General features: G+C 68.9%; 55 protein-coding genes and 3 pseudogenes (1 of these 58 cut by a window edge). 40 read left to right on the top strand and 18 right to left on the bottom strand.

The window, feature by feature from the left end; translation table 11 throughout:
• Positions 1-121 precede the first annotated feature (121 nt).
• Positions 122-1009, bottom strand: a pseudogene (locus ACXMYJ_RS18030) (alpha/beta hydrolase family protein); the annotation flags it as partial.
• Entirely contained in the window at positions 1006-1644 is a 639-nt protein-coding gene (locus ACXMYJ_RS18035; RefSeq protein ID WP_260756514.1) for a TetR/AcrR family transcriptional regulator, read from the bottom strand. The pseudogene ACXMYJ_RS18030 and the gene ACXMYJ_RS18035, both read right to left, overlap by 4 nt.
• A gap of 119 nt (positions 1645-1763) precedes the next feature.
• On the opposite strand from ACXMYJ_RS18035, the gene ACXMYJ_RS18040 reads away from it, so the two are divergent.
• A complete protein-coding gene (locus tag ACXMYJ_RS18040) occupies positions 1764-2348 on the top strand; it encodes a VOC family protein (RefSeq protein ID WP_443189010.1) in 585 nt (194 codons plus the stop codon).
• Here ACXMYJ_RS18040 and ACXMYJ_RS18045 read toward each other — a convergent pair.
• Positions 2336-2965 carry a TetR/AcrR family transcriptional regulator gene (locus ACXMYJ_RS18045; RefSeq protein ID WP_260756517.1) on the bottom strand — a complete coding sequence of 210 codons (630 nt, stop codon included), beginning with the start codon at positions 2963-2965 and terminating at the stop codon, positions 2336-2338. The genes ACXMYJ_RS18040 and ACXMYJ_RS18045 overlap by 13 nt on opposite strands.
• An 85-nt stretch (positions 2966-3050) precedes the next feature.
• Between ACXMYJ_RS18045 and ACXMYJ_RS18050 the strand changes: the two genes are divergently transcribed.
• The 12 genes from ACXMYJ_RS18050 (at position 3051) to eccE (ending at position 18568) form a co-directional block, all read left to right on the top strand.
• Complete coding sequence (locus ACXMYJ_RS18050; RefSeq protein WP_443189009.1) at positions 3051-3965, top strand: oxygenase MpaB family protein; 915 nt, start codon at positions 3051-3053, stop codon at positions 3963-3965.
• Between the two features lie 166 nt (positions 3966-4131).
• On the top strand, positions 4132-5979 hold the full coding sequence (gene eccA, locus ACXMYJ_RS18055) for a type VII secretion AAA-ATPase EccA (RefSeq protein ID WP_460358158.1): 1848 nt from the start codon (positions 4132-4134) through the stop codon (positions 5977-5979).
• Positions 5976-7520, top strand: a complete 1545-nt coding sequence (gene eccB, locus ACXMYJ_RS18060) for a type VII secretion protein EccB (RefSeq protein ID WP_443189007.1) — start codon at positions 5976-5978, stop codon at positions 7518-7520. Before eccA ends, eccB begins: the two co-directional genes overlap by 4 nt.
• Positions 7517-11503, top strand: a complete 3987-nt coding sequence (eccCa, locus tag ACXMYJ_RS18065; protein WP_460358161.1) for a type VII secretion protein EccCa — start codon at positions 7517-7519, stop codon at positions 11501-11503. The genes eccB and eccCa overlap by 4 nt, the downstream gene beginning before the upstream one ends.
• Complete coding sequence (locus ACXMYJ_RS18070) at positions 11503-11811, top strand: PE family protein (protein WP_443189005.1); 309 nt, start codon at positions 11503-11505, stop codon at positions 11809-11811. The genes eccCa and ACXMYJ_RS18070 overlap by 1 nt, the downstream gene beginning before the upstream one ends.
• Before the next feature lie 2 nt (positions 11812-11813).
• Complete coding sequence (locus tag ACXMYJ_RS18075) at positions 11814-13400, top strand: PPE family protein (protein WP_260756526.1); 1587 nt, start codon at positions 11814-11816, stop codon at positions 13398-13400.
• On the top strand, positions 13397-13690 hold the full coding sequence (gene esxG, locus ACXMYJ_RS18080; RefSeq protein ID WP_260756527.1) for a type VII secretion system protein EsxG: 294 nt from the start codon (positions 13397-13399) through the stop codon (positions 13688-13690). The genes ACXMYJ_RS18075 and esxG overlap by 4 nt, the downstream gene beginning before the upstream one ends.
• Before the next feature lie 36 nt (positions 13691-13726).
• Positions 13727-14014: a WXG100 family type VII secretion target gene (locus tag ACXMYJ_RS18085; protein ID WP_260756528.1), complete on the top strand. Its 288-nt coding sequence runs from the start codon at positions 13727-13729 to the stop codon at positions 14012-14014.
• A gap of 9 nt (positions 14015-14023) precedes the next feature.
• A complete protein-coding gene (locus ACXMYJ_RS18090) occupies positions 14024-14884 on the top strand; it encodes an ESX secretion-associated protein EspG (RefSeq protein WP_260756529.1) in 861 nt (286 codons plus the stop codon).
• Positions 14872-16332, top strand: coding sequence for a type VII secretion integral membrane protein EccD (gene eccD, locus ACXMYJ_RS18095; RefSeq protein ID WP_260756530.1), 1461 nt, complete (start codon positions 14872-14874; stop codon positions 16330-16332). The genes ACXMYJ_RS18090 and eccD overlap by 13 nt, the downstream gene beginning before the upstream one ends.
• Positions 16332-17687, top strand: a complete 1356-nt coding sequence (gene mycP / locus ACXMYJ_RS18100) for a type VII secretion-associated serine protease mycosin (RefSeq protein ID WP_313901368.1) — start codon at positions 16332-16334, stop codon at positions 17685-17687. Before eccD ends, mycP begins: the two co-directional genes overlap by 1 nt.
• Entirely contained in the window at positions 17684-18568 is an 885-nt protein-coding gene (gene eccE / locus ACXMYJ_RS18105; RefSeq protein WP_260756531.1) for a type VII secretion protein EccE, read from the top strand. Before mycP ends, eccE begins: the two co-directional genes overlap by 4 nt.
• On the opposite strand, the gene ACXMYJ_RS18110 is transcribed toward eccE, so the two are convergent.
• Positions 18555-19751, bottom strand: coding sequence for an alpha/beta hydrolase family protein (locus ACXMYJ_RS18110; RefSeq protein ID WP_260756532.1), 1197 nt, complete (start codon positions 19749-19751; stop codon positions 18555-18557). The genes eccE and ACXMYJ_RS18110 overlap by 14 nt on opposite strands.
• Positions 19748-20680: an amidohydrolase family protein gene (locus ACXMYJ_RS18115; RefSeq protein WP_396884921.1), complete on the bottom strand. Its 933-nt coding sequence runs from the start codon at positions 20678-20680 to the stop codon at positions 19748-19750. Before ACXMYJ_RS18115 ends, ACXMYJ_RS18110 begins: the two co-directional genes overlap by 4 nt.
• Positions 20681-20724: 44 nt before the next feature.
• Here ACXMYJ_RS18115 and ACXMYJ_RS18120 point away from each other — a divergent pair, with 44 nt between their 5' ends.
• On the top strand, positions 20725-21489 hold the full coding sequence (locus tag ACXMYJ_RS18120; RefSeq protein ID WP_460358167.1) for a trans-aconitate 2-methyltransferase: 765 nt from the start codon (positions 20725-20727) through the stop codon (positions 21487-21489).
• A 4-nt stretch (positions 21490-21493) separates the two neighbouring features.
• On the opposite strand, the gene stf0 is transcribed toward ACXMYJ_RS18120, so the two are convergent.
• Both stf0 and ACXMYJ_RS18130 read right to left on the bottom strand, forming a co-directional pair.
• Positions 21494-22297 carry a trehalose 2-sulfotransferase gene (stf0, locus tag ACXMYJ_RS18125; RefSeq protein WP_460358170.1) on the bottom strand — a complete coding sequence of 268 codons (804 nt, stop codon included), beginning with the start codon at positions 22295-22297 and terminating at the stop codon, positions 21494-21496.
• A 51-nt stretch (positions 22298-22348) separates the two neighbouring features.
• Entirely contained in the window at positions 22349-23737 is a 1389-nt protein-coding gene (locus tag ACXMYJ_RS18130) for a sulfatase family protein (protein ID WP_460358173.1), read from the bottom strand.
• A gap of 106 nt (positions 23738-23843) precedes the next feature.
• Between ACXMYJ_RS18130 and ACXMYJ_RS18135 the strand changes: the two genes are divergently transcribed.
• Both ACXMYJ_RS18135 and ACXMYJ_RS18140 read left to right on the top strand, forming a co-directional pair.
• Positions 23844-25352, top strand: a complete 1509-nt coding sequence (locus ACXMYJ_RS18135; RefSeq protein WP_460358175.1) for an HNH endonuclease signature motif containing protein — start codon at positions 23844-23846, stop codon at positions 25350-25352.
• A gap of 22 nt (positions 25353-25374) precedes the next feature.
• Positions 25375-26280, top strand: coding sequence for an NAD-dependent epimerase/dehydratase family protein (locus tag ACXMYJ_RS18140; protein ID WP_460358177.1), 906 nt, complete (start codon positions 25375-25377; stop codon positions 26278-26280).
• 7 nt (positions 26281-26287) lie between these two features.
• Here ACXMYJ_RS18140 and ACXMYJ_RS18145 read toward each other — a convergent pair whose 3' ends face one another.
• Complete coding sequence (locus tag ACXMYJ_RS18145) at positions 26288-26770, bottom strand: hypothetical protein (RefSeq protein WP_260756538.1); 483 nt, start codon at positions 26768-26770, stop codon at positions 26288-26290.
• A gap of 42 nt (positions 26771-26812) precedes the next feature.
• Between ACXMYJ_RS18145 and ACXMYJ_RS18150 the strand changes: the two genes are divergently transcribed.
• Positions 26813-27475, top strand: a complete 663-nt coding sequence (locus ACXMYJ_RS18150; RefSeq protein WP_260756539.1) for a phosphatase PAP2 family protein — start codon at positions 26813-26815, stop codon at positions 27473-27475.
• On the opposite strand, the gene ACXMYJ_RS18155 is transcribed toward ACXMYJ_RS18150, so the two are convergent.
• Entirely contained in the window at positions 27429-28922 is a 1494-nt protein-coding gene (locus ACXMYJ_RS18155) for a bifunctional phosphatase PAP2/diacylglycerol kinase family protein (RefSeq protein WP_260756540.1), read from the bottom strand. The two genes, ACXMYJ_RS18150 and ACXMYJ_RS18155, sit on opposite strands and share 47 nt — an antisense overlap.
• 62 nt (positions 28923-28984) lie before the next feature.
• Between ACXMYJ_RS18155 and ACXMYJ_RS18160 the strand changes: the two genes are divergently transcribed.
• From ACXMYJ_RS18160 to ACXMYJ_RS18170, 3 genes are read left to right on the top strand one after another with little or no spacing between them, the layout of a single operon-like run.
• A complete protein-coding gene (locus ACXMYJ_RS18160) occupies positions 28985-29581 on the top strand; it encodes a winged helix-turn-helix domain-containing protein (protein ID WP_260756541.1) in 597 nt (198 codons plus the stop codon).
• Between the two features lie 4 nt (positions 29582-29585).
• Positions 29586-30401, top strand: coding sequence for an SRPBCC family protein (locus tag ACXMYJ_RS18165; protein WP_443189429.1), 816 nt, complete (start codon positions 29586-29588; stop codon positions 30399-30401).
• A 13-nt stretch (positions 30402-30414) separates the two neighbouring features.
• A complete protein-coding gene (locus tag ACXMYJ_RS18170; protein ID WP_460358253.1) occupies positions 30415-31080 on the top strand; it encodes a L,D-transpeptidase family protein in 666 nt (221 codons plus the stop codon).
• A 12-nt stretch (positions 31081-31092) separates the two neighbouring features.
• Here ACXMYJ_RS18170 and ACXMYJ_RS18175 read toward each other — a convergent pair whose 3' ends face one another.
• Positions 31093-31551 (bottom strand): nuclear transport factor 2 family protein, encoded by a 459-nt coding sequence (locus tag ACXMYJ_RS18175; protein WP_260756543.1) that lies wholly within the window; start codon positions 31549-31551, stop codon positions 31093-31095.
• A 72-nt stretch (positions 31552-31623) separates the two neighbouring features.
• Here ACXMYJ_RS18175 and ACXMYJ_RS18180 point away from each other — a divergent pair, with 72 nt between their 5' ends.
• Entirely contained in the window at positions 31624-33396 is a 1773-nt protein-coding gene (locus ACXMYJ_RS18180; RefSeq protein WP_460358183.1) for an Hsp70 family protein, read from the top strand.
• A 181-nt stretch (positions 33397-33577) separates the two neighbouring features.
• Entirely contained in the window at positions 33578-34531 is a 954-nt protein-coding gene (locus ACXMYJ_RS18185) for an L-lactate dehydrogenase (RefSeq protein WP_460358186.1), read from the top strand.
• Here the strand turns inward: ACXMYJ_RS18185 and ACXMYJ_RS18190 are convergent.
• Genes ACXMYJ_RS18190 through ACXMYJ_RS18205 form a run of 4 tightly spaced genes read right to left on the bottom strand, consistent with a single transcriptional unit; the run spans position 34520 to position 37655 of the window.
• Positions 34520-35230 (bottom strand): hypothetical protein, encoded by a 711-nt coding sequence (locus tag ACXMYJ_RS18190; RefSeq protein WP_396884926.1) that lies wholly within the window; start codon positions 35228-35230, stop codon positions 34520-34522. The two genes, ACXMYJ_RS18185 and ACXMYJ_RS18190, sit on opposite strands and share 12 nt — an antisense overlap.
• A 56-nt stretch (positions 35231-35286) precedes the next feature.
• A complete protein-coding gene (locus tag ACXMYJ_RS18195) occupies positions 35287-36072 on the bottom strand; it encodes an SDR family NAD(P)-dependent oxidoreductase (protein ID WP_460358188.1) in 786 nt (261 codons plus the stop codon).
• A gap of 11 nt (positions 36073-36083) precedes the next feature.
• Complete coding sequence (locus tag ACXMYJ_RS18200; protein ID WP_460358190.1) at positions 36084-37316, bottom strand: FAD-dependent oxidoreductase; 1233 nt, start codon at positions 37314-37316, stop codon at positions 36084-36086.
• A gap of 27 nt (positions 37317-37343) precedes the next feature.
• Positions 37344-37655 (bottom strand): DUF3303 domain-containing protein, encoded by a 312-nt coding sequence (locus tag ACXMYJ_RS18205; RefSeq protein WP_460358192.1) that lies wholly within the window; start codon positions 37653-37655, stop codon positions 37344-37346.
• 382 nt (positions 37656-38037) lie between these two features.
• Here ACXMYJ_RS18205 and ACXMYJ_RS18210 point away from each other — a divergent pair, with 382 nt between their 5' ends.
• The 9 genes from ACXMYJ_RS18210 to ACXMYJ_RS18250 all read left to right on the top strand — a co-directional run bounded on the left by ACXMYJ_RS18210 (position 38038) and on the right by ACXMYJ_RS18250 (position 43927).
• Entirely contained in the window at positions 38038-38568 is a 531-nt protein-coding gene (locus tag ACXMYJ_RS18210; RefSeq protein WP_460358194.1) for a LuxR C-terminal-related transcriptional regulator, read from the top strand.
• Positions 38569-38672: 104 nt separating this feature from the next.
• Entirely contained in the window at positions 38673-39287 is a 615-nt protein-coding gene (locus ACXMYJ_RS18215; protein ID WP_460358197.1) for a LuxR C-terminal-related transcriptional regulator, read from the top strand.
• Between the two features lie 93 nt (positions 39288-39380).
• The gene (locus ACXMYJ_RS18220) at positions 39381-39710 is read left to right on the top strand and encodes a hypothetical protein (RefSeq protein WP_460358199.1); all 330 of its coding nucleotides are present in this window, start codon (positions 39381-39383) and stop codon (positions 39708-39710) included.
• A 1-nt stretch (position 39711) separates the two neighbouring features.
• A complete protein-coding gene (locus ACXMYJ_RS18225; RefSeq protein ID WP_460358202.1) occupies positions 39712-40704 on the top strand; it encodes a transglutaminase-like domain-containing protein in 993 nt (330 codons plus the stop codon).
• A 30-nt stretch (positions 40705-40734) separates the two neighbouring features.
• Complete coding sequence (locus ACXMYJ_RS18230; protein ID WP_260756556.1) at positions 40735-41310, top strand: hypothetical protein; 576 nt, start codon at positions 40735-40737, stop codon at positions 41308-41310.
• Positions 41311-41322: 12 nt separating this feature from the next.
• A complete protein-coding gene (locus ACXMYJ_RS18235; RefSeq protein WP_460358204.1) occupies positions 41323-42054 on the top strand; it encodes a hypothetical protein in 732 nt (243 codons plus the stop codon).
• 12 nt (positions 42055-42066) lie between these two features.
• Positions 42067-42651: a hypothetical protein gene (locus ACXMYJ_RS18240; protein WP_460358207.1), complete on the top strand. Its 585-nt coding sequence runs from the start codon at positions 42067-42069 to the stop codon at positions 42649-42651.
• A 3-nt stretch (positions 42652-42654) separates the two neighbouring features.
• Positions 42655-43134: a hypothetical protein gene (locus ACXMYJ_RS18245; RefSeq protein WP_460358210.1), complete on the top strand. Its 480-nt coding sequence runs from the start codon at positions 42655-42657 to the stop codon at positions 43132-43134.
• Positions 43135-43165: 31 nt separating this feature from the next.
• The gene (locus tag ACXMYJ_RS18250; RefSeq protein WP_460358212.1) at positions 43166-43927 is read left to right on the top strand and encodes a M35 family metallo-endopeptidase; all 762 of its coding nucleotides are present in this window, start codon (positions 43166-43168) and stop codon (positions 43925-43927) included.
• 59 nt (positions 43928-43986) lie between these two features.
• Here the strand turns inward: ACXMYJ_RS18250 and ACXMYJ_RS18255 are convergent, their stop codons facing one another.
• Entirely contained in the window at positions 43987-45270 is a 1284-nt protein-coding gene (locus ACXMYJ_RS18255; RefSeq protein WP_460358215.1) for a hypothetical protein, read from the bottom strand.
• Between the two features lie 61 nt (positions 45271-45331).
• Between ACXMYJ_RS18255 and ACXMYJ_RS18260 the strand changes: the two genes are divergently transcribed.
• Genes ACXMYJ_RS18260 through ACXMYJ_RS18275 form a run of 4 tightly spaced genes read left to right on the top strand, consistent with a single transcriptional unit; the run spans position 45332 to position 48753 of the window.
• Positions 45332-46804: an MFS transporter gene (locus ACXMYJ_RS18260; RefSeq protein ID WP_460358218.1), complete on the top strand. Its 1473-nt coding sequence runs from the start codon at positions 45332-45334 to the stop codon at positions 46802-46804.
• 29 nt (positions 46805-46833) lie between these two features.
• A complete protein-coding gene (locus ACXMYJ_RS18265) occupies positions 46834-47358 on the top strand; it encodes a hemerythrin domain-containing protein (RefSeq protein WP_460358221.1) in 525 nt (174 codons plus the stop codon).
• A 47-nt stretch (positions 47359-47405) separates the two neighbouring features.
• Complete coding sequence (locus tag ACXMYJ_RS18270; protein WP_460358224.1) at positions 47406-47900, top strand: protein disulfide oxidoreductase; 495 nt, start codon at positions 47406-47408, stop codon at positions 47898-47900.
• A 4-nt stretch (positions 47901-47904) separates the two neighbouring features.
• Positions 47905-48753, top strand: coding sequence for a cytochrome c biogenesis CcdA family protein (locus tag ACXMYJ_RS18275; RefSeq protein WP_460358227.1), 849 nt, complete (start codon positions 47905-47907; stop codon positions 48751-48753).
• Here ACXMYJ_RS18275 and ACXMYJ_RS18280 read toward each other — a convergent pair.
• Positions 48744-50153 carry a selenium-binding protein SBP56-related protein gene (locus ACXMYJ_RS18280; RefSeq protein WP_460358229.1) on the bottom strand — a complete coding sequence of 470 codons (1410 nt, stop codon included), beginning with the start codon at positions 50151-50153 and terminating at the stop codon, positions 48744-48746. The two genes, ACXMYJ_RS18275 and ACXMYJ_RS18280, sit on opposite strands and share 10 nt — an antisense overlap.
• A gap of 92 nt (positions 50154-50245) precedes the next feature.
• Here ACXMYJ_RS18280 and ACXMYJ_RS18285 point away from each other — a divergent pair, with 92 nt between their 5' ends.
• Positions 50246-51655: a wax ester/triacylglycerol synthase family O-acyltransferase gene (locus ACXMYJ_RS18285; protein WP_460358231.1), complete on the top strand. Its 1410-nt coding sequence runs from the start codon at positions 50246-50248 to the stop codon at positions 51653-51655.
• Here ACXMYJ_RS18285 and ACXMYJ_RS18290 read toward each other — a convergent pair.
• Together ACXMYJ_RS18290 and ACXMYJ_RS18295 are read right to left on the bottom strand one after the other, a co-directional pair.
• Positions 51597-53489, bottom strand: a complete 1893-nt coding sequence (locus tag ACXMYJ_RS18290; RefSeq protein ID WP_460358234.1) for a lipocalin family protein — start codon at positions 53487-53489, stop codon at positions 51597-51599. The genes ACXMYJ_RS18285 and ACXMYJ_RS18290 overlap by 59 nt on opposite strands.
• A gap of 79 nt (positions 53490-53568) precedes the next feature.
• Complete coding sequence (locus ACXMYJ_RS18295) at positions 53569-54432, bottom strand: glycoside hydrolase family 16 protein (RefSeq protein WP_460358237.1); 864 nt, start codon at positions 54430-54432, stop codon at positions 53569-53571.
• A gap of 381 nt (positions 54433-54813) precedes the next feature.
• On the opposite strand from ACXMYJ_RS18295, the pseudogene ACXMYJ_RS18300 reads away from it, so the two are divergent.
• The 4 genes and pseudogenes from ACXMYJ_RS18300 to ACXMYJ_RS18315 all read left to right on the top strand — a co-directional run.
• A pseudogene (locus tag ACXMYJ_RS18300) lies at positions 54814-55311 on the top strand (peroxynitrite isomerase).
• Between the two features lie 111 nt (positions 55312-55422).
• Positions 55423-55575, top strand: a pseudogene (locus tag ACXMYJ_RS18305) (hypothetical protein); the annotation flags it as partial.
• 76 nt (positions 55576-55651) lie between these two features.
• Positions 55652-55900, top strand: a complete 249-nt coding sequence (locus ACXMYJ_RS18310; RefSeq protein ID WP_460358239.1) for an MBOE_33420 family protein — start codon at positions 55652-55654, stop codon at positions 55898-55900.
• Between the two features lie 117 nt (positions 55901-56017).
• Positions 56018-56026, top strand: the 5' end (the start) of a protein-coding gene (locus ACXMYJ_RS18315) for a PLL family lectin (protein WP_460358242.1). The gene runs 822 nt beyond the window's last position; the window shows 9 of its 831 coding nt (coding positions 1-9); the start codon lies at positions 56018-56020; its stop codon lies beyond the right edge, outside the window.

The raw sequence follows: 56026 nt of genomic DNA on the forward strand, positions 1-56026 counted from the left end.
GAAAGGCCCGACCGGAGCGCACAGGAACAGCTGGACAGACCAGCAGATACCCCCTGCCCGCGACCAGGACCAGCCCTCAACAGCCCAGCGAGGCACACCTACCCCAATTCATCAGTGGATCGAGGCTTAGCCAGTTGCGCAGGGTGCAGGCCGCGGCGATGCCGTGCGTGGACCGGTTGGCCTTGGCAGGCACACCGGCATAGCACATGTTGGCGGGCCGCTTCGTGGGTTCCAGTGTGGGGTCGACCATGCGCGGGTCGGCCCAGGTGCGCATGACGGTGAACGGCCGGTCGGAGAAACCGGCTGCACGGACGCGGGTCAGTTCGGCCTCGGCCCAATCGGTGATGGCTTCGTTACGGGCGACCTGGGCGTCCCGGTACCGGGTGACGAACTCCTCGCTGAACGGGGGTCCGTTGCGTTCGTTGAACAGGTCCAGGTCGGGATCGGTTGCCACTGCGTCGTTCTCGTCGACGACGGAGGCATCCATCCATGCGGTGAGCACGTCGGGGCGGCCGGGATGGGCCGCGCTGGCGACGTAACCGTCGGCCGGGGGCAGGTCGTCGAGTCCGGCGGCGGGCCGCATCCCTTCCAGCGGGGTGACGTGCTGGTCGACGGCGTTGGCCTGATAGGCGGCCATCAGCGATCCGCCTCCCGAATTGCCGAGCAGTATCACGGTTTCGATGCCCTGCACCTCGCGCAGCCAGCGCACGCCCACCCCGATGTCGACGAGCGCGTGGTCGAGCAGGAAGCTGGATTCGAAGCCGCGGAAGCGGGTGTTCCAGCCCAGAAAGCCGATCCCGCGGGTGGCCATGTAGTCGGCGAGATAGTGCTCGGCGAAGTCGATCTGGTAATGCGTGGCGATCATCGCCACTTTGGGCTTACGGCCCATACCGCGGTGGTACAGGCCCTGGCACGGATGTCCGCCGGAGCCGGCACGTCGGGCGGTGGGCGAGTCCAGGCCGACGAATTCCCTTGTGACGCCGGGTGTCTGGGTGGCTGTGCGGCTCATGACGGGCGGGCCTCCGGGTAGTAGATGGTCCGGTAGAAGATGTCGGCGAGGGTCTTGATGCAGGACTGGTCGTCGACGGCGCCGGGGCCGTCGGGATTCACACCCGAGAGTTGGGTGTAGCAGAACTGGTTGAGCATCGACACCAGCGCCACCGCGACCAGGCGGGCGTCGTTGTCCTCGCAGAAGCCGTCGCGCTGGGCGCGTCGGACCAGCGAGGTGATCAGCGCGATCGGCAGTTCGCAGATCTCGGTCCAGTACTCGGCGAAATCGTCGCTGATCATCGCCATCTGGCTGACCGCGATGATCTCGGCCAGCCGGTTGCGGTAGGTGCTCCAGTGGGCGGCGGCGGCCTGGTAGGACCGCTCCCAGTTGCTCAGACCCGGCTGCGCGGCGGCCAGTGACCGGGTGCGGGCCTCGTCACGGAAGCGCACCGCCCATTCGCGGACCATCGCCTCCTTGGAGTCGTAATAGTTGTAGAACGACGCGGTCGACTTCCCCGCCTCGCCGGCGATGTCGGCGATGGTGGTGGCCAGGATGCCCTTGCGGGCGATCACCGACCGCGCCGCGGCGTCGATCGCGGCCTGCGTCTGACGCCCGCGAACCGTCGGAAGCTCCTCACGGGGACTGACACTCACTCGTGCACGGCTCCTTGCGGTCATTGCTCTGAAACTGAATCTGATGTTAGATTCAGTTTCGATTCCGCGCGCCGAAATCGCATTCCGGCAGGTCACAGGGGTCGAAGGAAGGCGGGATCGTGATCAAGCCCAGCAACACCAACTCCGAGTTCGAGCTCGGCGGCATCAACCATGTGGCCCTGGTCTGCTCTGACATGCAGAAGACCGTCGACTTCTACAGCGGTGTGCTCGGTATGCCCCTGGTGAAGTCGCTCGACCTGCCCGGCGGTATGGGGCAGCATTTCTTCTTCGACGCCGGCAACGGCGACTGCGTCGCGTTCTTCTGGTTCGCCGACGCGCCCGACCGGGTGCCGGGCATCTCCTCTCCCGAGGCCATCCCGGGTATCGGCGACATCGTGAGCGCTGTGAGCACCATGAACCACTTGGCCTTCCACGTTCCCGCCGAGAAGTTCGACGAGTACCGGCAGCGACTGAAGGACAAGGGGGTGCGGGTCGGCCCGGTTCTCAACCATGACGAGAGCGCGGTCCAGGTGTCGGCGACCGTGCACCCCGGGGTGTACGTGCGGTCCTTCTATTTCCTGGACCCGGATGGAATCACACTCGAGTTCGCCTGCTGGACCAAGGAATTCGGCGAGTCCGACACCACCACGGTGCCCAAGACCGCCGCCGACCGGCGGGTGCCGGTCGCCGGTCAGTCGCGGTAGAGCGCCGGATTGCCGAGCTGGTCGATCAGCGCGCCGAGCTGGTCGGCCAGCTCGGCCGGGGTGAAGTCGAGGTCGCCGGCCAGCCAGGCGCTCAATGTCTGGACCACGCCGCCGACGACGAAATGCCCCGCCGCCCTGATCCGCTCATTCTGTTCCAGCTGCAGCGCGGTGCCCGCGTGCCGACCTGACAGCAGCGCGAACAACGCGCCGGACTCCGCCCGCTTGCGCACCACCACCGGGTTGTCCAGCCGCACACTGAACAGCAAGCGGCCGACCCGGGCGTCGTCGGAGATGGTGCGCACGATGTTGGCCATGCCCTGGCGGCTCTGCTCGCGCGCCGGCGCGGCCGCGACCACGGCCTGGGTGGTGGTGGCGATCTGTGCGATCACCCAGTCGAAGACGGCGCCGACGAAGACGTCCTTGTCGGTGAAGCTCTCGTAGAAGTAGCGCGCCGCCAGGCCGGCCTGCGCGCAGATCGCCCGCACCGTGAGGTCCGGGGGCGCGTCCCGCCCACCGAGAAGATCCAGCCCGGCCTCCAGGAATCGACGGCGGCGCTCGGCGACCCGCTGCGCGGCCTGCACCCCGCGGTACGGACGGACCTGGGCCATGGCACCCATATTGACACTTCCCGTGCCGGGGTACCAATATCAGGAAACAGGCGTTCGCAGATTTGCGCCGCCACCGCCGAGAGGAGTGTTCGCCGTGACGTTGGACGAGACGATCAGTGCGCCGGTACCGCTTGTCGAACGTCCGGTGAGCGATACCGCGTCGCGGTCGCCCCGGCGCCGTCGCGTCCGCAGGAAGGCCGGTGCCGACGACGGCATGCTCGGGCTGGGGCTGCTGGCCGGACCGGCGAACGTGATCATGCAGCTCGCCCGTCCGGGCGTCGGCTACGGCGTGGCGGAGAGCCGGGTGGAGAGCGGCCGGATCGACCGGCATCCGATCAAGCGGGCCCGCACCACGTTCACCTACCTCGCGGTGGCGACCAACGGCACGCCCGAACAGCAGGCGGCGTTCCGGCGCGCGGTCAACCGCGCGCACGCGCAGGTGTTCTCCACCGACGAGAGTCCGGTGAAGTACCACGCCTTCGACAAGGACCTGCAGTTGTGGGTCGGCGCCTGCCTCTACAAGGGCGTGGTCGACGTGTACCGGCTGTTCGAAGGCGAGATGGACGACGAGACGGCCGACCGGCTCTACCTGCAGGGCCGCGCGTTGGGGACGATGCTGCAGGTTCCGCAGGACATGTGGCCCGCAGACCGGGCCGCGTTCGACCGCTACTGGCAGAAGTCGCTCGACGAGGTGCACATCGACGACACCGTGCGGGAGTTCCTGTATCCGATCGCGGCGTCCCGGCTGCCCGGCCTGACGTTGCCCGGCCCGCTCCAACGGCAAGCGGACAAGGTGGCGCTGCTGATCACGACGGGCTTCCTGCCGCAGCGGTTCCGCGACGAGATGGGGCTGCCGTGGGACCCGCAGCGGCAGCGCAGGTTCGAACGGCTGATGGCCGCGCTGGCGGCGGTCAACCGCGTCTCGCCCCGCGTCGTGCGGCAGTTCCCGTTCAACGTCCTGCTCAAAGACCTGGACTGGCGCATGCGCACCGGGCGGCCGCTCGTCTGACCGGTGACCCGGTTCACTCAACCGGGCCGCCCCGTGCATCTCGACACTTAGGCCATGCAATGCTAACTTCAGCGAAAGTTAGCTTAGCCATACCGAAGTCGTCGCAAGGAGATGCGGGGGAGCGCGATCCTGACAGCACCAGGGTCCGGCACCGCGAACACAGTTCATGGAATTCGGAAGTGACACGATCGCGGTTCCGGCCGGCAGCCTGCGCGTCGATCAAGAGATCGTCAGCCGGTTCGCGACCTGCTGCCGCGCGCTGGGGTTGTCCGTGCACGACCGCCGGCGACCGGCCGATCCGGCCGCCGCCCGGAGCGGTTTCGCGGCGCTGACGCGCATCGCGCACGACCAGTGCGACGCGTGGGTCGGGCTGGCCGCCGCCGGCGACGACGCACCGCATGTCATCGAGGCGGTGTGGCAAACTTCGGCGACCTTCGGGGTGCTGCAGCGGGAGACCCAGCTGGCTCCCGGCGCGCTTGGCTTCCACTACGACACCGGCCTGTACCTCCGGTTCCTCGCATGCACCCGCGACGACTTCGCGCTGGCCTACGCGGTGCGGCTGTGCGACGCGACCCGCTACGAAGAAGCCGACGAGCTGATCGCCGGCCTGCTGGAACGCCGGCCGGGCTGGCTGGAGGCGCGGTGGGTGCGCGCGGTGTTGCACTACCGGACCGCGCGCTGGTCCGACGTGGTGCGCATGCTGACCCCGCTGGTGGCCGATCAGTCCCTCGACGAGACGCCCGCACACGCGGTCCGCGTCGCACTCGGCACCGCGCTGGCCCGGCTGGGCATGTTCGCCCCCGCGCTGTCCCACCTGGAGCGGCCCGAAGGGCCCGTGGCCGTCGCGGCCGTGGACGGCGCGCTGGTCAAGGCGCTGGCGCTGCGCGCCCAGGGTGAGGACGAGGACGCCCACGAGCTGCTGCAGGAGCTCTACGCCGCCAATCCGGAGAACGCAGAGATCGAAGAGGCGTTGTCCGACAACAGTTTCGGGATCCCGACCACGACGGCGGCGCGCATCGAGGCGCGCAGCAACCCGTGGGACCCGGACACCGAACCCGGCGAGGCGGACTTCGTCGACCCAGGCGCGAAGGACCGCAAGGCTCACCTGCTCGTCGAGGCCGAGGCCGAGCTCGCCGAGTTCATCGGTCTCGACGAGGTCAAGTATCAGGTGGCCCGCCTGAAAAGCTCGGTCGCCATGGCGATCCGCCGCCAGGAGCGCGGCCTGGCCGTCGCCCAGCGCACCAACCACCTGGTGTTCGCGGGCCCGCCCGGAACCGGTAAGACCACGATCGCCCGCGTGGTCGCCAAGATCTACTGCGGTCTGGGCCTGTTGAAGAAGGAGACCGTGCGCGAGGTGCACCGCGCCGACCTCATCGGTCAGCACATCGGTGAAACCGAGGCCAAGACCAACGCGATCATCGACAGCGCACTGGACGGCGTGCTGTTCCTCGATGAGGCCTATGCGCTGGTCTCCACCGGAGCCAAGAACGACTTCGGCCTGGTGGCCATCGACACGCTGCTGGCCCGGATGGAGAACGACCGCGACCGGCTGGTCGTCATCGTCGCCGGCTACCGCAAGGACCTCGACACGTTTCTCGACACCAACGAGGGTCTGCGGTCACGGTTCACCCGAAGCATCGACTTCCCGTCCTATTCAGGAAAGGAGCTCGTCGAAATCGCCACACGCATGGCCGAGAAGCGTGATTCGCGCTTCGAGGACGCGGCCCGCAGGGACATGGAGCGTCTGTTCGAGTACCTGGCGCAGGCCACCACGCCGGACGCCAACGGGGTGAACCGACGCAGCCTCGACATCGCCGGCAACGGCCGCTTCGTGCGTAACCTCGTCGAGCGTTCCGAGGAGGAGCGTGAGTACCGGCTCGATCATTCCGACCACGACGACTTCACCGACGACGAGCTGATGACGATCACCGCCACCGATATGTCAAACTCGGCCGGCCCGCTGCTGCGCGGGCTCGGTCTGTCCATGCCGCAAGAGCTTTCGGAGCAGCGGTGAGTACGCCCGAGGAGGAGCGCCGCTCGTTCGCCTCCCGCACCCCCGACAACGAGAATCCCGACCGCGTCGCCTACCGGCGCGGCTTCGTGACCCGTCACCAGGTCACCGGCTGGCGTTTCGTCATGCGCCGCATCGCATCCGGGGTAGCACTGCACGACACCAGGATGCTGGTCGACCCGCTGCGCACCCAGTCCCGCTCCGTGCTCGTGGGCGCGCTGATCCTGGTCACCGGACTGATCGGCTGCTTCCTGTTCTCTCTGATCCGTCCGTCGGGGGCGGCGGGCACCGACGCGGTGCTGGCCGACCGCGACACCGCGGCGCTGTACGTCCGGCTCGGCGAGCAGCTGCACCCGGTGCTGAACCTGACCTCGGCCCGCCTGATCACCGGTCGTCCCGACAACCCGGCCATGGTCAAGAGCAGCGAGCTCGACCGCTTCCCGCGCGGGAACATGATCGGCATCCCGGGGGCGCCGGAGCGCATGGTTGCCAACACCACCCGCGACGCGTACTGGACGGTCTGCGACGCGGTCGCCGGCACGGTCACCGGTGTCACCGTGATCGCCGGCCGCCCCGCCGAGGGCGGCGAGCGTGCCGCCGCGTTGCCTGCCGGGCACGCGGCGCTCGTCGAGAACGGCGGCCGCACCTGGCTGTTGTGGGACGGCAGGCGCAGCCCGATCGACCTCGCCGACCGCGCCGTCACCGGCGGCCTCGGCATCGGCGTGGATGTCGCTGCGCCGCAACCGATCGCAACGGGGCTGTTCAACGCGATCCCGGAGGCGCCGCAGCTGACCGTCCCGGCGATCCCGGGAGCCGGACTGCCGTCGGCCGCCCCGCTGCCCGAACCGCTTCCGGTCGGCGCGGTCGTCGTGTCCTACGACACCGACAACGCGATCCGCCACCATGTGGTTCTCGCCGACGGTCTGCAGCCGGTTTCGCCGGTGGTGGCCGCGATCCTGCGCAATGCGAACTCCTACGGTCTCGCACAGCCGCCGCGGCTCGACGCAGACGTCGTCGCCAGGATCCCGGAGGCCACCGGCATCGACACCGGGGCCTATCCCACGCAGCGGATCACGCTCGTCGACGCGACCGTTGACCCGGTGATCTGTGCGGCGTGGTCCAAACCGGAAGGCGCACAGGAGAGTTCCCTGACACTGCTGTCCGGAGCGGTGCTGCCGGTCGCCGACGGGGTGCGCACCGTGGAATTGGTCAGCTCCGGAACCCCCGGCGGTCCCGCCGACCGGGTCGCGCTTGCGCCCGGCACCGGCTACTTCGTCGACAGCGGCGGCGCGCTGTTCTGGATCAGCGACACCGGGGTGCGTTACGGCATCGACACGGGCGGCGGCGCCGCGGAAGGGGAAATCGACACCGTGGCCGCGCTAGGGCTGACCACCGCGCCGCTGCCCATCCCGTCGTCGGTGCTGTCCCAGTTCGCCGCCGGCCCGACGCTGTCGCGCACCGACGCGCTGCTGGCCCACGATTCGCTGGCCCCCAACCCGGCACCGGCCCGGTTGGAGACCACCTCTGCGTTGGAGAAACCATGAGCAGGCTGATCTTCGAGCACCGCAAGCGGGTGCCGGCGCCGGCGGTCCCGAAAGGTACCATCACCATCGAGCCGCCCCCGGAGCTGCCGCGGGTGGTCCCGCCGTCGCTGCTGCGGCGGGCGCTGCCGTACCTGATCGTGATCCTGATCGTCGGCATGATCGTCGCGCTCGTGGCCACGGGGCTGCGGATGATATCGCCGACCATGCTGTTCTTCCCGTTCGTGCTGCTGCTCGCCGCGACCGCGCTGTACCGGGGGACCGACAACAAGATGCGCACCGAGGAGGTCGACGCCGAACGCGCCGACTACCTGCGCTACTTGTCGGTGGTGCGGGACAACGTACGCGCGCATGCCGACGGACAGCGCGCGGCGCTACAGTGGTCGCATCCGGAACCGGCTGCACTGGTGGCTGTCCCGGGAACCCGCCGGCAGTGGGAACGCGATCCGCACGACCCCGACTTCCTGGTGCTGCGCGCCGGACTGCACGACCAGCCGCTGGCCACCACGCTGCGGGTCAAGGACACAGCCGATGAGATCGACCTGGAACCGGTGTCGCACAGCACGTTACGAAGCCTTCTCGACACCCAGCGCACCGTCCACGACGCGCCCACGGGCCTCGACCTGACCAGGGTCGCACGGATCACCGTGACCGGGGACGACGCCGCGGTCGTCGGCGCGGTGCGGGCCTGGCTCACCCAGGCCGTGACCTGGCACGACCCGTCGGTGCTCGGCGTCGCCTTCGCGGGTGCGCGGCTGGAGTCCGACTCGTGGTCATGGCTGAAGTGGTTGCCGCACACCGATATCCCGGGACAGGTCGACGGTGTCGGCACGGCCCGCTATCTGGCCACCGACGCCGCCGCGCTGCGCGCGCTGCTGGCCCCGGCGTTGGCCGAACGGGGACCGTTCACCGGGGACGGCCCGGCCGACGCCAAACACCTGCTCGTCGTGCTCGACGACCCCGACGCCGACCCCGACCAGTTCATCGGCCGGGGGCTGGCCGGCGTGACGGTGATCCACCGCACCGACCGGGACCCCGACCGCGACCAGTATTCCGATCCGGAGCGGCCCGTCCTGCGCGTCGCCGCAGGACGGATCTCGCGCTGGCAGAACGGAAGCTGGGCGCCCTACGTCGACACCGCTGACCGGATGGCAGCCGAGGACGCCCGGCACGTCGCGCGACGGCTGGCCCGCTGGGACTCCAACCCGCACCACGGCCGGTCCGCGAGCACCGGGGGCGCGGCGTTCACGACGCTGCTCGGCATTCCGGATGCGTCGGCGCTCGACGTCGCGGCACTGTGGGCGCCCCGCAACCGGGACGACGAACTGCGGGTACCCATCGGGGTGACCGCGACGGGAGAACCGCTGATCTTCGACCTCAAGGACGAGGCCGAAGGCGGGATGGGCCCGCACGGCCTGATGATCGGCATGACCGGGTCGGGCAAGTCACAGACCCTGATGGCGATCCTGCTGTCGTTGTTGACGACTCACCCGGCTGACCGGCTGATCGTGATCTACGCCGACTTCAAGGGTGAGGCCGGTGCGGACATCTTCCGTAACTTCCCGCAGGTCGTGGCCGTCATCTCCAATATGGCCGAAAAGCGCTCGCTGGCAGATCGATTCGCCGACACGCTGCGCGGTGAGGTGGCCCGGCGCGAACAGCTGCTCAAGGAGAGCGGCCGCCGGATCCAGGGCAGCGCGTTCAACTCGGTCACCGAGTACGAGAACGCGATCGCAGAAGGCCATGACCTGCCGCCGCTGCCCACGCTGTTCGTGGTCGCCGACGAGTTCACTCTCATGCTGGCCGAACACCCCGAGTACGCCGAGTTGTTCGATTACGTGGCCCGCAAGGGCCGCTCGTTCCGCATTCATCTGCTGTTCGCGTCGCAGACGCTCGACGTGGGGCGGATCAAGGACATCGACAAGAACACCTCGTACCGCATCGGTCTGAAGGTGGCCAGCCCGAGCGTGTCCCGGCAGATCATCGGTGTCGAGGACGCGTATCACATCGAGTCCGGCCGCGAACACAAAGGCGAGGGCTTCCTGGTGCCTGCACCGGGCGCACTGCCGATCAAGTTCCGCAGCACCTACGTCGACGGCATCTATGAACCGCCGCGGGTCGACAGGTCCGTCGTGGTGCACGCGATCCCCAAACCCCAGCTTTTCAGCGCGGGATGGGTCGATCCCGAACCCGACACGGTCATCGTCGAAGACGGCGCAGACGTCGAGGTGCTGCCCCCAAGGAAGCTGATCACCACGATCGGCGAACAGCTCGCGCAGTACGGGCCCCGCGCACCCCAGCTGTGGCTGCCCCCGCTGGACGAGCCGATCGCGCTGCGCGACGTGCTGGAGCGCTCCGGTGTCAGTGCGCGGCAGTGGCGCTGGCCGCTCGGCGAGATCGACCGCCCATTCGAGATGCGCCGCGACCCGCTCGTCTTCGACGCCACGTCGGCGGCGGCCAACATGGTGATCCACGGCGGCCCGAAGTCCGGGAAGTCCAGCGCGCTGCAGACTTTCGTGCTGTCGGCCGCGGCGCTGCACGCCCCCGGCGAGGTGTCCTTCTACTGCCTGGACTACGGAGGCGGCCAGCTGCGCGCGCTGGAGAACCTGGCCCACGTCGGAAGCGTGGCCTCCCCGCTGGAGCCCGAGCGGATCCGCCGCACGTTCGGCGAGCTCGAGCAGCTGCTGCGGCTCCGTCAGCGACACGGCGCGACCACGGGCAACGGCGGATATCGCGACGGGTACGGTGAGGTCTTCCTGCTGATCGACAACCTGTACGCGTTCAGCCGCGACAACACCGACACGTTCAACGCACGGAACCCGTTGCTGGCGAAGGTGACCGAGCTCGTCAACACCGGTCTGTCCTACGGCATCCACGTCGTGCTCACCACTCCGAACTGGCTCGAGGTGCCGCTGGCGATGCGCGACGGCCTCGGGCTGCGGCTGGAGCTGCGGCTGCACGACGCGCGCGACAGCAACGTGCGTGTGGCGGCCAAGGACGCAGCGTTGCGCCGGCCCGCCGAGAGCGTGCCCGCCGATCAGCCCGGGCGTGGCCTCACCATGGCCGCCGAGCACTTCCTGTTCGCCGACCCGGCGCTGGAGTCCATTCCCGCGCTCAACGCCCGCTACCCGGACCAGAGCGCGCCGCCGGTACGGCTGCTGCCCACCGACCTCTCGCCGGCCGCGTTCCCGACGCTGTACCCGGCAGCCGAGCGGGTGGTGGTCGGCCAGCGCGAAGAGGACCTGGCCGCAGTCACCGTCGACTTCGGCGACAACCCGCTGATGATGGTGTTCGGCGACGCCAAGACCGGCAAGACCACCCTTCTGCGGCACCTGATCCGCACGGTGCGGGAGAACTCCCACCCCGACCAGGTCGCGTTCACCGTGATCGACCGGCGGCTGCAGCTGGTCGACGAACCGCTCTTCCCGGACAACGAGTACACGCCCAACATCGACCGGATCACCCCTGCCATGCTCGGACTGTCGGCGCTACTCGAAAAGCGGCGTCCACCAGCAGGTCTGAACCCGCAGGAGCTGAGTCGCTGGGACTTGCGGGCGGCGGATAACGGTGCGGGCAACCACCTGCACTACCTGATCATCGACGACGTCGACCAGATCCCGGACGGTCCCGCCGTCAGCGGCCCGTTCGCGGGGCACCGTCCCTGGACGCCGCTGATCGGACTGCTGGCCCAGGCCGCCGACCTGGGCCTGCGCGTGATCGTCACCGCCCGCGCGGCCGGCTCGGCGCACGCGGTGATGACCGCGCCGTTACTGCGGCGCCTCAACGATCTGCAGGCCACCACGCTGCTGCTGTCCGGCAACCCCCAGGACAGCGGCAAGATCCGTGGCCACCGGTTCGCCCGGCTCCCGGCCGGGCGGGCGATGCTGCTCGATGATGCAGACAGCCCGACGTTCGTCCAGCTCGTCAACCCCCTCGCCGAGGACACGGCCGCCCGATCCGGCCACAGCGGAAAGGAATACAGCTGATGACCCTGCGCGTAGTCCCCGAAGGCCTGACGGCGGCCGCCGCGGCGGTGGAGGCACTGACCGCCCGGATGGTCGCGGCGCACGCCGCCGCCGCGCCGCTGGTCACCGCGGTGTTGCCGCCGGCAGCCGACGCGGTGTCCCTGCAGACCGCCACCGGGTTCAGCGCCAACGCCGCCGAACACCAGACCGTGGCGGCCCAGGGCGTCGATGAACTCGGGCGGTCCGGCATCGGCGTCGGCGAGTCGGCCGCCAGCTACGCCGGCGGTGACGCGATGGCCGCATCGTCCTACCTGATCGCCCGAGGCTGAGCATGACTTCGCCGGTCTGGATGGCACTGCCGCCCGAAGTGCACTCGGCGCTGCTCAGCAGCGGCCCGGGGCCGGGGTCGATGCTCGCCGCGGCGGCGGCGTGGCAGTCATTGAGCACCGAATATGCCTCGGCTGCAGCGGAACTCAGCATGATTCTGGCCGGCGTACAGGCCGGGGCGTGGGAGGGCCCGAGCTCGGAACAATACGTCGCCGCGCACACGCCGTACCTGGCATGGCTGGCCCAGCAGAGCGCGGCCGGCGCGGCCTCGGCGGTGCAGCACGAGACCGCGGCGGCCGCGTACTCGACCGCGTTGGCCACCATGCCCACCCTGCCCGAGCTGGCACTCAACCACACCACTCACGCCGTGCTGGTGGCCACCAACTTCCTTGGCATCAACACCATTCCGATCGCACTGAACGAGGCTGACTACGTCCGGATGTGGATCCAGGCGGCCACCACCATGGCGACCTACCAGGCGGTGTCGAGTGCCGCGCTGGCCGCCGCGCCGACCGCCACACCCGCGCCGTTCGTGCTGGCACCCGGCGTCGGGGAGGCGGGCAGGGCGATGGCGGACATGACGCAGATGGGGGCCCAGCTGCAGGCCGCCGAGGCCGGGTCGGCGCTCGACCTGTCCAACATCATCGCCGACCTCATCCGCGCCTACGGCGAAGTGCTGAGGTTCCTTTTCGAGCCGATCTTCGACTTCCTGAGCGACCCCCTGGGCAACACGATCAGGCTCATCACCGACTTCCTCACCAACCCGGCGCAGGCTCTGATCACCTGGGGCCCGTTTCTGGCTGCCGTGGCCTACCAGGCGGTCTCATGGGTCGGCGCGTCGATCCTGTACCCGTCGCTGATTCTTCTGCCGCTGGTGGCGACCACGCTGGCGATCGTGCTCGGCGTGGGTGCCTACCTCTTGGAAAGGCTTCCGGCGCCCGCCGCGGAAGTACCCGCCGAGGAACCCGCCGCATCGTCTGCGCCGGCTCCCAGCCGCGCCGACCAGCCGAATCCCGCGGTCGCCATCTCGGCTCCGCCGGCACCGAGCGGCGTTGCGGCGACGGCGGGCACGGTGGCGACGGGGACGGCACCGGCACCGGGCGCTCCCGCCGCCGCGGCCGCGCCGTTTGTGCCCTACGCGGTGGCCGGCCGCGACCCAGGTTCGGGGTTCTCGCCGACAGTGCGCGATTCCAGCAGTGCCAAAGCCCCGTCGTCGGGTATCCCGGCGGCGGCCTCGGGCATCGCCGCCTCGGCGGCCGAGCGTCGCAAGCGCCGGCGCAGACAGAAGGACGAGATCACCGGCCGCGCTTATGCCGACGCGTTCGCCGACTATGAGCCTGAGCCCGACGACGAGCCGCCGGCACGACAGGAACCCCGCATCGCGGCGACCGAGCGCGGCGCAGGGCCGATGGGTTTCGCCGGCACCGTGTCAAAGGACGGTGAACAGGCCGGCGGCCTGACCACGCTGGCCGGCGACGCGTTCGGCGGCGGCCCGAAAGCGCCGATGCTCCCGGGCACGTGGGACCCGAACACCGAACCCGACGAGCACCGCAACCACCACGATGGATCCAATGGAAAGGACTCTCAATGAGCATGCTGGACGCTCACATCCCGCAACTGGTCGCCTCCGAGGCGGCGTTCGGTGCCAAGGCCGCGCTGATGCGCAGCACGATTGCCCAGGCCGAACAGGCGGCGCAGTCTGCCCAGGCCTTTCACATGGGCGAGTCGTCGGCGGCGTTTCAGGCCGCGCACGCCCGTTTCGTGGAGGCCTCGGCCAAGATCAACGCCCTTCTGGACCTCGCGCAGGCCAACATCGGTGATGCAGCGGCCTCCTACGTGGCCGAAGATGCCGCCGCCGCAAGCAATTACACCGCCATCTGACCCGGCCGACCGACACCTCAGCGGAAAGAGACCTCGATGTCACAGATCATGTACAACTACCCGGCGATGCTCGCGCACGCCGGCGAGATGAACAGCTACGCCGGCGCCTTGCACGCGGTCGGTGCTGACATCGCCAGCGAGCAGACCGCGCTGCAGAGCGCCTGGCAGGGCGATACCGGTATGACCTACCAGGCCTGGCAGGCGCAGTGGAACGGCGCCCTGGAGGAATTGGTCCGGGCCTACCGCGCGATGGCCAGTACCCACGAGATGAACACAACGTCGATGGCCGCACGCGATCAGGCCGAAGGCGCCAAGTGGGGCTGACCGGTAGCCGTGCACGCTAATGCCGTCGAGCTGAACGCCGACGCGGCCTGGTTTCTCGCAGACATCCTCGGGGCGGGAACGTTCCCGTGGGTGCTGGCGATCACGCCGCCCTACAGCGACCACTCACAGCGGGCACAGTTCGAGCGGGAACAGTTCGAGCGGCTGGCCCGGCTGAGCGTCATGACTGCCGACCGGGTGATCGATCCCGCGGTGGCGCGGTGGATCCGGGTGGTGTGCCGGCCCACGCAGTGGTTGGAGCTCCGATTCGTCGGGGAGCGCGGCGCGATGCTGCGCGGCATCATCGCCCGCGACGCCATGCGCACGGTCGTGGCGCTGCGCAGCGGCGGGCTGATCACCCTGACCGAGATGCAGATCGACCATCCACAGGCATTGGTTCCGGTGCTGACCGTCGGCCTGTCGGGGCGCGCGCCCGCGCGGTTCACAGAGTTCTCGCTGCCCGCCCGGGTCGGGGCCAAGGCCGACGACCAGATCCGCAGGGGTGCCACGGCGCGGGACCTGCTCGACTACCTCGGTGTCCCCCCGTCCGCGCGCCCTGTTGTGGTGGCCGCGTTCGAACAGGCCCGGACCTACGTCGAGATCGTGGCCGGTCAGCATCGCGACGGGCACCGCGTCAGCACCGACGTCGGTGTCAGCGTTGTCGACACCGCGGTGGGCCGAGTGCTGGTCAGTCCGACCAAAGCCCGTGACGGGGAGTGGATCTCGACGTTCACACCCGGGGAGCCGGTGGCCGTGGCCGCCGCCGTGGAGCGGCTGACCGCTGCGCTCCCGGACGGACCCTGGTTCCCCGACCAGTCCGTCACCAGAGACTTCGACAGCAGAAGCCAGAGAGAAGAGATATGCCACCGCTAGACACCAACACCCTCGGCCCGGCCGGCGCCGTGATGCCGATCGTCCGCGTCGCGGTCCTCACCGCCGCGGTGGGCGACGAGGACGCCGCGGACCGCGGCGGACGCATCACCGAGATCGCGCTGCCCGCAGATCTCCCGCTGCGCGAGATCGTTCCGGCGGTGCAGCGCATCGTGACGCCGAGCGACGACGACGGCACGGCAGGCCGACTCAGCCTCGCACCGATCGGCGGTGCGCCCTTCAGCCTGGACGCGACCTTGAACACGGTCGGTGTCGTCGACGGCGATCTGCTTGCGCTGCAGCCGATTCCAGCAGGTCCGCCGGCGCCTCGCATCGTCGAGGACATCGCCGACGCGGCGATGATCTTCTCGGCGTCCCGTGAGAAGCCCTGGGGACAAGGGCACATCCGGCGCGGCGCCACCGCGGCGGTGATCGCCCTGACCCTGGCGGCCACCGCCCTCGCCGTCGCCCACCGGGTGTTCACCGATTCGATGATCGGCCTGTTCGCGGTCAGCGCGGTCGCAGTCGGCGCCGTGCTGGGCGCGCTGGTGGCCCGGGCCAACTCGCCGCGGTTGGCCGCCGCGCTTGCCGCTGCGGCGCTGCCCTCGGTGGCCGCGGCCTTCACACTGGCAGTGCCCGGCGAATTCGGCGCCTCGAATATCGTGCTCGGCGCAGCCGGGGTGGCGGCGTGGTCGATCATCAGCATCACGGTCGGTGAGCGGGCCATCGCGTTGTTCACCGCCGCGGCGGCGTCCGCGCTCGGCGTGCTGCTGGTCTCCGCGGCGGCTGCGATCTGGACCCTGACGCCGGTCCACATCGGCTGCATCCTGATCGTGGTCGCGCTGATCGTCACGGTGCAGGCGGCGCAGTTGTCGGCCATCTGCGCCCGGCTGCCCGTGCCGGTGATCCCCGCACCGGGCGACCCCGCACCGTCGGCGCCGTCGCGCCGGGTGCTCGAGGACCTGCCGCGCCGCATCCGTGCGAGCGACGCGCACCAGACCGGGTTCATCGCCGCCGGTGTGCTGCTCGGTGTGGCCGGTTCGGTGTTCGTCGTGTGGCCCGGCGTCGCCGGCCAAGGCAGCACGTCGCCGTGGGCATGGTTCCTGGTCGGCGCGACCGCGCTCGGTGCGGTGCTGCGTGCCCGCGTGTGGGATTCGTCCTCCTGCAAGGCGTGGCTGCTCGCTCAGCCGTTCCTGATCTCGGCCGTGCTGTCCGCCGTCTTCGCGGCGGCCGGCCGATACGATGCGGCGTGGTGGGCTGCGGGCGCGTTCGCCGTCGTCGTCGCGGCGTGGGTGGTGGCGGCGTTGAACCCGCGTATCGCCGAACCGGAGACCTACTCCCTGCCGATGCGCCGACTGCTCGGCTTCGCCGCCGCCGCCGTGGACGCGTCGGTGATCCCGGTGATGGCCTATCTCGTCGGGCTTTTCGCCTGGGCGCTGAACGGATTCTGATGCGGCGTGCGAGTGCCGCGCTGGCGGTGACGGTCACGATGCTGGCGGTCGGTGCAGCGCCGGCCGGTGCCATTCCGCCGCCTCAGGTCGACCCCGCCACCCCCACCCCCAACGGCAGCGCGGGCCCGATCGGGGCACTGGCGCAACGCAATCCGTGTGTGACGAGCACCGCTATCCCGGGGACCGAGCCCTTTGCCTCTGACGTGAATGCGTCCGCGCTGAATCTGTCCCAGGCCTGGACCCACAGCAGGGGCGAGGGGCAGACCGTCGCGGTGCTCGACACCGGGGTCAGGCCCGGACCCCGGCTGCCCGACGTCGAGGCCGGCGGTGACTATGTCGCCTCCGGGGACGGCCTGACCGACTGCGACGGGCACGGCACGCTCGTCGCTGGACTGATCGCCGGACAGCCTGGCGCAGATGGCTTCTCGGGTGTCGCACCGGACGCACGCATCCTGTCGATCCGCGTGGCATCGCCGCGGTACGCGCCCCGTGATGGCGGTGAGGACCCGGCCCTCACCCGCGCGGCACTCGACACTCAGGCGATGGCGGCTGCGATTGTGCGCGCCGCAGACCAGGGCGCCCGGGTGATCAGCATCTCCGCGGTGACCTGTGTGCCGGTCGGCAAGAACTTCGATCAGGACGGGCTGGGCGCGGCACTGCGGTACGCCGCAGTCGACAAGGATGTGGTGATCGTCGCTGCCGCCGGCGACAACGGTCCCGCATGCGAATCCAATCCGCCCTCCGATCCGGCGCTGCCGGCGGATCCGCGCAACTGGTCCGGGGTTTCGGCCGTGTCGATACCGGCGTGGTGGCACGAGTATGTGCTGTCGGTCGGTTCGCTCGGATCCGACGGGCGGCCGTCGTCGTTCACGATGGCCGGGCCCTGGGTCGGCATCGCCGCACCGGGGGAGAACATCACGTCCGTGAGCAACGACGACACCGGCGGCCTGGCCAACGGCCTGCCCGCAGAACAGGACCGGATCGACCCCGTTCGCGGTACCGGCTATGCGACGGCATACGTGGCCGGCGTCGCGGCGTTGGTGCGCAGCAGGTTTCCGGAGCTGCCGGCACGGCAGGTGATCGAGCGTCTGACCGGTACGGCGCAGTCGGCGGCCCGATCCCCGTCGAACCTCGTCGGCGCCGGCCGGGTCGACCCCGTGGCAGCGCTGACCTGGAATGTGCCCGACACCAACGACATCGACCCCGCGGCGGTCAAGCCGATCGCCGCACCGCCGCCACCGCCGCCGCATGATCCCGTCCCGCGCGCGGTCGCGTTCACCGGGGCCGGGGTGCTGGCGCTCGTGGTGCTCGCCGTAGCGGTATCAAGCGCGAGAAGGAAGGAAACGTCGTCATGACCGTCCGGCTCACCCTGGCCGCGTTGCTCGTCGTACCGGCCGTGATGGCCTACCCGTGGCAGACCGTTCCACACCGATGGCTGCTCGGTGTGGCCGTGGTTGCGGTCATCGTCTTGTTCGCCCGCTGGCGCGGCCGGTATGTGACGACCATCGTCGGCCGGCGGTTGGCGATCCTGCTGCGGGGCGGACGGATCCGCGACGACTCCAGGTCCGACGAGTACGTCACCGTCGTGCTACGGCTTGAACCATCGGACACCGCCGAGCCTGCATTGACATTGGTGGCCGGCTACCTGGACCGCTACGGCATCAGGTTCGACAAGGTCCGCGTGACAAGCCGGGAGGCGGACGGAACCCGGATCACCTGGGTCGGACTCACCCTCGGCGCGGCCGGTAACATCGCGGCGCTGTCGGCCCGGTCGGCTGCTATCCCGTTGCGCGACACCGCAGAATTGGCGGCTCGTCGGCTCGCCGACCACCTGCGTGAGACCGGGTGGGAGGTGTCGGTCGACGATACCGCGGCGGTCCCGCTCCAGGATGAAGCCAAGGAGCGGTGGCGCAGTGTCGAGGACGGCCGGGGCTACCTCGCCGCATACGCGCTCGTCTCCGACGAACCACTCGACGACATGCTCTCGGCGGTCCGGGACCTCGACGCGGTCGAGCTCTGGACCGCTGTGGAATTCACCGGGGACAGAACGCGACCCGAGTTCGCGGCGGCCTGTGCCGTGCGCACCGCTCAACGACCGGGAGCCCGGGCGCCGCTGCCGGGGCTGAGCCCGCAACATGGCCGGCACGCCGCGGCGTTGGCGGCGCTGGCACCGGCTTCGGATCAGCGGTTGCCCGGTCCCACCCGCCCGGTGCCGCCGGTGCTCAGTCGAACATGAACCCGCCGAGGAAGCGGGTCATCCGGCGCAGGTAGTCGGGTTGGCTGACATGGAGCACGTGGTTGCCCGGGAACCAGTGGAAGGCGCACTGATCCCAGTGCCGCCACAGCATCTCGGCCTGCTCGGGTGGCGCCAGCCGGTCGCCGAGGCCGGCGATGATCAGCCGCCGGTCCTTCGGGACCAGCGGCCGGTAGTTCAGCGGCGACGAGTACATGGTGGCCGCGTCGACGAGCTCGGTGTCGGTGCGGGCGATCCAGTCCCGCAGCGCCACCACCTTGTTCGCGGGGAACCACTCGTCCACGGTGCGGTCCGGGGTGACGACCGGGACGTTCGGGATGACGGCCTGGACGCGGTCGTCGACGCTGGCGATCAGCGCCGAGGTGTATCCGCCCAGCGACATCCCGGTCAGCGCGATCCGGTCCACGCCGGTGAACTCGAGATAGTCGATCACCGAACGGAAGTCGTGCACCGCCTGCGCCATCGCCTCGGCGAAGCCCGCCATGCCGTGCGCGAAGTAGCCGTGCCCGCTGAACGGTGAGTACTTCTCGGCGCGCCGGCCGTGGAACGGCAGCGTGTACAGCATCACGTCGTAACCGCTGCGGTAGAACCAGGGCAGCGAGAAGAACAACCCGTTGAACAGGTATGCCGATCCCATGAATCCGTGGATCAGACACAGCGTCGGGCGCGGGCCGTCGTCGTGGCGCCAGTGCTGAGCGTGGACGACGTTGTTGCGGACGAATCCCGCGCACTGGTCGCGCAGTGCGGGGTTGACGGCCTGGAAGCTGCTCTGGAAGCGGATGTTGCGGACGTTGCCGCGCGCGACCCATTCCGCGACCGGATTGGCGGGCCGCGACGACACCCGGGGCGGCGACTGCGGCGCCGGGAACGAGGTCTGCGGATCCTGGGCGGCGGCGAGCTCGGCGTAGAAGCGCAGATGCTCACGCTCGGCCCTTGTGTCCGATCTGCGCAGGGCGCCGGCCACCGACGGCACCATCGTGGCGCTGAGCAGCGACGCGATCGACGTGCGCAGCGCCAGGTCGGCGATCGCGGACGAATCCACGATCAGGCGTTGCTGCCACGTCAGGTCGACCCGGCGCGGCAGACCGCGGGCGGTGGCGTCGGCGCCGGGGACGTCGGGAACCGGGATGAGCGGCGCCTCCACGGGAGCCTGCGATTCGGTCACGGCGCCGCCTTTCTCACCGGTTGCGGCCCGATGGTAGCCCCGGTGTCGGGCCCAGTTGGGCCGAACAACCGAACCCCGTTGTCGTGGAACACGTTACGCAGCCAGGAATCGTCCACCCCGGGCAACTCGGTGAGTGCGGACAGTGCATGTGCGTAGCCGTACGGGATGTTGGGGAAGTCGCTGCCGAACAGAATGCGGTGCCCCATGTCGCGGAGCCGGCCGTACTCGGCGTCCGGGAACGGCATCTTCTCCTCCATGAAGCCGGTGAACGCCATCGTCGTGTCCAGGTGCAGCTGCTCGAATTCGTTGCAGAGATCCAGGAACTCGCGATATTCCGGGCCACCCATGTGGGCGATGATCAGCCGCAGCCGGGGATGCCTGTCGAGGACGGCCCGAATCGGAGCGGGCCCGGTGTGCTGGCCGGGGGCCGGGCCCGATCCGCAGTGGATGACCACCGGGACGCCGGCGTCCTCGATCACGCCCCAGACGGCGTCGAGCAGAGGGTCCGCCGGGTCGTAGCCGCCGACCTGGACATGCGCCTTGAACACGCGGGCGCCGGAGTCGAGCGCGGCGGTGACGTACCGGGCGGCGCCCGGTTCGGGGAAGAACGTCGCGGTGTGCAGGCAGTCCGGGGTGTCCGCGGCGAAGCCGGCCGCCCACTGGTTCAGCCACGCCGCCATCTCGGGTTTGTGCGGATAGACCAGCGACGTGAAGGCCAGCACGCCGAACGAGCGCAGGGTGCGTAACCGGTCGTTCTCGTCGCTGCGGTAGGTGATCGGCCACGGCCTGCCGATCAGCGGACCCGCGTCGTCGAAGTACTGCCAGACCTTGTCCATCACGTTCTTCGGCATGAAGTGCGTGTGCACATCCACGATGCCGGGGAGGCCGAGAGCCTGCCATATCCGCCGGACCGATTCGGGTTCATCCATCGAGTCGATGATGACACCGCCGTGGGGGAGCAGAATCGGCGGGTATGTGGGACCCCGACGTCTACCTGAGTTTCGCCGACCACCGCGGGCGGCCGTTCTTCGATCTGCTGGCCCGGGTCGGGGCCGACGCCCCGCGCCGGGTGGTGGACCTGGGCTGCGGCCCGGGCAATCTGACCGGGGTGCTGCCCATGCGCTGGCCGGACGCGCAGGTGGCGGGCTGGGACACTTCTGCGGAGATGGTGGCCGCGGCGTGCGAACGTGGGGTAGACGCGCGTCTGGGTGATATCGCGGACTGGGCGCCCGAACCCGGCACCGACGTGGTGATCGCCAACGCCGCGCTGCAGTGGGTGCCCGGACACCGCGATCTGCTGGTGCGCTGGGCCGGGCAGCTGGAACCCGGGTCGTGGATCGCGTTCCAGGTGCCGGGCAACTTCGAGGCCCCGTCGCACGCCGCGATCCGGGAGGTGGCCCGTCGCGACCCGTTCGCCGAGGCGTTGGCCGACATGCCGTGGCGGGACGCGGACGTGGTGGGAACCCCGGCCGAGTACGCCGGTCTGCTCACCGACGCCGGTTGTGCCGTGGATGCCTGGGAGACCACCTATGTACACGAATTGCGCGGTGAAACACCGGTGTTGGACTGGATCACCGGTACCGCGCTAACCCAGGTACGGGAACGGCTGACCGAGGGCGCCTGGCAGCGGTACCGCGCCGAGTTGAGTCCGGTACTCGACGCGCACTACCCGAAACGCGCCGACGGAATCACGTTCTTTCCGTTCCGCCGGGTATTCGTCGTCGCCCAGGTGAAGTGACCGGTCAGATCGGCAGCCCTTCCCTCTCCGCGTCGGCGCGGTACCGGTCGACCCATTCGTCAGAGCGTTGATCGGCCTGCCGTTCCAGTGCGGGCGGCGGGGCCAGACGCGGGTCCTGACCGAGCTTCTCCAGCACCTCGGCGACGACCTGGGTCAGGTTGCGCCACAGCACCGGATACGGCACCTCCATCGGCTCGACGTTCTCCTCGGCGAACCAGTTACGCCACCCTGCCTCCTGCTCGCGCAGCATCCTGACGACGTGCGCGATGGCGCCGGCGTGGTATTCGGCGCGCGCGTCGCGGTTGGGGTCGGGCCGTCCGCGCCAGACCCGCGTCTGCACCGCGCGCCAGAACGAAACCGCCTGGGACACAACGTCGGGGCGGTGAACGTGAATCAGCACTGGGTCGCTACCGACGACGTCACGGATCGCCGACAGCAGTCCGGTGCCGGAGCGGTCCGGCAGACCCGCGGCCCGCTGGAGCAGAAGCGGGGTCTGGTTCCACATCAGCTTGCCGCCCCACACCCCGTTCGGCGTACGCCCGACGGTGCGGATGTAGTCCCGCCAGATCTCCGGTGGCGCCAGGTCGGGCTTGCCTTCGTCGGTGGGATCCAGCAGACGCAGGATCGACTCGTCCTCGACGCCTTCGAACCACTGCCGCGGCTGGGGTGACTGACTCGTCGTCGGGAGGTACTGGAAGAACTCGCCGGGCTCGCCGGCGACGCCGGTGGCGCGCAGGGATTCGACCAGCAACGTGCTGCCGCTGCGCTGAGACGCGAGCACGAGATACGCCGTCGAACTGGCTGACATGCGCGAGAGCTTAACCGGAAACCGGGAGCGCGGCAGCCCTGGTATTTGCGATCAGCGTGAGTCGAACTCTTGCGTGGAGCTGCGAGCGTGGTCGATGCCGCACTCAGCGGCATTCGCTGAGCGGCTTGGGATTTGGATCCCCTGAACTCGCGCATACGTCTGGGTGTAGCGGTCGGCGATACGGGTGCCCACGAAGTCCGACGGAATGACGTCCTTGACCTGCTGTCGCCAGGTGTCGAGCAGAAGTGCCAACTCGGTGCTCACGGCGTCGGCGGTATCGCTGACCTCTGCGCCCAGCAAATTGTGTTGCTCGGTGGGATCGTTGGTCAGGTCGTAGAGCTCACGTTCAGGACGCGGGGTTCGGACCCGCGGCCCGACTTCACGCCCCGGCGCGCTGTCGGCGATGTCCCACGGCAGGTCGAGAAGCGGTCGCGGCGCGTAGTTCTCGATGTAGCTGTACTCCTTGGTGCGGACGGCCCGGATCGGGTCGAACGAGTCGTGGTAGGTCTTCATCGTGTAGACCGCAGTTCGGACCGGCTGCTCGTCGGGAGCCGTCAATTGCATTGCGTGCGAGAGTCCTTCGACGTCCGGCGGAACGTCGAGGCCGAGCAGCTCGAGCAGGGTCGGGACCAGGTCGACACCGCTGAACAGTTCCTCGTAGACCCGAGGTGTGACGTCGGCGTTCCGGGGCGGCCGGACGATCAGTGCGACGCCGGTGCCCGCGTCGTAGAGCGTGGACTTGGCACGGGGCAGCGCCGGCCCGTGGTCGGTGACGAAGACCACCCAGGTGCTGCGGTCCAGGCCGGTGGCTTCCAGCGTGGCCAGCAGCTGGCCGACGGCGGCGTCGGCGACGGAAATCGATCCGTAGAAGTCCGCGAGATCCTGGCGGACGTCGGCGGTGTCGGGGAGGTATTCGGGCAGGGAGACCGCGTGCGGGTCGGCCGGCTGGTAGCGGTCGTGGGGGTAGGGCCGGTGCGTCTCGAAGAACCCGGCGCTGAGCAGGAACGGCTTGTCCGGCGGGTCGGTGAGCCAGCGGGTGGCCTGCTCGACGACGTACTCGCAGTACGAGTTGGACACATCGAACTCCTCGAAGCCGAGCCGGTCCGGGAACGACGTCTCGTGCTGCATTCCGAAAAGAGCTGTATACCAACCATTCTCACCGAGAATGTGCGGCAGGGTGCGGACTCCCGCGCGGTACTCCCAGCCGTGATGCGCGAGCCCGACCAGCCCGTTGGACTGTGGGTAGCGGCCGGTGAACAGCGACCCCCGGGACGGGCTGCACAGCGGGGCGGTCGCGTGGGCGGCGGTGAACAGGATGCCCTCTTTGGCCAGTCGGTCGAGTCGTGGGCTACGGACGTCGGTGTGCCCGTAGGCCCCGAGATGGCGGCCGAGGTCATGCCAGTGCACGAGCAAGACGTTGTCTCGGTGCGGTGTGGTCACGGAGGTCCTTTCCGACGCTAGGGCGCGTTATCCCCAAACCCGAATCTATCCACAGCCGGATAAGTTAGCCGTCTGGGTGGGCCTGAGGCCCACTACTATCGAAAGCATGTTCGAAGAACTGGCGGCCGAAGCGCTGCGGTCGCGTGGTGCCGCGGCGATCGGCGCGTGGGCGCGCGCGGAGAACGCGGCGGTGGCGCGCCGGCTGTCCGCGATGGCGGACGTGCTGGAGTCCAAGCTCGCCGACAAGGGCAGCGCCGAGCGCGAGCAGTGGTGCCTGGACAACTGGGATGCGGTGTCGGCCGAGGTGGCCGCGGCGCAGAACGTTTCGCCCGGCGTGGCCTCCAACGAGCTTCTCGACGCATGGTCGCTGCGGCAGCGGATGCCGCGGGTGGCCGAAGTGTTTGCCACCGGCGCGATCTCGTACCGGCTCGCCAGAGCTGCGGTGAGACGCACCCGGCTGATCGCCGACCCGGACGCCAGGGCGAAGGTCGATGTGGAGATCGCTGCTCAAATCACCGCGTGGGGATCGCTGTCGAAGGCCAAGCAGGAGAGCGAAATCGACTACTGGGTCGACCGATTCGACCCTGCCGCTGTGGTGCGGGCGGAGGGCTCGTCGAGGTCGTGCCATGTCGATGCGACACCGGCCGAGAACGGTTCCGGAGTGTGTTACGTCGAGGCGGTCCTGCATGAGCATGACGGAGAGGCTCTTGATCGTCGGCTCGACGAGTTGGCCGGCAGCGTCTGCAACCGAGACCCCAGAAATAGGGATCAGCGACGAGCGGCGGCGATAGGGGCGATGTCGGCCAAGGCGGACCGCTTGACGTGTCTGTGCGGCACCGATGACTGCCCAGCCGCGGGGCGTGCCCCGAGCGCGGTGGTGGTACTTGTGATCGCCGAAGAAGAGAGCCTGAGCGACGACACCCCGTTCACCGCCCACGGCGAGCACGTGCCCGAGCCCGAGCAACGAACGGGCCGGGATTTGCTTGCTTCTCCCGAGGGATGGGGCCCGGCGAAGACCAATCCGGGGATGACCCTCGGGGGAGCGGTGCTGCCGGCGCCGCTGCTGGCGGCCGTGGTGGCCAAGACGGCGACGATCCGGCGGCTGATCCATCCGGGACAGTCACCACCGGAGTCGCGGTACGTCCCGTCGGCGAAGCTGGCCGACTTCGTTCGCTGCCGCGACTTGACGTGCCGGTTCCCGGGCTGCGACGTGCCTGCCGATCGTTGCGATCTCGACCATACGATTCCCTATCCGGTGGGCCCGACACAGGCGTCGAATCTGAAAGCGCTGTGTCGAAAACACCACTTGCTCGAGACTTTTTGGGGCTGGCGCGATGTCCAGTCACCGGACGGCACCGTCGTGTGGACGTCGCCGGGCGGCCAGGTGGTGACCACCCGGCCGGGCAGCAGGGTGCTGTTCCCGGCGCTGTGCCGGCCGACCGCCCCGGTCGCCGTCGCCGCGTCCGATCGGGTGCCGACCCCTGGTCGGCTCTCCGGTCTGGGCATGCCGCGGCGCACCCAGGCCCGCGTCCAGGCACGAGCCCAGCGGCTCGCCGAGCAGCGCCGCGAGAACGAGGCGCTGCTGGAACCCCGGAACGGGGGCCCGCCGTGCTGAACCGCGGGCTAGCGTGACGAGCATGCGGGTCTTCGTCACCGGCGGCACCGGAGCAATCGGTGGGTATGCGGTGCCCGCGTTGGTCGCCGCCGGTCACGAGGTGACGGCCATGGCGCGCAGTGAAGCGAAAGCGCAGGCGCTGCAACGGCAGGGCGCCACGGCGGTGCAGGTGTCGCTGTTCGACCGCGACGCGCTGACTGCGGCGTTCCGCGGGCACGCCGCAGTGGTGAACCTGGCGTCGTCGTTGCCGTCGACCGAGCGCTTCATGCTGAAGTCGGCATGGAAGGAGTGCCACCGGATCCGGATCCAGGGGTCGGCGACACTCGTCGACGCGGCGATCGCGGCGGGCGTCGAGCGCGTGGTGCAGGAGTCGGTGTCGATGATCTACCGCGACGGTGGCACCAGGTGGATCGACGAGACCTGGCCGGTCGACCACTACCCGATCGCGGTGGGAAACCACGGCGCCGAGGCGAGCAGTCGCAGGTTCGGCCAGAACGGCGGTGCGTCCATCATCCTCAGATTCGGGTTCTTCTACGGACCAGGTGCGGCCCACAGCGAGACGATCATGGCGCTGGCCCGCCGCCACATCGCGTTTCAGGCGGGACGGCCCGACAGCTACATGTCCTCAATTCACCTGGCCGACGCGGCCGCGGCGGTCGTCGCCGCCCTGGAGGCAGCGCCCGGCACCTACAACGTCGCCGACGACTGCCCCGTCACCGCGAAACAGAACAGCGCGGCGATGGCAGCTGCCGTAGGCGTCAAACCCTGGCTGCACCCGCCGGGCCGGACGGCACTGCTGGCGGGGGATCGCGCGACCTCGATGACTAGGTCACTGCGAGTGAGCAATGCGCGGCTGCGCGCGGTGACACCGTGGCGGCCGAGATACCCGAGTGTGTGGGACGGCTACCGGGTGATGGCGGTGGCCTGACGGCTGCCTACGGGTGGTACGGCACCCCGACGGCACGGAACACGAATTCCGGCGGCACGTCATAGGCGAGCGTCCTCCGGGGCAGTCGCGCCAGTACGTCGGGAGGAATGCGCTCCTTGTAGTGCAGCGACAGCTCCCCGGAGCAGCGCGGGTCCACGGCGGCGACATCCACGTCCAGCATCAGGCCCGTTTCTGACAGTTCGGCGGTCACCGCGCCGGATTGCGGGGCGTCCCAACGCACGTCGATGGTCCGGCCCGCCAGCTTGGGCAGCGACGACAGCGTGGCCAGCACCCGTTCCTCGGTCACCACGAGTGAACCGACATAGCTGGCGATGCTGCCGCTGGAGCGCAGCCCGGGCACGGCGCCCCGGAACCGGCGCGTCACAGCCACGTACTCGGACAGGAACAGCACGCCCTCGGCCTCGACCTCCGCGCGCAACGCGCTGGGAAGCTTGCCGATTCGGAACAGCTTCCGCAGAAATACGGCCATGTCCGAACGGTAGCTCAGCACGCCGGTGGTACAGCTTGTCAGGTGAAGTTGCGCACCGGATGGCTGCTCGCCAGTGCCGCCGCCGCCATCGCGGTGTATCTGCTGATGTGGGTGGGATTCGTCCAGGGCTGGCCGTGGCTGGCGGGCATCGACGCCGACGCGCTCGACCCCGCGTTCCGGTTCGGTGAGACCCGCCCCGGGTGGGTGACCGCCTGGGATGTCTTCTGTACCGTCCTCGGCCCCGGGGCGTTCCGCCTGGTGGTACTGATCGTCATCGTGATCGCGCTGATCCGCCGCCACCTCCGGCTCGCGGTCTTCCTGCTGCTCACCGTCGAACTCAGCGGCGTGCTCACCGAGCTCACCAAATACATCGCCGCCCGGCCGCGACCGGACACCGCGATGGTGTCCGCGCTGTCGTCGTCGTTCCCGTCCGGCCACGCCCTCGGAGTCATGGCGTCGGTCGCGGCGCTGTTGACCGTGGTGCTGCCGGTGGTCCGTCCGGTGTGGCGCGGCTGGCTGGTCGCCCTCGGCGTCCTCGTGGTGCTGACCGTCGGTGCCGGGCGGGTGGTGCTCAACGTGCACCACCCCTCGGACGTGATCGCCGGATGGGCTCTCGGGTACGCCTACTTCGTTGCGTGCCTGCTGCTGGTGCCGCCGTTCACGGCAGCGGCCGAAAGACCGGCAGAGCTCGATACTGCGCGCTGAAGGTGGCCTCGGTCACCTCGGTGCCGACCTCCCCGTCGAGGGCCAGCACCGTCGGGCCGTCCACCGAGCGGAATGAGAACTTCGGCACCCGCATCTCGTGGTAGAGCGGACTGCGCTCCAGCCGGCCCAAGATCACCGCGGTCAGGATGCGCAGCCTGCTGAGCCGCTTGCCGGTCTCCAGGATCCGGACGTCCAGCAGGCCGTCGTCCATCCGGGTGCGTCGCGACGGCGCGAAGCCCGACGGCAGGTAGGTCGAGTTGCCCAGGAAGAACAACGACGTCTGCAGGGTTTTGTTGTCGTAGGCGATCCGCACCGGCTGACCACGGCGCAGGGTGTGGAACATGGCGTAGATGCCGGCCAACGGCTTGCCGATCTTGTGCTCCAGCTTCTCCCGGGTGGCCACGAACTGCGGATAGGCGCCGATGCTGGCGGTGTTGACCACCATCTGCTTCTCGTTCAGGCACACCAGGTCCACGCACGACACCGAGCCCTGCTGGATGGTCTGGATGGTCTTCGCCGCCGTGTCGCAGCCGATGTCCTTGGCGAAGTGATTGAACGTGCCCGCGGGGAACACCGCCAGCGGCAGGCCGGCGCCCGCCGCGACCGCCGCCGCCGTGGCGACCGTCCCGTCACCGCCTCCGACGCCGAGCACCTCGGCGCGCTGTGCGGCCGACTTCAGCACCTCCACCACGTCGTCGTCCTCTTCGAGTTCCACGATCTCGGCCTGCGGCAGCGCCTCGCGCACCTCGTCGAGCACCCGCGCACCCGTCCCGCTGCCCGACGCCGGGTTGATGACCAGGGTGACTCCCTTACCGTCCGGCCGGGCGGGCTGCTCGACCCGCAGCGGGTCGGCGGTGGGCAGTCGGGTCTCCACGACCGGCGGGACGACGCGCGCGCCGAGAACCGCGATACCCGCGCCGAGGCCCAGGCCGGCCAGCACGTCGCCGGGATAGTGCGCGCCGGTCGCAACCCGTGACATCCCGACCATCCCGGCCAGCAGCGCCAGCCCCAGCCCCAGCGGCGGGCTCTCCAAGCCGACCCCGACGGCGAACGCGGCGGCGCTGGCCGAATGCCCGGACGGCAACGAATTCGAGGTCGGATATCTGCGTGTCCGCCGCGCGAGCGGAATGATGATCCAGTTCGGCCGCTCCCGCTTCCAGATCCGCTTGGCGCCCTGATTGGTGACCAGGCTCGTCACCCCCAGGCTCAGCACCCCGCGGGCGGCCCCGCGCCGCGCCGCCGGTGTGCCGAACGCCGCCAGCCCGGCGGCGATGGCGAACCACAGCTTGGAGTGGTCGGCGGCCTTGGTCAGCGTTGGCATCACCGCGTCGAGCAACGGGCTCGGCGACTCCGCCACGGCCTCGAAGACTTCGCGGTCCAGTGTGCCGAGGCCGGCCCCGATCTGACGAATCCCACGGCCGCGACGCCGCACAGACAAAAGCTCCATGACGCCCAACCTACGTGGCACCCGCCATTGACAAATAACTTTGTCAAGGTGACGATGGCGACGTGCTGGACGTTGAGGTGATCGCCGACCCGTCCGCGGCGGCGTCAGCGCTGGACCCGATGCGCAGCAGATTGCTGGCGGAACTGTCCGAGCCGGCCTCGGCCGCGGCTCTTGCTGCGAAGGTCGGTGTCGCCCGACAGAAGGTCAACTACCACCTGCGTGCGCTGGAACGACACGGCTTGGTCGCTGCGGCCGGTGAGCGCCGCTGGGGCGGACTGACCGAGCGGCTACTGGTCGCCACGGCCGCGTCCTACGTCGTCTCGCCGGCCGCGCTCGGTCCTGTCGCGGCCGATCCGGGCAGGGCGCGTGACCGGGTGTCGGCGAGCTATCTCATCGCGGTCGCGGCCCGCGCCGTCCGCGAGGTCGGCGACCTGTGCCGGGCGGCCCGCGACAACCAGAAGCGGCTTGCGACGTTGACGATCGACACCGCTGTGACGTTCCGGTCGGCCGCGGACCGAGCCGCGTTCACCGAGGAGCTGGCGCGCGCCGTGACCGCACTGGCCGCGCGCTATCACGACGAAACCGACCCCGGCGGGCGAGCGCATCGCGTGGTGCTCACCGCCTATCCGATGCCGGCCACCGAGCAGAAAAGGACGTAGTCACATGGCATTGAAGAAGGACGGCGACGGACACCGCTGGGTCGAGATGGAGTTTCTTGTACCCGGCACGCCCGAGCAGGTGTGGCACGCGATCGCCACCGGTCCCGGGATGAGTGCATGGTTCACTCCCACGTCGGTCGACGAACGTGTCGGCGGTGCAATCGAATTCGACTTCGGTGGCGGAGTCACCAGCTCTGCGGTGGTCACCGAGTGGCAGCCTCCCAGCCGACTCGGGTACGAGGAGCGTGATTGGAGCGGCGACGCACCGCCGCTGGCGACCGAAGTGGTCATCACCAGTCACTCCGGCGACCGCTGCGTGGTGCGCATGGTGCACAGTCTGTTCACCGACCGCGACGACTGGGACGACGAGATGGAGACGTTCGAGACTGGCTGGCCCGGCTTCTTCGACGTGCTGCGCGTGTATCTGCGTGACTTCGCCGGGCAGCGCGCCGCCAACGTCTTCGCTGCCGTCGAGCATCCGGGAGACATGGTCCGGGCGTGGTCGGATCTGGCGTCCGCGGTGGGTATCGCGGGACTCGACGTCGGTCACCGGTATGCCACCCCGCCGGGCGTTCCCCAGCTTGCCGGCACAGTCGAATGTGTGCACCACACCGCGGAGTTCCGCAACGTGATGGTCCGGCTGGATTCCCCCGCCCCCGGGGTCGCAGTGGTGGGCGGCTGCCTGTCCGGCGACCGGGTGAGACTCTCGGTCACCGTGTACCTGTACGGCGACACCGCGACCGACATTGCAGGCGCAGAAGCGCCGCGCTGGCGGTCATGGATGGCACAGTTGGTGCATGCCGACAGCGTCGCACCCTGACCGACTCCGAAACATGCTGCGCTGCCTGACGGTTGCGCTGGGCATCGTCGCGCTGCTAGCTGCACCTGCCGCGCCGCGCGTTTCGGCCGAATTCGCGCCGTGGTTCGCAAACTCGGTCGGCCCGGCGACCCAGGTGCTCGCCGTCACCGGCACCGGCGGCTCGGACGCCAAACTCGACGTGTGGGAGCGCACCGCGGCCGGCTGGCAGCCGGTGGCCGGCGGTGTCGGCATCCCCGCCAAGATAGGCGCAAAAGGCATGTCGCCCAACCACTTCGACGGTTCGATGATGACGCCGAAAGGCGTCTACACGCTCGACTTCGCCTTCGGCACCCAACCGAACCCCGGCGGCGGTCTGCGCTACGTCCAGGTCGGGCCCAACCACTGGTGGGACGGCGACATGAAGAGCCCCACCTACAACACCATGCAGGTGTGCGACAAGGCGAACTGCCCGTTCGACACCTCGCTGAGCGCCGGCACCGAGAACCTCGACATCCCGCAGTACGCCCACGCGGTGGTCATGGGAGTGAACAAGGAACGCATCCCCGGCAAGGGCGGCGCGTTCTTCGTGCACAGCACCGATGGGGGACCCACCGCGGGCTGCGTGGCCATCGACGACGGCACCCTGGTCAAGATCATGCGCTGGCTGCGGCCCGGCGCGATGATCGCGATCACGCAGTGACCCGTCGGACGATCAGATGTTGAGCGCGCGCCCGGCCTTGACCTTGAAATTCAGCGCCTCCAGGCTCATCGACGCGTCATAGGTGCGGTCGTAACCGGTCTCGCAGATCCGCCAGCCGGCCGGCGTGCGGCGGTAGCGGTCGTGATAGAAGCCGGCGCCGATCAGCATGAAGTTGAAGTCGGGTGCGATCACCCGGTCCTGCAGGTACCAGATCGCGCTGGCCTGGTCACCGTCGACGGTGATCTCCGGGTGGTTGACCCGGTGCTCGGTGAGGATCTCCGGGCCCAGCGAGTTGCGCATGAAATTCACCAGGTCGTCGCGGTTGGTGAAGTGGTGCTCCTCACCGATCGATTCGCCGTAACGGCCGATGACATCCTCGGTGAGCGTGTCGGCGAACTCGTCCCAATGCTTGGTGTCCAGGGCACGGAGGTAGCGGTACTTGACCTGCTTGATGTCATCGATGTCACTCATGAGCGTCATTGCAGCACACGCGGCGGTGCCTCGGTGGTTGCGGTGGGCAAATCGTTTAGGGTGGCCTGAATCATGAGCGATGCGTTGGGGCTGTCCATCGGAACCACCAACCTCGCGGCGGCGACAGTCGGCCGGCAGCCGGTGATCCGGCGTTCAGTGCTCACCCTGTACGGCCACGCCGCCCCCGAGGTCGGTGTGTCCGGCAGCCGCCCCGGCGGGGTGGTGCTGTCCGGGTTCGTCGAACGCGTCGGGGACACTGTTCCGCTGGTCGCCCCCGACGGCGCCTCCTACCCGGCCGCACAACTGGTGGTCGAAGCACTCGAAGCCATGGCCGCGCTCGCCGCGCCGCAGCCGCCGTCGGACGTCGCGATCTCCGTGCCGTCCTACTGGGGTGCCGAGGCGAGCGCCGCGCTGGCCGACACGCTGCGGGCCAGCGCCGTGCTGACCCCAGGTGGCGCCGTCCCGCGTCTGATCCCGGACGCCGAGGCGGCGCTGACCGCGCTGAACGCCGACCCGGGCTTGAACCGTCGCGGAGTGGTGGTGCTGCTCGACCTCGGAGGCGGCGGCACCGGCATCACCCTCGCCGACGCCGCGTCGGCGTTCACGATCATCGGAGGGACCGAACGGTTCGCCGAGCTCGCCGGGGACCAGATCGACCAGGCGGTGCTGAGTCACGTACTCGGCGGCGTCGGGGGCGGGGTGGATCCCGAGCAGACGGCGGCGGTCGGGTCGCTGAGCGCGCTGCGTGAGCAGTGCCGCGCCGCCAAGGAACGCCTGTCGGCGCAGACCGCCACCGAGCTGAGCGTTGCCCTGCCGGGCTATCAGGGCGAGGTCCGTCTGACCCGCGCCGAACTCGAAGAACTCATCGCGCGTCCCGTCGACGGGCTGTTCGCCGCGCTCGAGCAGGTTCTGATGCGCGCCGGCATCGGCTGGAACAGCGTCTCGACGGTTGCGCTCGTCGGCGGCGGATCGGCGATCCCATTTGTCGCAGAACAGGTTTCGCAGCGGTTTCGGGTCCCGGTGGTGGCGACGCCGCGTCCCGCGCTCGACGCGGCCGCCGGCGCCGCGCTGATCGCCGCGTACGGACGCAGCGCCCAGACAGCCACCGTGGCCACCCCCGAGCAGGACAGCACGTATGCCTTGGCGTGGTCGCAGGACGACTCGACCGACGACGACGTCGTCCCGTTCACCGGCGAGATCCCCGAACAGCGGCCCAATCCGTATGCGCTGTCCGGCGCCTACGAGTCCGAGGTCATCCCGCCCGGCGACGGGGACAGCCACGCCGCCCCCGGTCCGCGGCTGCCGCTGTCGGTCACCGGCGTGGTCGCCGCGCTGGCCCTGCTGGCCGTCGGCGGGGCGGCGATCGCGCTCACGAGCGTGGACACCTCGGAGCCGACCACCCCGGCACCCGGCAACGTGCCGCTGAGCAGCGCACTGGTGCCCTCGGCCGAGCCCCCTCCCGCCCCGCCCGAGACGGTCACCCTCTCCCGACAGCAGCCGCCCCCGCCGGAGACGGTCGTTCCGCCGGTGGTGACCACTGCGCCGACGGTGGCGCCGACGACCACGACCACGTCGCCGACCACAACCACGACCACGACCACCACGACGACGACCACCACGACAACGACGACCACCACGACAACGACGCCGACCACGACGACGCCGACGACGACTCAGCCGACCACCACCACGACGCAGCCGACCACGACTCAGCCGACCACGACCCGCCCGACGACGGTGCCGCCGACGACGGTGCCGCCGACGACCAACCCGATGACGACGACCTACGTAGAGGTGCCGTTCGTGCCGGTCCCCATCCCGATCCCGGTCCCTGACGGCTCCTGAGCTGCGGTTTCGCCGCGTTCTTGGTTCTTCCTGCGGGAAGAAATAGGGATTTCCCCGATTCCTCAGGGGGGTACCCCACGCATATGTTTGCAGCGTCGGTTCGATCGGCTGCGGAGGGGACAGCCGATCGGGCCGATTCTTTTTCGTCTGAACCAGCTTTCGTCTGAACCAGAATGTGACCATGCCCGTCGAACGGAACACCAAGGTCTCGATAGTCGGCATGGGCAGCGTGGGCACCGCGATCGCCTATGCCTGCCTGATCCGCGGCTCAGCCGGAGCGCTGGCGCTGTACGACGTCAACGCCGCCAAGGTGCGCGCCGAGGTGCTCGACCTCAACCACGGCAGCCAGTTCGTTCCGCACTGCCGGATCACCGGCTCCGACGACATCGCGGCGACGTCGGGTTCGGCGGTCGTGGTGGTGACCGCGGGCGCCAAACAGAAGCCGGGCCAGAGCAGGCTGGACCTCGCCGCGGCGAACGTCGCGATGGCCCAGACACTCACGCCGCAACTCCTCGAGCACTCACCCGACGCTGTCGTCGTGTTCGTCACCAACCCTGTCGACGTGGTCACCTTCGCCGCCACCCGCGCCGTCGACGCCGCCCCCGGCCACATCTTCGGATCCGGAACGGTGTTGGACTCCAGCAGATTCCGGTATCTGATCGCCGAACATGCCGACCTGGCCGTCGGAAACGTGCACGGCTTCATCGTCGGCGAGCACGGAGACTCGGAGATCTCCTTGTGGTCGAGTGTGTCGGTAGGCGGTGTGCCTGCCGCGCGGTTCCGCCGCGACGGTGTACCGGTGTTCGACGAGGACAGCCGGCGCCGCATCTCGGCGGAGGTGGTCAACGCGGCCTACGAGATCATCGCAGGCAAGGGAGCGACCAACCTGGCGATCGGGCTGTCGTCGGCTCGGATCATCGAGGCGATACTCGGCGACCAGCACCGGGTGCTGCCCGTGTCCACCGTGCAGCAGGGCGCGCACGGCATCTCCGGCGTGGCGCTCTCGCTGCCCACGGTGGTCACCGCGCACGGCGCAGGCGAGGTGCTGGAGGTGCCGCTGTCGGATTCGGAACTGGCCGGGCTTCAGGCGTCGGCGGGCACCCTGCTGCAAGCGCAGCAGTCGCTAGGACTTTGACTGCCGTTCGATCCAGCGCTGCCCCATCTTCGCCGCCCGTGCCAGCGCTCCGCACTCGCCGAAGTAAGCAGCCAGCGCTCCGATCCCGGGCAGCAAGTTGAGCAGCCGGAACGGCGCACGGGGGTGCGGGCGTTTGGCGACCTCATCGCCGATCGCGTCGAAGAGACCGACGAGGTTCCACACCGCTGTGACGATGCCCGCCGGATTCTGCGGGATCCGGGCCAGGCGACGGTCTGTGCTCGGCTCGTAGACGATCACCGAGAGGTCGCGGTCGCACAGCACCGACGCCAGCATGCGCACCTGGGTGCGGTGATCGGTCACGCCAAGTTCCCGCGCCACCGCGCACAGCACGGTGGCCTGGCTGACGAATCCGAGCAGATCCTGGATCGGCAGCCGGCGGGCCAGGATTCCCAACGCCCCGGGGAACGCGACCGCCACGGTGTTCAGCGCACCGACCCGCCAGACCCACCAGTTGATCCGGTCGTGGGCGTCCATGTCGTCCCAGGACCGGGTGCCGGGAAGGTCGACCGCGTTGAGCAGTTGGCCGATGCCGTCGTCCCGGCGCTTCAGGTCGAGCGGATCGGTGCCCCACAGCACGTCCAGCAGCGGGTTGATGATCCGCACCGCGGCGCTCAGCGCGGCGTCCACCCCGGCATCGGTGATCTGCACCGCGGGTGTCGGGATCGTGCTCGGCAGCATGCTCACGGTTCCTTTGATGTCCGGCGAACCTTCAATTCAAACGTGGGCACCGACAGCTAGAACTTCAGATAACCGCCGTCAAGACGCAGCACGTCGCCGGTGTGGTACGCGCTGGCCGGGCTGGCCAGATAGACCGCGACACCGGCGACGTCCTCGGCAGCGCCCCACCGTCGCACCGGCACACGCGGCAACACCCGCGCACGGAACCGTTCGTCGGTCATGCCCTCGGCGGTCATCTCGGTGACGAACCATCCCGGCGCGATGGTGTTGGCGCGGATGCCGTGCCGCGCGAGCTCGACGGCGAGGCTGTCCATCAGCGAGGTCACCCCCGCCTTGGACGCGGCGTAGGCGGGCTGGCGGGGCATACCCTGCAGCGCGCCCAGGCTTGACACCCCGACCAGGCTGCCGCCGCGGCCGGCCGCGATCATCTGCCGTGCCGCCTCGCGAAGTGTCACGAACACGCCGTCGAGGTCCACCCGCGTCACCTCACGGAACTCCTCCAGTGAGGTGTCCAGCACCGGGGTGAACGTGCCGCGAACTCCGGCGTTGGCGAAACATGAATCGAGATAACCGAACTCGCCGCGGATGCGCGCCATCGCGTCGGTGACGGCCTGCTCGTCGGTGACGTCGCAGACCACCGGCAGCACAGGATTGCCGTGACCGCGCAACGAAGCCGCCGCGGCCTCCAGACGCTGCGTGGAGCGGCCGAGGATCGCGACCGTGGCCCCGGCGCGCGCCAGACCCGCGGCCATGCCGAGCCCGAGGCCGGAGCCGCCGCCGGTCACCACGGCCACATGGCCGGTGAGGTCGAACGGGTTGCGCGGCGCGGCGGTGTCGGTCACGGGGGGTGACCCTACGCGGGCGGCCGCCTCGCGAATTCGGGTGCACGCTCGGGGCGGAGCCCGACCCCGACGAGGTAGGCCGGGATGACCGTCAGCCAGGGCATGCGTTCTACCGCGCGCACCAGCCCCGGCGGCGGGCCGGCGAGGTTGCCGCGCAGGATCGGGCCGAGCAGTCGCCGGTCGATCAGGCGCTGCAGGGCCTGGGTCAGTGCGGTCGCGATCACCCGTCGGCGTCGCACCCCGGCCAGCTGCCGCGCGGTCACCGTGCCGGCGCGCAACGGCTCGGCGAGCAACCGGGCGGCGGCCACCCCGTCCTGGATGGCCACGTTGATGCCGACCCCACCCGCCGGCGACATCGCGTGGGCGGCGTCGCCCAGGAACAGCAGCCCATCGCAGTGCCAGCGGCTCAACCGGTTCATCTTGACGTCGAGATGCTTGACCTGGTCGAGATCGGTGATCGTGTCCACCACGGCAGCTGCCTCGGGCAGCAGCGCCCGCACGTCCGCGCGGAACGCATCCAGGCCGCGGGCCCGCTGCGCGGCGTCGGTGCCTTTCGGGATCAACAGCGCGATCTGCAGGTACTCCTCGCGCGGGATCACGATCATCGCCTTGCCGGGGGCCAGCCGGGGAAACAGTGTGTACATCGTGTCGTCGTCGGGGCGGGGCAGCCGGAACCACCATGCGTCGAAACTGACCGGGAACTCCCGGATCCGCAGTCCGGTCTGCTGCCGCAGCACGGAGTTGCGGCCGTCGCAGGCGATCGTCAGGTCGGCGTGCAGCTCACCGAAGCCGTCGTCGTCCCGGTAGCGGACGCCTACGACCCTGTCCACGTCGCGGATGAGCCCCACGGCCTCGGTGCGCATCCGCAGGGTGAACGTCGGCTCGGCCTCACCGGCCTCGGCGAGCAGATTGAGCAGATCCCACTGCGGCACCATCGCGACGTACGGATGGGGCAGCCGGCGAAGCCGGCCGAAATCGACCATGGTGACGCGGCGGCCGGGCGCCACGTCCACGGTCGCCCGCTGCAATCTGCTGTGGGGCAGCGCGGAGAACTTCGGCCACAGCCCCAACTCGTCGATCAACCGCAGCGTGGTGGGATGCACGGTGTCGCCGCGGAAGTCGCGCAGGAAGTCCGCATGCTTCTCCAGCACCGTCACCTCGACACCGGCCCGGGCCAGCAACAGCCCCAGCACCATGCCGGCCGGGCCACCCCCCACGATCGCGCAGGTGGTTCGTGTGCTCATCTGGTCATGGTGACAGCCGAACCGCGTTCAGTCGATCGAACTCCGGAAGTCGATGCCCCCCTGGGCGGCCTGCGCCCAGTCGTTCATGTCGACGACGGGATGGATGTTGAAGGTGTTGAACGGCGCGAACTTCATTGTTTCCGTGAGCAGTTCGGTGGCGTTGTCGGTCTCCACGATGGCGAAGCCGCCTTCTCCGTCGATGCGGCCGACGAATTGGTGGAATGTGGTGCCTGCCGGCGGCTGCCATTTGGAGAACAGTTCCAGCGCGCGACGCAGCGCTTCCTCATTCTCCTCGCCCGAGCCGCCGAGCCGCGACGTCCAGGTCATGGCGTACTTCATGGGTACCTCCTCGTTTGAAGCTGAATCAGACGGGCTCGAGTGTGCGCCGGGGGGCGGTGGTGTACTGGCGAACCGGCGAGGCTCGAAGTAGCTAGTTGAAGGGCCAAAAGATAGCTCTTGCAATGTGTTTTAGCTGACGATGTGACCGGCCCACTCGCCGACTGCGGGTGCGCGGGGGCCCACGTGATCTTGTGGTTTGCCCGGGCGAGTAGCCCGCCACCGCGGCGGTGGCATTCGGGTTTCCCGGTACCCGCGACAACAGCGTCCCCGGCGGGGCACAATGTAGTCCGTTGATTCGGAGACCCGGTCGGTGACGTCACCAGGGGGGCCCGTGGAGGCGAGAAACGATCGATCCGCCGTCGATGGCCGCCGGGCGATTCGCGTGGCGGTGGTCGACGAGAACCACATCTTCCGCCGTGGAGTTCAAGCCTGTTTGGAGGGCAGCGACGTCATCAGCATCGTGTTCGAAGGGGCGGCCGGGCCGGTGCCCGAGGCCGTTGACGTGGTGATCGCCTCCGATCGGACCGCTACCGGAATTTGTTCGGCCAAGCCCACATTGGTGTGCAGCGACGCGCCCCGCCGAGGTGCCACGGCGGGCGCGAACGTGGTGGCCGTGCTGCCCCGGGGTCGACTCACCGAGAGTCAGCTCGGTGCAGCCGTGCAGGCTGCAGCGAGCGGACTCCAAGTCGGTGTCGCCGCCGGCGGGCCGAGCGCCGCGCCGGGCGGCCTGCCCGAACGATCGCTGCACGTGCTGCGACTGTTGGCCGCGGGCTACGGAACCAGAGAGATCTCCGACACCGTCGGGTGCTCCGAGCGGACGGTCAAGTACGCCATTCGCGATGCCGAACGCCACCTGGACGCGCGCAGCCGAGCCCAGGTGGTCGCAGAGGCGATCCGCCAGGGCATGATCTGACGCACCAAAGGGCAACACCAACGGGCAACCGGTCTACGGCGATGGCCCGAAGGTACGCACCACAACCCAGTCCGGTGAGCCGTCGATGTTGGTTCAATGGACGGATGGAGCGGAGGGTCGCCCTCTGGGTGGATGACTCCAACGCGATCTTCCGGCGGGGGCTCGCGGAGTGCCTGACCACGTCCGGTTTCGAGATCGTCGGGGAGAGCGCGCATCTGACTCCGGCGCCGGACCTGGCCGCCGTCGAGATCCTGCTGCTGGAACTGGACGCCGCGGCCGTGTCGGCGGCACCCGACTTCGTCGCCGCCGGGACGAGGTGTGTGGGGGTGGCGGAGGCCAGCTCGGTGGTCTTGATGGAGGGGGCCGTCAAGGCCGGATTCGCGGGGCTGTTGCTCCGTGCGGAGATCACCCCGGCAAGCCTGGTGGCCGCTTGCCGGGCCGTTGCCCACGGGTTGGGCTCGATACCGCCGTCGGTGCTGTCGCCCCTGCTGGGACACGGGAACGGCGCAGGTTCACTGGTCGGTCGTGGTGTGCTCGCCTGCCGTGAGCTCAGCGTGCTGCGACTGCTCGCCCAGGGCAGCACGACCAGGGAGATCGCGGGCGAGCTGAATTATTCGGAACGCACGGTCAAGAACATCGTGCACGACACCCTCACCAAGCTTCACTGCCGGACTCGGGCCGAGGCGGTCGCGGTGATGGCCCGGCAGGGTGCGCTATAACCGGCACCGGTTGCCCCGAAGGTTGCCCGTCGGCCTCTCGTGAAGGGGGCAACGTCTGACTAGCGTCGGTCTCCGGAAGGTAGGAGGCCACATGTGCTCCAGATTCTGCTGGCAGGTTTCGGCGAGGTGGCACGGCGGGGGATCCGCGCGATCCTGGCGTCGCCGGAGCTGGTCATCGACGAATGCGCACTCGAATGTGTGATGACCGTCCTGGTCACCCGGACCCCGAACTCCGTGGTGATCGAAGCCGGAATACGCGATCTCACGCGTGCCGAGCGGGTCGCCGCGGCGTGCCCGGCGGCCACCGTGGTGGCGTGTTCGGCCGACGAGGAGACGATCCGCATCTTTCCGAAGTTCTGCGGCGGGCAGTGCCGGGCGCAGCCCTTGAGCGCCGAAGCGCTGCGCGCGAGTGTGTGGAGTTGACATGAGCGTCGCGTGCGCCAACGGTACTGCGCTGGCCGAAACCGAAGCGCCACTGCGGATTACAACGACCCGAATCCCGTCGGGATCACGCGGAACGGATTGGACGGTCGAGCGGATCCGCTCGTTCATCCTCGACGGCGCCAAGGACTTCACGGTACGCCGGAGGGTGGTCGACATCCTCAGAGCTCAACGGATCCGCGCCAGGGACTATCTCGGCGAGATCAAGGCGCTGTTCGAATGGGTGCAGAGCAACATCCGCTACACCCGCGACCCGCACCGCGTGGAGCTGCTGCACTCGGCGCGCAGAATGCTCGAGCTGCGCGCCGGTGACTGCGACGACATGACCATCCTGCTCGGCGCCATGCTCCAATCCATCGGGCATCCGGTGCGGATCGTCGTCATCGGTCCGAACCCTCGGCGCCCCAATCTCTTCACCCACGTCTACCCGGAAGTCCGGTTCCGGGGGCGCTGGATCGCCGTGGATGCCACGGTGCCGCACCCTATGGGCTGGAAGCCCCGGGCGATCGTGAAGAAAGTCATCTCGCTGCAAAGGAGACCGGGCATGAGCCTGCATGACGTCGACGACGGCCTCGGCCAGTCGTATGGGGCCGCGGATCTGGTCGAGGCGGTGCGGACCACCGGTCTGCAACCGCGCGATCCGCGGGTGAAGGAGGTTTGGCACGCACTGCGGGCGCGGGGGATGCTGTCCCGCGATCTTTGGGTGCGACGGCTGCTGCTGCGACTCTGGCGGCAAGGGCTGCCGCCGGGCAATCGGCCGCGCAGTGCGGGCCGGCTCGACGCCGTGATACGCGGCTGGAGTCAACCCGGCTACAACGAGCCGGCTCCGACGGCGTATTACCCCTCCGTCCAGCCCTACTACCCCGGCGCGCGCTACTACCCGCGTCCTTCATTGTGGCGGCCGGGCTGGGTACCGCCGCGGCGGGTGCCCGCGCCGGCACCCCGGTACTACCGGCCGACGGTACGGCGGCACTGAAAGCCGTACACAGAAAAGGAGATCGAGACTATGGCACGTGTGACAGGCGTCAAGGAGAAGCTGCACAGCCCCCTCTACGATGCCATCTTCATCAACGAGGGCGAGACGCTCGCGGATGTGATGCGAGATCCGAGCGTCATCCGGTTCTTCGTCGACGTCCAGAACAAGACCAGGCTGGAGACCAATCTGCAGGCGTCCGGGGTGCTTCCGAGCCTCAATACCTTCGAAGCCAGAGCCATGCGTGTAGTCATCAGCGGTCCGAACCCGGACCGCTACGACACCCGTGATCTGTTCATCCCTGAGCTGATCTACGGCTCGGTGGTCTCACTGCTGGTCGGTGAGAAGGAGGCCATCACCGCTCCGACGTACATGTTCCCGTCCGGCGCGGGCGTGCTCGGTGCCAGCGGTGAGATGCCGCTCAGTCACGGTGAGCCCGACCCGCTTTCGACGTTCCGATTCGCCGAGCCGGTATTCATCGATCCGCAGCAGAACTTCCGTGTCGAGATGCTCTTCCCGCGCGGTGTCACTTCGTTACTGCTCGACGAGATCGGCCCTCGGCATATTTGGGTGGTCCTCGACGGCTACCTGACCCGCGATGTGCAGTGACGGAAGACAGGGATGGCAATGGTTGACAACGGTCTTGACGGATTCGGTGATGAGGAACTGATGACCGTTCAGGGTTTGGACGACGTCGCAGACTACGGTGCGCTCTATCAGGCTCCGGACGGGTCACTGTTCCAGGTGCAGGGATTCGACGACGATCTGCAGGACGGCGCGGACGCGGTACCGGGTGAGGTACGGCTGGGCGACGACGGCAGGTTGTATCAGTGGGTGCAGGGTTACGACGGACTCGGTGATCCGGTCGGCTTCTGGTCGTTGCTGCCCGGCATCGCCAAGACGGTGCTGCCGATGGTGGCTTCCCGCGTCGTGCCCAGATTGCGGCGGTTCCTGGCGCCGGCAGTGCGGCCGGCGCCCGTCGTCCGACGGGCGCCGGTGGCGCCTCCACCCGTCACGCAGCAGGACCCCCAGGTTCCGGTGCCCGACGACACCGGCGAGGATCTGACGGGCTTCGCTGCGCTGTATCAGGCACCCGACGGGGGCCTGTACCAGATGCCGGGTGTCGGTGACGACGAGCTGTACGGCAGCGACGAACTGGACGGCAGCGACGAACTCGACGGCGACGACGATGAACTGCGCGGTACCGAAGGCTACGTGCGGGAGCCCCGCGGGGGTGTGTGCTCGTGCTCCGGCCTGCGGGGGATCGACGCGTATGTCCCCGCCGAGCCACCGCAGACCCCGCAGTTCGTGCGGCCCGTGAACGCGCCCGACATGTGGCGCCCGCTCTGGTAGGAGGCGGCTGACATGCAGGACGAACAGCTGGGAGCGGCACGGCTGCTCGGTCCGCGGCAGGAGCTGCGGACCAACGGGTGGGGAGCGCCCGTGCGGCTTAAAGAGATCCCCTATGACCACGTGGCGGTCTTCATTCTGGCCGGGCGACGGGGCGCGCGGGTCGAGGACGTCATCAACGTCTCCGTCGACGGCGTGTTCATCGCGACGTCGATCGGGTACAGCTTCGTGCCCGCCGAGCCGCCCGGGTCGGTGATTTTCAGTCAGCCGGATGTCAACCAGCTGTTGGCCGGACTCTTCACCGATCCGCGGGTTGGGATACGGGCGCTTGCGGCAAAGGTGTTCGGGATCGACTTCACCTACAGCATCATCGACAGCGGTACCGGCCGCGAACTGCAGAACCGGGCTATCCACAACACCGCCGGGCTCGGCAGCCCGGATGGTCGGCGCCCGTTCCGGCCGATGGCCAAGCCGATGCTGTTTCAGCCCCGGTCCACCATTCGGGTGGTGGTCGACGAGATTTCGGAGGGGCCGCTGTACCAGGGTGCACAGCTGTTCATCGCGCTGCACGGCTACAAGATCCTCGGCGCCGGGACATGACCGATGCCGGTGCACCAGGATTGCGGATGTCCGGGCGCAGGCCAGTGCGAGGTCTGCGACAACCCGCTTGACTCGGCGCCGTTCGACAACAGCGCTGTGCTACCCGGCCCCGAACCGGGGCAGGAGATTGTGCTGGCGCGGTACTCGCTGCGGCCCCGGTACTGCGGAATACTGCGCTACTTCATGCAATTCACCGACCGGTACGCTGCCGACCCGACCAGGATCCGCACACCGGGTTACCAATGGCAGATTCGTTCCGGGGCGTATCCGCTGGACCCCTATCTGACTTTCGATCACATCATCAATCCGTGGGGTTCTTCGGCTGTACCGGTGGACATCCGGCTCGCCGAATCGGTGACCATCGAGTTCGTTGTCCGCAATGTCGGCGCCACCGGCACCGACATCCTGTCCGAGGTCGGCGGTCGGATCATCGGACGGCATTGGTACGACACCCGTTTCGGTGGCGCACCGCGGTTGCTGTGAGCCAATCACTGCACTGAACAAGGAGGCGGCCATGTATCTGAGCGATCAACCGGTGCCGGCCGGCATGCAGAAGCTGGTGCACCGGCGCAAAGCCGGACGTGTCGCGGCCGGAATGGCGGGGGTGAGCGCAGAGGATGAGCTGCTGGGCGCCCCGATCTTCGACTTTCCGGCGTGTGCTCCATGTCCGCTGCCGACGGCCGAACAGTGCCTCACCGCGCTGCGGCAAGCGATCGTTCGCGCGATCAGGCTGGCCAACAACGCAGCCGACAAGGTCGATGCCTCGATCAGCGTGGCACCTGCTGCGCGCGGCGCGGATGCCGTACGCACCGCAAGGATCTTCCGCAGCTTCTTCGGACACGACCCGTCGCGGCCGGTCCCATGGGCCGGCAACGAGGCGTCGGGAGTCAGCGTCGCCAAACGATTGCGGGCGGTGGCCAGGGAGCTCGACGGTGGACGCCGCATCACCTTCGAGTGCCGACCGGCGGTGGCCGGATGCGCAGACAACGATCTGACCTGCTGCACACCGTGCGACAACGCCTGGGTGCATCCGGGCGTCGGACGCAACACCGTGGTGCTCTGCCCGATGTTCTGGGCGGCCACCCGAGACATCCGGGCCGGGATCATCATCCACGAGATGTTGCATCTGCTCTACGGGCATCTCCGAGACGTCGGCGAGGGCAGGATCCGGAACGCGTGCTACGAGGCATTCGCGTTGCGGCTGGCCGGGATCACACCGGATCCGTTCGACGTCTGCAACTGCCGGGCCACACCCTGCCCCGCGCCGGTCTGCTGACGCGGGGCCGGTCTGAAGAGACGGCGTGCAGATGCAATTGGATCCCTCGGTGAAAACGATTACGGCAGCGCGATATTCACGCGGGTCGCGGCGGCACCGGTGCCGAAAAGGACGGTGATGGTTCGCACCCCTTGGGCGCGGCTGGGCAGGAACTTGCGCACAGTGAGCGCGATCCGCCGGATCTCACCGGCGATCGCCTTGCGGCTGCTCAAATCTCCTCGCCCGTACTGAGGCAGAGGCACTGTCACCGACGTCGCCTTGGCTTGGTGCGCGTGTTCGAGCTGCTCGGCGAGGCTCAACGCCAGCACCTGGGCGTCGGGATAGGTTTGCGCTTCCTGCTCCGCGGCGTCGCGGGCGTACCGCGCCGCGGTCTCCTCGGTGGGGCCCGCGGTCTCCAGGGCTCGCCGTGTTCTGGTCAGACGTACCCGCACATGTGAGGGAAGCAGGGCTTGCGGACTGACCTGCTCCTTGACCGCGCGTTCGATGCGGGTCACCACGTCGACCGGCAGCACCGGGCCCGCCGGTCGGGGGGTGCGCTGCCCGGGCGCGCGACGGGCACCCTGCCATTCGATCTGCACGATGTTGGGCGTGACCGGCTCCTGCCGTGGCGGCGGCGGACTCGGGGGCGCTGCCGATGGCTCCGGAAAGACCTGTACCCCAGGAATTCCCGTCACCTTGCGGAAGCCTTCGGGAAACACCTCGCGGCCGATGTGAGCGACTGCGGCGGTCGAAGGACGATTCGAGCAGAAGCTGCTGCCGGTGTGCTCGGGGGTCGGCGAGTACAGGTCGATGTGAGCGTCGAACTCGTCTCGCGATCGCGGTGATCCGACCGAGATGTGCAGGCTGTCGGATTTCGAGATCTCCCGCAGCGTGGTCTGTCCTTTGTGCAGGCTCGCGCCCACACCTTGGGCCATGCAGAACCGGCCGGTCGCCATGAGGGATTGGATCAGTGCGTCGCCGGACTGTGCGGTGAAGTACACCGCCGGTGTGACCCCGGGAACCCGAAGTGCGCGATCGGCGACCAGGAACGGCGCCTCGCCGGCGGTGACCTTGACGATCCGCCGGACCTGAGGCCACACCCCGTATCGGCACATCCGATTGAAGATCGCGGTCAGTGCGAAGCGGATGTCACGGTCCAGACCGTCGAACCATTCGGCAGGTCTGGTCACCGACGCGGACACCACCCGCCTGAGATCGGCCGGTTGCTTCTCGAAGCGGTCGAGCGAGACCGCCGAACAGTCGGTCGGCGCACCCTGAGGCTGCCCCAGGCCGGCACTGGTCATGACGTACATGGCTGGTCTCCTGCCGCATTCGCCGGCCGCGCGCGATGCGCGTCCGGTCATGACGCCATCTTTCGCGCCGGACAAGGTGTGTCGGCAGAGGTGACGGGGCAGTCTTTGGGGCATGTGTGCGGATGCGACGGGGCTGAGGATGGGCACGGCGGCGGGCCGGTGGGTGCTGCTGGCCACGGTGCTCGGATCCGGCCTGGTGATGGTCGACGGCACGGTGGTCAACATTGCGCTGCCGCACATCGGCAGCGACCTCGGAGCGGGATTCCGCAGCCTGCAGTGGATCGTCAACGCCTACACGCTCACACTGGCTTCGCTGATCCTGCTCGGCGGGTCACTCGGTGACCGGTTCGGGCGGCGCCGGGTCTTCCTGATCGGCGTGGTCTGGTTCGCGCTGGCCTCGCTGGCCTGCGGCCTGGCTCCGAGCACCGAGGTGCTGATCGCGGCGAGAGCCCTACAGGGCGTCGGCGGTGCCCTGCTCACGCCCGGCAGCCTGGCCCTGATCTCCGCGTCGTTCCACCCCGGGGACCGGGCCGCGGCCATCGGCGCGTGGTCGGGTCTCGGCGGGATCGCCGGAGCCATCGGCCCGTTCCTGGGTGGCTTCCTGGTCGAGTGGAGCTGGCGCGCAGTGTTTCTCATCAACCTGCCGCTGGCTGTGATCGTGGTGGCGGTGACGGTTGCGCGGGTGCCCGAAAGCCGGAACCCGGAGGCTCCGAGGGATCTCGATCTCGCCGGTGCCGCGCTGGCCGTCGCCGGTCTGGGGGCGTTGACCCACGGGCTCACCGCGCTGGGAGGCGGCGATGTGAGCTTCGGGTCGGTGGCGAGCATCGGCGTCGGGGTGCTCGCCCTGATCGCGTTCGTCATCGTCGAGCGCCGATCCGACCATCCCCTGGTGTCACCGAAGCTGTTCGCCGACAGAAATTTCCGGGTGACCAATGCGATGACGCTGCTGATCTACGGTGCGCTCGGCGCGGTGTTCCTGTTGCTGGTGCTGCAACTGCAGATCGTGGCCGGCTTCAGTCCGGTCGCCGCAGGTACCGCCCTGCTGCCGTTCACCGCGGTGATGCTCGTCTTCTCGTCGCGTGCGGGAGCGCTGTCCAGCCGGATCGGGCCGCGGCTGCCGATGACGGTCGGCCCGTTGATCGCCGCAGTCGGCTTGTTGCTGATGATGCGGATCGATGCCGACGCGTCGTGGGTGTTCGACGTCGCACCCGCGGCCATCGTCTTCGGTGCCGGCATGGTGCTCGTTGTCGCGCCTTTGACTGCGACGGTGCTGGATTCGGCCCCGGAGAGCATGGCCGGATCCGCCTCCGGCGTGAACAACGCGGTGGCCCGGGCCGGTGGGCTGCTGGCGGTGGCCGCGCTGCCCGGGTTGGCCGGGATCAGCGGCGGGGACTACGCCGCGCCCGACGCCTTCGCGGCCGGCTTCCGCATCGCGGTGCTGATCTCGGCCGTGATGATGGTGATCGCTGCGGTGATGGCCGGCGTCGGAATCCGGGGCGCGCCGGCCGGCCGGGGCGAGCGTATACCGGTCGAGAACTGCACCCATTGCGCGCTTTCGGGATTGCCCCCGCACCCGGTGGAGTAGGCAACCTCTGTGGCGGGTATCGACGGGTCATGGCCGACATCATCGAGCTCATCTACGCCGATCACGACTGGTTGCGCCGTCAGTTCTTCCGGCTCGACGACGCGACGACCACCGACGAACTCGCCGCGATCTGGGAGGTGCTTGGCCGGCGGCTCGACGCCCACGCCGATGCGGAGGAGAAAGTCTTTTACCCGGCGCTACTCAAACACGGCGGTCGTGACGATCCCGGTAATCCCGAGGGAGACCCCAAGGACGAAACCGAGGACGCCATCACCGACCACAACGCGATCAGGGATGCGGTGCGGCAGTCGCGGCAGCACCAGCCCGGAAGCGAGCAGTGGTTCGAGGCTGTGCACAAGGCGCGCGCCGAGAACGGGTCGCACCTCGATGAAGAGGAACGCGAGGCGATGCCGGACTTCATCAAGAGCGCAACGCTGGAGCTGCGTCACGAGCTCGGGATGAAGTGGTTGCAGTTCTACGCCAGGCATGAGGAGATCAAAGGCGTCGACGCCACGGACAAGGACGCCGACACGTACATCGAGAAGCATTCCTGAGTGCAGAGGTGGTGCACAGGCGTAGTTTGGCGACAGAGGAGCCGCTCATGATCCATCGATTTCTCCGTTTCGAGGCCGGCGTCGTCGCCGCGGTTCTCATGCTCAGCACGGTGAGCCCGCCGACGGCGGTCGCCGACGATCGGCTCGACTTCACCGGGATCACGCTGGGCGGCGCGCCGTTCGACGGCGCGTCACTGCAGGGCAAGCCCGCCGTGCTGTGGTTCTGGACGCCGTGGTGCCCGTTCTGCAACGCCGAGGCGCCGTCGGTCAGCCGGGTCGCCGCCGCCAATCCGGGGGTCAGGTTCGTGGGGGTCGCCGCCCGTTCCGATGTCGCGGCCATGCAGGGTTTCGTGTCGAAGTACAACCTGAACTTCCCGAATCTCAACGATGCCGACGGTTCGATCTGGGCGCGCTACAACGTGCCGTGGCAGCCTGCGTACGTGTTCTACCGCGCCGACGGCTCGTCGACGTTTGTGAATAACCCGACGTCGGCCATGCCGCAACAGGAGCTGCAGGAGCGGGTGTCCGCGCTGGGCACGTAACCGCGTGCAGCAGGATCTGGTCGGCCTGGCGTTCGCGGCGGGCATGGTGGCCGCCCTGAACCCGTGTGGGTTCGCGATGCTGCCCGCCTATCTCGCGTTGGTGGTGCGCGGGAGCGGCACCCGGGTTTCGACGGCGGTGGGACGTGCGGTTGCCGCGACGGTGGCGATGACGCTCGGTTTCCTCGTGGTGTTCGCCGTGTTCGGGTTGCTGACCGTTGCGCTGGCCTCCGCGGTGCAGCAGTACATTCCCTACGTCACGGTGGTCGTCGGTGTCGTGCTCGTGGCGCTCGGCGGCTGGCTGCTGTCCGGGCGCGCGCTGACCGTGCTGATGCCGGACCGGTTCACCGCCGGCCTCTCGGCCCCCACGGCGCGCCTGGGCTCGATGTTCGGGTACGGGGTGGGTTATGCGCTGGCGTCGCTGTCGTGCACGGTGGGACCTTTTCTCGCCGTCACCGGCGCCGGTTTCGGCGCTGCGGGCGCCGGATGGGTGTGGATCTATCTGGCCTATGCCGGGGGATTCGCGTTGGTGGTCGGCACCCTGGCCGTCGGCGCGGCCGTCGCGGGCTCCGCGCTGGCGGACCCTCTCAGGCGGATCCTGCCGTACGTCAACCGAATCGGTGGGGTTGTGCTGATCCTGGTGGGGCTCTACGTCGCGTATTACGGCTACTACGAGATCCGGTTGTTCGCCGGGGGCGACCCCGCCGATCCGGTGATCGCCGCGGCGGGCCGGGTGCAGGGCACCATCGCGGGCTGGGTGCACCGGCGGGGACCGTGGCCGTGGCTGCTCCTGCTCACCGCCGCGGCCGCCGCGTGGCTGGTCAGGCGGGTGTACGTCCGACGCGGTCAGCTGTAGCAGTAGGAGTCCGACGACGCGTCACCGCCCTGCAACCGGATCTGGTGGACGCGTAAGCCGCGGAACTCGTCGCCGTGTGGAAAGAAGTTCTGGTCGACGCTCATCCCACCGTCGGGGGGAACGTCGAGCTTGGCCATCCAGGCGCCGACGCCGTCGGGGTAGAACTGGTCGTCCCACGCCCCGTACAGCGAGTTGGTGAAGTACACCCGGCTTCCGTCGCGGCTGACCTCGACCATCTGCGGACCGCCGGCCAACGGCATGTCGGGCATCGCGGGATGCGGTGTGCGGCCCACGATCCCGCCGAGCCGCACCGATCCGGTCTGTCGCGGGCTCGCAGGATCGGAGACCTCGAACTGTTTGAGTTCACCTGTGCCCCAACAGGACACGTAGAGGAAACGGTCGTCCACCGACAGATCGATGTCGGAGATCAGCGGCGGCACCGCGCCGAACGGCTTGAGCGCGGGAGGCAGGAGATCCGGGTCGGCGGGCTCGGCTGCAACGGTGATGACCTTCTCGACCTTCCATTCGTCGCCGTCGCGGAACCAGCGCCACACCGACCCAGACAGGTCCTCGGTGGAGATCACGACGCCGACGAAGCCCCACGTGGCGTCGGGGTCGTGGGACGGGCGCACCTCCAGCACCATCTGGTGCTGCGGGCCCAGCTCGACACGCTGCTGGTGCCGGCCTGTGGCGAGGTCCCAGAAATGAAGGGCGTGGCCATACTTGTTGCCCAGCAACAGTTCCGGCACGATGCCGTTCTCGATCATCGACGGGCTGCCCCATTCGCTGGAGATCAGCACGTTCTGGTTCAGGTGCCACCAGGCGTCGTAGTGGAAGTGCTGCGGCCCACGATCGGTCTCCCAGGCGCGCAGCACGTCGAACGTCGTGTGGTCGAGCAGCGCGATCCCACCTGGTCCGTCGTCGTCGCCTTTCGGCCCACCCAGGCAGGTCAGGAAGACGCCGTCGGGACCGCAGTGCAGTGTGTGCGGACGCGAGTATCCGGCCTGTGCGGACAGGCTCGCCGCGTCGATCGTCTTGACCAGCGCCGGGGTCCGCGGATCCGGCTGGGTGTCGAACACGTAGACGTTGGACGAGCGCAGCCCGGGAACCAGGAGATGCCGGCGGGCCAGGCCGTGCATGTCGTGGCCTTCGTGCTTGAGGGCGCTGCTGCAGGCATTCCAGCCGAAGTGATGCAGTTCGTCGCCGAGACCGGCAACGTCGGTCCAGCCGACCACCTGCCCGTAGGTGGCCGACGCCGGATCGACGTCGACGACGGTCATGGCGTCGGGTTTTCGGGCGGCGCGATCGAAAGCGACCACGTAGGCCAGCTTTTCGTCGGGAGCGGCCGCCGCCTCGGCGGCGGTCCGGTAGAACGTCGGATCGATGGACGGATGAGCCATGTGGCACCTCCCCGATGGGGCCGCTGTGCAGAGCGTAGTCTCGGCTGTCGATCTGAACCACGGTTTCAGCCGGAAAATCTACGATGACGGTGATGGACCCGCTGGAACCGTTGGATGCGGCGATGATGACGGCAGAGGTGCTCTCTGATCCGCTGCACACTGCCGCGCTGTTGGTCCTGAGCCCGCCGGCGGACGCCGGATCGCGCTATGTCGACGAACTCTTCGAGGCGGCGTTGACCGATACCGCGGAACTTGATCCGCGGTTCCGCCGCCACCCGCACCGCGGCATCGACTCCGGCGGCCTGTGGGTGTGGCGGACCGATGACACCGTCGATCTGCGTGAGCATCTGCAGCGCCGTTCGCTGCCTGCCGGCGCCGATCGCGAGGCGCTCTGGGATCTGGTCGGCGAATTGCACAGCGAGCCGCTTGCACGGTCGAGGCCGATGTGGCAGGCCTACGTGATCGACGGTCTCGCGGATGGCAGGTTCGCGTTCTACATCAAGGTGCACCACACCGTGGTCGACGGTGTCGCCGGGTTGGCCATGATCGGCGACTCGCTGAGCCCCGATCCCGAGGACCGGTCGATGCGCCCGATCTATGCACGCGCCCCGCACAGTGGCGCAAACACCCCCGGCCGGCCCGGCCACAGCCGCAGCCCGGTGGCGGTGCTACGGGCCACGGTGCGCGGGGCGGTGTCGGGGCTGGACATCGTTCGCCAGGTCGCAGTCGGTGAATTAGCGGCTGCGACAGCCGCTTTGGGAGGAAGAACGGCGGTGCTGCCGCTGGAGGCCCCGTACACCCGGTTCAACGGGCGGATCGGCCGGGAGCGGACCTTCGCGGGGGCGAGCTGGCCGAAGTCACGCATCCGTGCGGTGCAGAAGGCGGCCGGGGTGACCGCCAACGATGTGCTGACCACCGTGGTGGCCGGCGTGCTGCGGGAGTGGCTTTCCGCCCGCGCCGAGCTGCCGGACTCGTCGCTGGTGGCCATCTGCCCGGTCACCTTGCGCGGCCGCAAGCCCGGCATCGAGGAGGACCGGCACGGGAACCTGTTCGGTTTGCAGTTGTGCCCGTTGGGAACCGACGTCGCCGATCCCTGGGAGCGGCTGATCCACATCCATCGTGCGATGGCGTGGGTGAAGGATCAGGTGGCCGCCCGCGGACCCGACGCCACGACGCTCATGGTCGCGCCGAGTATCGCGCTGACGGTGCTGGCCCCGCTCGTGCCGCTCGCACCGCGGCTGCGGCGCGGCTACAACGTCTCGATCTCCGGGGTTCCCGGCCCGAAGAGCGAAATGTTCTGGAACGGAGCGCATCTGGATGACATCTTCCCCGTCTCGACCGCCATCGACGGTCAGGCGCTGAACGTGACGATGTGCTCTTACGCCGACCGGGTGAGCTTCGGCTACATCTCCGGCCGCAAGGTCGTACCCGACATCGGCTCGTTCATCTCCCTGACCGAGCGCGCGCTCGCCGACCTTGAGCGGGCTGCCGCGTCGGCGTGATCCGCCCTTTCACGCCGTAGACCGATGCCCGGTCCAGCAATTCCCGGTAGAAGTCCGCCGACACGACGGCGGTCCGGCTGAGCAGGAATCCGCTCAGGCCGGTGGGATCGCTGACAACGGCCCACTGGTAGTCGGGATCCAGATCGACGATCCAGTAGTTGCCCGGCGGCCGGGACGAGGCGGGACCGAAGAAACGCACGTTGAGCTTGTTGTTGGTGGCATCGACCGGCAGCGCCGAGCCGACGATCGAGGACTTCGGCCCGTTGTCGACGAAGTAGTTGCCGGAGTTCACGACCCTGATCGAGCCGTCGGGGTTCAGGCTGTACACGGCTTTGGTGTTGACCAGGCCGATGGAGAAGAACTGTTTGACGCTGCCGACCTCGTACCAGGTGCCCAGGTAGCGGTCGAGCTGGACCACCGGCGGAGGAGCGAGCACGATCGCGGCGGCGTCGCCCATCACGATGTACTGGTCCGGGACGCCGTAGATGCCGGTGCCGTCGGTCGGGCCCAGACCCTGATACAGGTCGTTGATCCATCCGGTGGCCAGCGTGTAGACCGCCTGCGTGTTGCCCGGCGGGGAGAACCCGCTCACCAGCTGGGCGAGGAGGTCGAACAGCGCATTGCCGCCGATCAGCGAGTCGGCGTGCGAGCCCCCGGCCAGGGTCACCCCGACGAATTGACCCGGCCGGGCGGCGACCAGCTCTTTGGTGGACGCTCCGAAGGAATTCCAGGGCTGTGGCGGCGCGGCGATCTGGTAGACGGGCACGAACGGGTCGTCGAGCTTGGCCAGCGCCGCGGGCAGGCGACCGCTGAAGGAGAAACCGTCGAACATCATGACGCCGCGGAGGCTGCCGTTGCCGAGCGGGTCCTCGGCGTAGTAGCCGCCGACGGCCGTGGCGAAGCCGCCGCCCGCCGACTGGCCGGACATCACGAACGCCTCCGGTAGGACGCCCAGATAACCGGCTGCCTGGGCGCTGGAGGTCAGTGACGTCCTAGCGCCGAGGAACATCGTCGCGACGGCTTCCTGCATCGGCGCACCGTTGATCCAGCAACCCGCGCACGCGAGGGGGAACGACGACAGATTCGGCGCGACCACAATGCTGTTGGTCTGCTGTGACAGCGTCTGTGCCAGCTTGGACACCGCCGCCTTGTTGCCGAGGAAGCCGTGCTGAAGCCAGACGACGCCGGTCGCCGCGACCGCACCGTCGCTCTGGGTCGGCAGATACCAGTCCGCACGCGTCCTGTATCCGTTGCGCCCCACCGGAATCGTCAGAGCCGCACGTCCGGTTTTGACGCCGGTCACCACCGGGTTGGCGGCAGCCGCGGTGATGGCCGCGGGCTCATTCGTTTCGGCCTCGGCGACGTCGGGCTCGGTGACGGCCACTTCGACGGCAGGCTCGCTCGTGTCCTCCGGTTCGTCCCCGACATCGGTGACGTGAGCGGCGGGCTGGGCCCCGTCGGCATCCTCGGACTGCGCGTTCTCGACCTCGCTTTCGACTTCGACGTTCGTCGAGTGGGTCGACCGCCATGGTGTCGGATTCTCCTCCGACGCGTCCGATTCGTCGTCGACGTTCTCAGCCAGGTCTTCGTCGGCGTCAGTCGCGGAGTTGACCGGGCGTTTGGCCGATGCTGGAACCTCTGCGGGATCGGAAGGGCTGTCGACGGTCTGCGGATCGTCGGCGTGCTCTGCCGATGAGACCCTCGACTGAGCGGACGAATCGTTGTCTGTCGACGTTTCGGTGTCGGCCGAGGCGACGCCCTGTCCTGCGCCCAGGGCGAGTCCCGCACCGGCAGCCAGGGTCCCGAGCCAGAGCGCCCACCGGGTCGAGGTCACGGGCGGACGATAACCGCCGTTCGACGTCGATCGGCGCGAATTGTCGGCAACGTCAGCGAGTGGTCATTTTCTCAAGCCGTCAGAAGACGCGGATCCAATCGACGAGCATTTCCGCGGGGTAGTTGCCCCCGGCGGGCTCGCGGCCGCCGGAGCCGCCCACGGCGATGTTGAAGACAGGCGCCATCGTGAACCCGGGATCGTTGAACGGCCAGTCCGGCAGTGAGTTCGACGGCACGGTGAAGAACGGCTCCATGCCCGGCTCCCAGTCCTTCCAGAAGTACATGCCGGTGGGGAGCCAGGTCATCCGCCAGGTGTGCCAGTCGCCGTCGATCGGGTGCTTGTGGGTCTGGAACATCGTGCCGTCCAGCCGGGCGTGCACGGTGCTGCCCGAGGGCCAGTCCCGGTTGCCGTACCACTCCACGATGTCGATCTCGCCGCCGCGCACCGGGTTGTCGTTGATCAGCCAGAACGCCGGCCAGGCCCCGTCGGTCAGGCAGTTGAGCTTCATGCGGGCTTCCCACGTCGTCCCGACCCCGCCGCGCCAATTGCCGACGATCTTGGCGCTGGCGTACTTCTCCTGGATGTTGGCGCCCTCACCGCGGGTGGCGCGGATGACCAGGTTGCCGTTCCCGTCCTGGAAGACATGCTCCTGGTCGGTGACGTAGCGGCCCATGTTGAACGGCTTGTCCCACTCGTGCGGGTTCCGGATGGTCTCGCGGACCGGAACGATGAACCAGGACGCGGGATCTGGCGGTGCGCCGGCCGGTCCGTTGAACTCGTCGGCCCACAGCAGTGCCGGCACGGCCGCTTGCGGGAGACCCGCCCCGCCCGGTCCCGGAGGCGGCGCGTCGCCGATCGCCGGCTGGGCACCGGCCTTGGGAAGCGGCAGGGCGGCAGCGGCCATCCCGAACCCCAGTGTCAACATTGCGCGGCGGCGATCCATGCTTGGCACCTTCGCACCGTAGAACAAATCGGTGCGCTTTGGTCGGGACAACCCGCCGATATCGGCGGGAATCTCGGTGCGCTTTGGTCGGGACAACCCGCCGATATCGGCGGGAATCGGTGCCGTCAGGGCCTGATGGACATGTACGGAGCGGCGCTGCCGTAGGTGCCGATGTTGACGAACATCGCGTCCGCGCCGTTGCCGGGGACGCGAATGTTGATGACGGGAGCTTCGAAGCCCGCCGACGACTCCCTGCTGGCAACGACATCCGAGACCTTGACAACCTATGTTGTCGGCGGCGAGGCGTCCTGGAAATCCGTCAGAAAGTTAATGATCATTCGCGGCGGGGAACCCCGGTGAGGCCCGACGTATCCTGGGCTGATGTCCGTGCCCGCGCCCGTGCTGCATGCCGATCTCGCCGTGCTGGCCCCGTTGCTCGGCACATGGGCCGGTGAGGGCTCGGGCGAATATCCGACGATCCAGCCGTTCGGCTATGTCGAGGAGGTCACCTTCGGCCACGTCGGCAAGCCGTTCCTGGCCTACGCGCAGCGCACCCGCGCCGCCGACGACGGCCGGCCGCTGCATGCCGAGACCGGCTATCTGCGGGTGCCCGCACCGAACCGCATCGAATGGGTCCTGGCGCATCCGACGGGTATCACCGAGATCTAGGAGGGGACGCTGTCGTCGGACGGCGAATGCCTGCGGATCGAGGTGGTTTCGACGGCGATCGGCCGCAGCGGGTCGGCGAAAGAGGTGACTGCGGTGGGCCGGTCGATCGAGGTCCGCGGTGACACCCTGACCTACACCGTGCGGATGGCGGCGGTGGGGCAGCCGCTGCAGCACCACCTGTCAGCGGTGTTGCGGCGGAAGAAAGTGTGACTGCCCGCGAATTCCGAACTCGGGTATGGACGCGGCCGGGGCGTGTTAACTGAGCGGGTGCCGAAGAATCTCACCACGACGCTGGGCGTCGCCGTGCTGACAGGGTGCGGGATGCTTGCGGTGCCGCCGGTCGCGGATGCGGATCGCCCTACGCCTCCGCTGCTGTACGGGTTCTACGACGTGTTCGTCGACTTCTCGAAACAGACCTTCAACGGTGCGCCGACACCGATGCCCGCCAAGACGTTTCTGGTCGAATACACCGCCCGCTGCGACGTGAGCGGTTGCGTGGTGGCCATGGACAACTCGGACGATCTTGCGCGAAATCCCCCGGGCGCCGAGGGTGTTCGAGTACCGCTGGAACAACGATCGCTGGGAGACCAGCGGCGACTACCCCTACTTCTGCGATCGCATGAATCCCGACAGCGCTGTGCAGTCGGTGCGCTCGGACTATCTGACCCCCAACCCCGACGGGAGTTTTTCCGGTGAGCGGACCCTGATCGTGCAGGGTGCAGGGTGCCCGGGTGAGGGGCCAGGCACTCATCGGGTGCCGATCACCGTGACTCCGGCCCCGCCGCAGGGCCCGCGTTGATTGGGGCCTGGACACGGCGCCCAAGCCTGCGACGAAATCGACCAACACAGCCCATGGCGCGAAATTGGCCGCTCGTGATTGCCGAAACTGCGGCCGTGCAAGGCTCTTCGGGAAGTCGTGTACGCG

Source organism: Mycobacterium sp. ZZG, from assembly GCF_054786995.1.

Excerpts from the sequence above, each read along its gene's own strand:
- ACXMYJ_RS18115 (WP_396884921.1), bottom strand. The coding sequence starts at position 20,680 with ATGGATGAACCCGAATCGGTCCGGCGGATATGGCAGGCTCTCGGCCTC.
- ACXMYJ_RS18225 (WP_460358202.1), top strand. The coding sequence starts at position 39,712 with ATGAGCGTCGCGTGCGCCAACGGTACTGCGCTGGCCGAAACCGAAGCG.
- ACXMYJ_RS18070 (WP_443189005.1), top strand. The coding sequence starts at position 11,503 with ATGACCCTGCGCGTAGTCCCCGAAGGCCTGACGGCGGCCGCCGCGGCG.
- ACXMYJ_RS18140 (WP_460358177.1), top strand. The coding sequence starts at position 25,375 with ATGCGGGTCTTCGTCACCGGCGGCACCGGAGCAATCGGTGGGTATGCG.
- ACXMYJ_RS18165 (WP_443189429.1), top strand. The coding sequence starts at position 29,586 with ATGGCATTGAAGAAGGACGGCGACGGACACCGCTGGGTCGAGATGGAG.
- ACXMYJ_RS18075 (WP_260756526.1), top strand. The coding sequence starts at position 11,814 with ATGACTTCGCCGGTCTGGATGGCACTGCCGCCCGAAGTGCACTCGGCG.
- eccCa (WP_460358161.1), top strand. The coding sequence starts at position 7,517 with ATGAGCAGGCTGATCTTCGAGCACCGCAAGCGGGTGCCGGCGCCGGCG.
- ACXMYJ_RS18085 (WP_260756528.1), top strand. The coding sequence starts at position 13,727 with ATGTCACAGATCATGTACAACTACCCGGCGATGCTCGCGCACGCCGGC.
- ACXMYJ_RS18250 (WP_460358212.1), top strand. The coding sequence starts at position 43,166 with ATGTATCTGAGCGATCAACCGGTGCCGGCCGGCATGCAGAAGCTGGTG.
- ACXMYJ_RS18270 (WP_460358224.1), top strand. The coding sequence starts at position 47,406 with ATGATCCATCGATTTCTCCGTTTCGAGGCCGGCGTCGTCGCCGCGGTT.
- eccE (WP_260756531.1), top strand. The coding sequence starts at position 17,684 with ATGACCGTCCGGCTCACCCTGGCCGCGTTGCTCGTCGTACCGGCCGTG.
- ACXMYJ_RS18230 (WP_260756556.1), top strand. The coding sequence starts at position 40,735 with ATGGCACGTGTGACAGGCGTCAAGGAGAAGCTGCACAGCCCCCTCTAC.
- ACXMYJ_RS18215 (WP_460358197.1), top strand. The coding sequence starts at position 38,673 with ATGGAGCGGAGGGTCGCCCTCTGGGTGGATGACTCCAACGCGATCTTC.
- ACXMYJ_RS18200 (WP_460358190.1), bottom strand. The coding sequence starts at position 37,316 with ATGAGCACACGAACCACCTGCGCGATCGTGGGGGGTGGCCCGGCCGGC.
- esxG (WP_260756527.1), top strand. The coding sequence starts at position 13,397 with ATGAGCATGCTGGACGCTCACATCCCGCAACTGGTCGCCTCCGAGGCG.
- ACXMYJ_RS18170 (WP_460358253.1), top strand. The coding sequence starts at position 30,415 with ATGCTGCGCTGCCTGACGGTTGCGCTGGGCATCGTCGCGCTGCTAGCT.
- ACXMYJ_RS18295 (WP_460358237.1), bottom strand. The coding sequence starts at position 54,432 with ATGGATCGCCGCCGCGCAATGTTGACACTGGGGTTCGGGATGGCCGCT.
- stf0 (WP_460358170.1), bottom strand. The coding sequence starts at position 22,297 with ATGTCAGCCAGTTCGACGGCGTATCTCGTGCTCGCGTCTCAGCGCAGC.
- ACXMYJ_RS18265 (WP_460358221.1), top strand. The coding sequence starts at position 46,834 with ATGGCCGACATCATCGAGCTCATCTACGCCGATCACGACTGGTTGCGC.
- ACXMYJ_RS18180 (WP_460358183.1), top strand. The coding sequence starts at position 31,624 with ATGAGCGATGCGTTGGGGCTGTCCATCGGAACCACCAACCTCGCGGCG.
- ACXMYJ_RS18190 (WP_396884926.1), bottom strand. The coding sequence starts at position 35,230 with ATGCTGCCGAGCACGATCCCGACACCCGCGGTGCAGATCACCGATGCC.
- ACXMYJ_RS18240 (WP_460358207.1), top strand. The coding sequence starts at position 42,067 with ATGCAGGACGAACAGCTGGGAGCGGCACGGCTGCTCGGTCCGCGGCAG.
- ACXMYJ_RS18285 (WP_460358231.1), top strand. The coding sequence starts at position 50,246 with ATGGACCCGCTGGAACCGTTGGATGCGGCGATGATGACGGCAGAGGTG.
- ACXMYJ_RS18260 (WP_460358218.1), top strand. The coding sequence starts at position 45,332 with ATGTGTGCGGATGCGACGGGGCTGAGGATGGGCACGGCGGCGGGCCGG.
- ACXMYJ_RS18135 (WP_460358175.1), top strand. The coding sequence starts at position 23,844 with ATGTTCGAAGAACTGGCGGCCGAAGCGCTGCGGTCGCGTGGTGCCGCG.
- ACXMYJ_RS18185 (WP_460358186.1), top strand. The coding sequence starts at position 33,578 with ATGCCCGTCGAACGGAACACCAAGGTCTCGATAGTCGGCATGGGCAGC.
- ACXMYJ_RS18205 (WP_460358192.1), bottom strand. The coding sequence starts at position 37,655 with ATGAAGTACGCCATGACCTGGACGTCGCGGCTCGGCGGCTCGGGCGAG.
- ACXMYJ_RS18280 (WP_460358229.1), bottom strand. The coding sequence starts at position 50,153 with ATGGCTCATCCGTCCATCGATCCGACGTTCTACCGGACCGCCGCCGAG.
- ACXMYJ_RS18145 (WP_260756538.1), bottom strand. The coding sequence starts at position 26,770 with ATGGCCGTATTTCTGCGGAAGCTGTTCCGAATCGGCAAGCTTCCCAGC.
- ACXMYJ_RS18245 (WP_460358210.1), top strand. The coding sequence starts at position 42,655 with ATGCCGGTGCACCAGGATTGCGGATGTCCGGGCGCAGGCCAGTGCGAG.
- eccD (WP_260756530.1), top strand. The coding sequence starts at position 14,872 with ATGCCACCGCTAGACACCAACACCCTCGGCCCGGCCGGCGCCGTGATG.
- ACXMYJ_RS18175 (WP_260756543.1), bottom strand. The coding sequence starts at position 31,551 with ATGAGTGACATCGATGACATCAAGCAGGTCAAGTACCGCTACCTCCGT.
- ACXMYJ_RS18155 (WP_260756540.1), bottom strand. The coding sequence starts at position 28,922 with ATGGAGCTTTTGTCTGTGCGGCGTCGCGGCCGTGGGATTCGTCAGATC.
- ACXMYJ_RS18120 (WP_460358167.1), top strand. The coding sequence starts at position 20,725 with ATGTGGGACCCCGACGTCTACCTGAGTTTCGCCGACCACCGCGGGCGG.
- mycP (WP_313901368.1), top strand. The coding sequence starts at position 16,332 with ATGCGGCGTGCGAGTGCCGCGCTGGCGGTGACGGTCACGATGCTGGCG.
- ACXMYJ_RS18235 (WP_460358204.1), top strand. The coding sequence starts at position 41,323 with ATGGCAATGGTTGACAACGGTCTTGACGGATTCGGTGATGAGGAACTG.
- eccA (WP_460358158.1), top strand. The coding sequence starts at position 4,132 with ATGGAATTCGGAAGTGACACGATCGCGGTTCCGGCCGGCAGCCTGCGC.
- ACXMYJ_RS18045 (WP_260756517.1), bottom strand. The coding sequence starts at position 2,965 with ATGGGTGCCATGGCCCAGGTCCGTCCGTACCGCGGGGTGCAGGCCGCG.
- ACXMYJ_RS18255 (WP_460358215.1), bottom strand. The coding sequence starts at position 45,270 with ATGACCGGACGCGCATCGCGCGCGGCCGGCGAATGCGGCAGGAGACCA.